Annotated in this window: 52 protein-coding genes (1 of these 52 only partly in view); 36 read left to right on the forward strand and 16 right to left on the reverse strand. The window is 60.3% G+C overall.

Annotated elements, in window-relative coordinates:
• Together VES88_00735 and VES88_00740 are read right to left on the reverse strand one after the other, a co-directional pair.
• On the reverse strand, positions 1-235 hold the 5' end (the start) of the coding sequence (locus tag VES88_00735; GenBank protein ID HYN79998.1) for a hypothetical protein. The gene continues 332 nt to the left of window position 1, outside the view; the window shows 235 of its 567 coding nt (coding positions 1-235); the start codon lies at positions 233-235; its stop codon lies off the left edge, out of view.
• A gap of 149 nt (positions 236-384) precedes the next feature.
• Complete coding sequence (locus VES88_00740; GenBank protein HYN79999.1) at positions 385-1719, reverse strand: lysophospholipid acyltransferase family protein; 1335 nt, start codon at positions 1717-1719, stop codon at positions 385-387.
• A gap of 226 nt (positions 1720-1945) precedes the next feature.
• Here VES88_00740 and VES88_00745 point away from each other — a divergent pair, with 226 nt between their 5' ends.
• Positions 1946-2593 (forward strand): YceI family protein, encoded by a 648-nt coding sequence (locus VES88_00745; protein HYN80000.1) that lies wholly within the window; start codon positions 1946-1948, stop codon positions 2591-2593.
• Positions 2594-2654: 61 nt separating this feature from the next.
• On the forward strand, positions 2655-4076 hold the full coding sequence (locus VES88_00750) for a porin (GenBank protein HYN80001.1): 1422 nt from the start codon (positions 2655-2657) through the stop codon (positions 4074-4076).
• Here the strand turns inward: VES88_00750 and VES88_00755 are convergent.
• Entirely contained in the window at positions 4018-5661 is a 1644-nt protein-coding gene (locus VES88_00755) for an ATP-binding protein (protein ID HYN80002.1), read from the reverse strand. The genes VES88_00750 and VES88_00755 overlap by 59 nt on opposite strands.
• Before the next feature lie 149 nt (positions 5662-5810).
• Here VES88_00755 and VES88_00760 point away from each other — a divergent pair, with 149 nt between their 5' ends.
• Genes VES88_00760 through VES88_00770 form a run of 3 tightly spaced genes read left to right on the forward strand, consistent with a single transcriptional unit; the run spans position 5811 to position 8613 of the window.
• Positions 5811-6878 carry a copper oxidase gene (locus VES88_00760; protein ID HYN80003.1) on the forward strand — a complete coding sequence of 356 codons (1068 nt, stop codon included), beginning with the start codon at positions 5811-5813 and terminating at the stop codon, positions 6876-6878.
• Positions 6879-6892: 14 nt separating this feature from the next.
• Positions 6893-7954, forward strand: a complete 1062-nt coding sequence (locus VES88_00765; GenBank protein ID HYN80004.1) for a histidine kinase — start codon at positions 6893-6895, stop codon at positions 7952-7954.
• Entirely contained in the window at positions 7954-8613 is a 660-nt protein-coding gene (locus tag VES88_00770) for a response regulator transcription factor (GenBank protein HYN80005.1), read from the forward strand. Before VES88_00765 ends, VES88_00770 begins: the two co-directional genes overlap by 1 nt.
• A gap of 88 nt (positions 8614-8701) precedes the next feature.
• Here the strand turns inward: VES88_00770 and VES88_00775 are convergent, their stop codons facing one another.
• From VES88_00775 to VES88_00785, 3 genes are read right to left on the reverse strand one after another with little or no spacing between them, the layout of a single operon-like run.
• The gene (locus VES88_00775; GenBank protein HYN80006.1) at positions 8702-10648 is read right to left on the reverse strand and encodes a heavy metal translocating P-type ATPase; all 1947 of its coding nucleotides are present in this window, start codon (positions 10646-10648) and stop codon (positions 8702-8704) included.
• A gap of 12 nt (positions 10649-10660) precedes the next feature.
• Positions 10661-11620, reverse strand: a complete 960-nt coding sequence (locus VES88_00780) for a universal stress protein (GenBank protein HYN80007.1) — start codon at positions 11618-11620, stop codon at positions 10661-10663.
• A gap of 52 nt (positions 11621-11672) precedes the next feature.
• Complete coding sequence (locus tag VES88_00785; protein ID HYN80008.1) at positions 11673-12155, reverse strand: pyridoxamine 5'-phosphate oxidase family protein; 483 nt, start codon at positions 12153-12155, stop codon at positions 11673-11675.
• 249 nt (positions 12156-12404) lie between these two features.
• Between VES88_00785 and VES88_00790 the strand changes: the two genes are divergently transcribed.
• The 3 genes from VES88_00790 (at position 12405) to VES88_00800 (ending at position 15102) form a co-directional block, all read left to right on the forward strand.
• Complete coding sequence (locus VES88_00790) at positions 12405-13331, forward strand: universal stress protein (GenBank protein HYN80009.1); 927 nt, start codon at positions 12405-12407, stop codon at positions 13329-13331.
• Positions 13332-13460: 129 nt separating this feature from the next.
• Positions 13461-14144, forward strand: a complete 684-nt coding sequence (locus VES88_00795; GenBank protein ID HYN80010.1) for a hypothetical protein — start codon at positions 13461-13463, stop codon at positions 14142-14144.
• 22 nt (positions 14145-14166) lie between these two features.
• Entirely contained in the window at positions 14167-15102 is a 936-nt protein-coding gene (locus tag VES88_00800; protein HYN80011.1) for a universal stress protein, read from the forward strand.
• Between the two features lie 70 nt (positions 15103-15172).
• Here the strand turns inward: VES88_00800 and VES88_00805 are convergent, their stop codons facing one another.
• Positions 15173-15769 carry a CBS domain-containing protein gene (locus VES88_00805; protein ID HYN80012.1) on the reverse strand — a complete coding sequence of 199 codons (597 nt, stop codon included), beginning with the start codon at positions 15767-15769 and terminating at the stop codon, positions 15173-15175.
• Between the two features lie 284 nt (positions 15770-16053).
• Between VES88_00805 and VES88_00810 the strand changes: the two genes are divergently transcribed.
• The 8 genes from VES88_00810 (at position 16054) to VES88_00845 (ending at position 22866) form a co-directional block, all read left to right on the forward strand.
• Complete coding sequence (locus tag VES88_00810; GenBank protein ID HYN80013.1) at positions 16054-16218, forward strand: hypothetical protein; 165 nt, start codon at positions 16054-16056, stop codon at positions 16216-16218.
• Between the two features lie 158 nt (positions 16219-16376).
• Entirely contained in the window at positions 16377-18407 is a 2031-nt protein-coding gene (nosZ, locus tag VES88_00815; protein HYN80014.1) for a Sec-dependent nitrous-oxide reductase, read from the forward strand.
• Positions 18385-19134, forward strand: coding sequence for a hypothetical protein (locus VES88_00820; GenBank protein ID HYN80015.1), 750 nt, complete (start codon positions 18385-18387; stop codon positions 19132-19134). The genes nosZ and VES88_00820 overlap by 23 nt, the downstream gene beginning before the upstream one ends.
• Complete coding sequence (locus VES88_00825; GenBank protein ID HYN80016.1) at positions 19134-20372, forward strand: nitrous oxide reductase family maturation protein NosD; 1239 nt, start codon at positions 19134-19136, stop codon at positions 20370-20372. The genes VES88_00820 and VES88_00825 overlap by 1 nt, the downstream gene beginning before the upstream one ends.
• On the forward strand, positions 20366-21079 hold the full coding sequence (locus VES88_00830; protein HYN80017.1) for an ABC transporter ATP-binding protein: 714 nt from the start codon (positions 20366-20368) through the stop codon (positions 21077-21079). Before VES88_00825 ends, VES88_00830 begins: the two co-directional genes overlap by 7 nt.
• Complete coding sequence (locus VES88_00835) at positions 21076-21864, forward strand: ABC transporter permease subunit (GenBank protein ID HYN80018.1); 789 nt, start codon at positions 21076-21078, stop codon at positions 21862-21864. Before VES88_00830 ends, VES88_00835 begins: the two co-directional genes overlap by 4 nt.
• Before the next feature lie 41 nt (positions 21865-21905).
• The gene (locus VES88_00840; protein HYN80019.1) at positions 21906-22355 is read left to right on the forward strand and encodes a plastocyanin/azurin family copper-binding protein; all 450 of its coding nucleotides are present in this window, start codon (positions 21906-21908) and stop codon (positions 22353-22355) included.
• A gap of 19 nt (positions 22356-22374) precedes the next feature.
• Positions 22375-22866 carry a hypothetical protein gene (locus VES88_00845; protein HYN80020.1) on the forward strand — a complete coding sequence of 164 codons (492 nt, stop codon included), beginning with the start codon at positions 22375-22377 and terminating at the stop codon, positions 22864-22866.
• A gap of 7 nt (positions 22867-22873) precedes the next feature.
• On the opposite strand, the gene VES88_00850 is transcribed toward VES88_00845, so the two are convergent.
• Positions 22874-23542 carry a dienelactone hydrolase family protein gene (locus tag VES88_00850; GenBank protein ID HYN80021.1) on the reverse strand — a complete coding sequence of 223 codons (669 nt, stop codon included), beginning with the start codon at positions 23540-23542 and terminating at the stop codon, positions 22874-22876.
• A 212-nt stretch (positions 23543-23754) separates the two neighbouring features.
• Here VES88_00850 and VES88_00855 point away from each other — a divergent pair, with 212 nt between their 5' ends.
• From VES88_00855 to VES88_00885, 7 genes are all read left to right on the forward strand, one after another.
• The gene (locus VES88_00855; protein ID HYN80022.1) at positions 23755-24696 is read left to right on the forward strand and encodes a universal stress protein; all 942 of its coding nucleotides are present in this window, start codon (positions 23755-23757) and stop codon (positions 24694-24696) included.
• 165 nt (positions 24697-24861) lie between these two features.
• Positions 24862-25233 (forward strand): hypothetical protein, encoded by a 372-nt coding sequence (locus tag VES88_00860; protein ID HYN80023.1) that lies wholly within the window; start codon positions 24862-24864, stop codon positions 25231-25233.
• 62 nt (positions 25234-25295) lie between these two features.
• Positions 25296-26666 carry a TolC family protein gene (locus VES88_00865; GenBank protein ID HYN80024.1) on the forward strand — a complete coding sequence of 457 codons (1371 nt, stop codon included), beginning with the start codon at positions 25296-25298 and terminating at the stop codon, positions 26664-26666.
• The gene (locus VES88_00870) at positions 26663-27904 is read left to right on the forward strand and encodes an efflux RND transporter periplasmic adaptor subunit (protein ID HYN80025.1); all 1242 of its coding nucleotides are present in this window, start codon (positions 26663-26665) and stop codon (positions 27902-27904) included. Before VES88_00865 ends, VES88_00870 begins: the two co-directional genes overlap by 4 nt.
• Positions 27905-27910: 6 nt before the next feature.
• Positions 27911-31189 (forward strand): CusA/CzcA family heavy metal efflux RND transporter, encoded by a 3279-nt coding sequence (locus VES88_00875; protein HYN80026.1) that lies wholly within the window; start codon positions 27911-27913, stop codon positions 31187-31189.
• A gap of 33 nt (positions 31190-31222) precedes the next feature.
• Positions 31223-31546 (forward strand): DUF5676 family membrane protein, encoded by a 324-nt coding sequence (locus VES88_00880; GenBank protein ID HYN80027.1) that lies wholly within the window; start codon positions 31223-31225, stop codon positions 31544-31546.
• Between the two features lie 254 nt (positions 31547-31800).
• Positions 31801-32265 carry a hypothetical protein gene (locus tag VES88_00885; GenBank protein ID HYN80028.1) on the forward strand — a complete coding sequence of 155 codons (465 nt, stop codon included), beginning with the start codon at positions 31801-31803 and terminating at the stop codon, positions 32263-32265.
• Between the two features lie 141 nt (positions 32266-32406).
• Here the strand turns inward: VES88_00885 and VES88_00890 are convergent, their stop codons facing one another.
• Complete coding sequence (locus VES88_00890; GenBank protein HYN80029.1) at positions 32407-32745, reverse strand: hypothetical protein; 339 nt, start codon at positions 32743-32745, stop codon at positions 32407-32409.
• 178 nt (positions 32746-32923) lie between these two features.
• Here VES88_00890 and VES88_00895 point away from each other — a divergent pair, with 178 nt between their 5' ends.
• Both VES88_00895 and VES88_00900 read left to right on the forward strand, forming a co-directional pair.
• Positions 32924-33712 (forward strand): class I SAM-dependent methyltransferase, encoded by a 789-nt coding sequence (locus tag VES88_00895; GenBank protein ID HYN80030.1) that lies wholly within the window; start codon positions 32924-32926, stop codon positions 33710-33712.
• Positions 33712-35526, forward strand: coding sequence for an ABC transporter ATP-binding protein (locus tag VES88_00900; GenBank protein ID HYN80031.1), 1815 nt, complete (start codon positions 33712-33714; stop codon positions 35524-35526). Before VES88_00895 ends, VES88_00900 begins: the two co-directional genes overlap by 1 nt.
• Here VES88_00900 and VES88_00905 read toward each other — a convergent pair.
• Entirely contained in the window at positions 35500-36777 is a 1278-nt protein-coding gene (locus VES88_00905) for an MFS transporter (GenBank protein ID HYN80032.1), read from the reverse strand. The genes VES88_00900 and VES88_00905 overlap by 27 nt on opposite strands.
• Before the next feature lie 52 nt (positions 36778-36829).
• Here VES88_00905 and VES88_00910 point away from each other — a divergent pair, with 52 nt between their 5' ends.
• Positions 36830-37084: a peroxidase gene (locus VES88_00910; protein HYN80033.1), complete on the forward strand. Its 255-nt coding sequence runs from the start codon at positions 36830-36832 to the stop codon at positions 37082-37084.
• Positions 37085-37429, forward strand: a complete 345-nt coding sequence (locus VES88_00915) for a hypothetical protein (GenBank protein ID HYN80034.1) — start codon at positions 37085-37087, stop codon at positions 37427-37429.
• Positions 37430-37624: 195 nt separating this feature from the next.
• Here VES88_00915 and VES88_00920 read toward each other — a convergent pair whose 3' ends face one another.
• The 3 genes from VES88_00920 to VES88_00930 form a co-directional block, all read right to left on the reverse strand.
• A complete protein-coding gene (locus tag VES88_00920; protein HYN80035.1) occupies positions 37625-38500 on the reverse strand; it encodes a DUF2806 domain-containing protein in 876 nt (291 codons plus the stop codon).
• Between the two features lie 102 nt (positions 38501-38602).
• On the reverse strand, positions 38603-39193 hold the full coding sequence (locus VES88_00925; GenBank protein HYN80036.1) for an SLATT domain-containing protein: 591 nt from the start codon (positions 39191-39193) through the stop codon (positions 38603-38605).
• The gene (locus tag VES88_00930) at positions 39171-40052 is read right to left on the reverse strand and encodes a hypothetical protein (GenBank protein ID HYN80037.1); all 882 of its coding nucleotides are present in this window, start codon (positions 40050-40052) and stop codon (positions 39171-39173) included. Before VES88_00930 ends, VES88_00925 begins: the two co-directional genes overlap by 23 nt.
• Positions 40053-40681: 629 nt before the next feature.
• Between VES88_00930 and VES88_00935 the strand changes: the two genes are divergently transcribed.
• Both VES88_00935 and VES88_00940 read left to right on the forward strand, forming a co-directional pair.
• Positions 40682-41641 carry a site-specific DNA-methyltransferase gene (locus VES88_00935; GenBank protein HYN80038.1) on the forward strand — a complete coding sequence of 320 codons (960 nt, stop codon included), beginning with the start codon at positions 40682-40684 and terminating at the stop codon, positions 41639-41641.
• A gap of 32 nt (positions 41642-41673) precedes the next feature.
• Entirely contained in the window at positions 41674-42375 is a 702-nt protein-coding gene (locus VES88_00940) for a BglII/BstYI family type II restriction endonuclease (protein ID HYN80039.1), read from the forward strand.
• A gap of 112 nt (positions 42376-42487) precedes the next feature.
• Here the strand turns inward: VES88_00940 and VES88_00945 are convergent, their stop codons facing one another.
• Positions 42488-43420 carry a hypothetical protein gene (locus tag VES88_00945; protein ID HYN80040.1) on the reverse strand — a complete coding sequence of 311 codons (933 nt, stop codon included), beginning with the start codon at positions 43418-43420 and terminating at the stop codon, positions 42488-42490.
• A gap of 39 nt (positions 43421-43459) precedes the next feature.
• Entirely contained in the window at positions 43460-43867 is a 408-nt protein-coding gene (locus tag VES88_00950; GenBank protein HYN80041.1) for a hypothetical protein, read from the reverse strand.
• A 718-nt stretch (positions 43868-44585) separates the two neighbouring features.
• Between VES88_00950 and VES88_00955 the strand changes: the two genes are divergently transcribed.
• Together VES88_00955 and VES88_00960 are read left to right on the forward strand one after the other, a co-directional pair.
• The gene (locus tag VES88_00955; protein ID HYN80042.1) at positions 44586-45209 is read left to right on the forward strand and encodes a hypothetical protein; all 624 of its coding nucleotides are present in this window, start codon (positions 44586-44588) and stop codon (positions 45207-45209) included.
• Positions 45210-45444: 235 nt separating this feature from the next.
• Positions 45445-46422, forward strand: a complete 978-nt coding sequence (locus VES88_00960; protein HYN80043.1) for a DUF4349 domain-containing protein — start codon at positions 45445-45447, stop codon at positions 46420-46422.
• A gap of 1 nt (position 46423) precedes the next feature.
• Here the strand turns inward: VES88_00960 and VES88_00965 are convergent, their stop codons facing one another.
• Complete coding sequence (locus tag VES88_00965) at positions 46424-47305, reverse strand: serine/threonine-protein kinase (GenBank protein HYN80044.1); 882 nt, start codon at positions 47303-47305, stop codon at positions 46424-46426.
• 82 nt (positions 47306-47387) lie between these two features.
• On the opposite strand from VES88_00965, the gene VES88_00970 reads away from it, so the two are divergent.
• The 5 genes from VES88_00970 (at position 47388) to VES88_00990 (ending at position 50574) form a co-directional block, all read left to right on the forward strand.
• On the forward strand, positions 47388-47975 hold the full coding sequence (locus VES88_00970; GenBank protein ID HYN80045.1) for a sigma-70 family RNA polymerase sigma factor: 588 nt from the start codon (positions 47388-47390) through the stop codon (positions 47973-47975).
• Positions 47972-48613, forward strand: coding sequence for a hypothetical protein (locus VES88_00975; GenBank protein HYN80046.1), 642 nt, complete (start codon positions 47972-47974; stop codon positions 48611-48613). Before VES88_00970 ends, VES88_00975 begins: the two co-directional genes overlap by 4 nt.
• Positions 48610-49512, forward strand: coding sequence for a hypothetical protein (locus VES88_00980; GenBank protein HYN80047.1), 903 nt, complete (start codon positions 48610-48612; stop codon positions 49510-49512). The genes VES88_00975 and VES88_00980 overlap by 4 nt, the downstream gene beginning before the upstream one ends.
• A 123-nt stretch (positions 49513-49635) precedes the next feature.
• Positions 49636-50148 carry a hypothetical protein gene (locus VES88_00985; GenBank protein ID HYN80048.1) on the forward strand — a complete coding sequence of 171 codons (513 nt, stop codon included), beginning with the start codon at positions 49636-49638 and terminating at the stop codon, positions 50146-50148.
• A 72-nt stretch (positions 50149-50220) separates the two neighbouring features.
• A complete protein-coding gene (locus VES88_00990; GenBank protein HYN80049.1) occupies positions 50221-50574 on the forward strand; it encodes a hypothetical protein in 354 nt (117 codons plus the stop codon).
• The last annotated feature ends 170 nt before the right edge of the window (positions 50575-50744 follow it).

Below are 50744 nucleotides of genomic sequence, written 5' to 3' on the forward strand. Positions count from 1 at the left end.
TTCGCTTGAGCGACTCGAGCTCACCGGCATCGGCTGCCACCGAGCCTGTGAAGCGCCGCATTGCGCCCTTGGTCGTCCAGCGAACGTTCCACTGGTCTCCATCTTTCCAGATGTAATATCCGAGATCGACTCCTTCCGAGAACGCGGGCCGGCCGTCGTACATGGCCGTCTGCGCGTCTGCGCGAGGTGAGTACAGCACGAGTAACGTCGCGGCTAAGAGCAAGGTTGTTCGCATGACAGGAGTCTCCGACTCGAAGGAGGACGCAACGCCGGGCAGCCGCACACATCTGTAATTGGGCGTGCGGGTTTGACGAAACCCCGATTGTGACGCAATAGTGTGATGCTCGGGACCGTGTTGCAAGCGGGCTGTTTGTCCCCCCGGTCTCAAGCCTCGAAGTCGGCCGCCAGCTGCATGATCTCCTGGCGGATTGCCGTGCGTTCGGCGACCAGGCGGAGGTAACCCCAGCGCTGGAATTGCGACACGGCCACAGCTCTCGCGCTGCCGCGCAGCTCGTCGAGTCTCTCGAAGACCAGTAAAGCCACATACCCGCTGATTGGAGCCAGAACGAGCGCTCCGACACCTGCCAAAGCACCAAAGCTGAAACCGACGGCGAGGGCGACTATGATCCAGGCGAGAGGGAACAGCAATGCGCCGGCGATGAGCTTGATCGTCGCGACGATGCCTTCGTCGCCCCGTGACAGTCCGGTCGCGATGAATGCGACCATGCGGTACGCCGGGTAGTTGACGATCGCGCCGATCAGCGCGATTGGAAGGCCGAGTATCAGGACGCCCACTGTCTTGACTGCTTCGCCCATCTGGTGCGCGCCGCGGGCTGCAGCCGGCCTCAGCGTGTGCGGGTCGAGCCCCGTCTCACGCAGCTCTGTCTCATAACGAGTTATGCGTGCCGTGATTGCTGCGAGACGCTCGGGTGCATTTGTGCGAAGCGTCGCATAGCCGGCCATGAATCGCCGGCGCAGCTCGAACTTGTCGACGAGGCGCTCAGCTGCCGCGGGATCCTCGGACGAAAAGACTTCTTCCGCGCGTGCGACGAGCGCCAGTGCTTCGTGCTCGTCGGCCTGAAGCGTGACGTCACTGAGTGCCTGCTCGATGCGCTCCGTCACTGCATGTACAGCGTCGGACGGCGGCTCGCCGTTTGGTTTCAGCGGCGCGGGCGTCACGGAAACCGGCTCACCGAAATAGAGGAGCGCAGAGCTTCGAAAGAGTCTCTTGGCTGTGTAGTAGATCCCGAGCGGTACAATGGTCAGCGGCTCCCCGTCGCTATTCATTGAAGTAGCGCCGAGTGCGATGCGCGCCGCGCCGGTCTTGAGCGGCCGCATTTTCGGATCGTCGTGAGACGCGCCTTCGGGGAAAATGGCGATCACGCCACCGCTGGCGAGAATGGCGCGAGCGCGCTCGAACGTCTGGCGATTCTTTGCCGGATCGAAGCCACCGTCCTGGCGGCGGTAAACGGGAATCGACCCGAGTGCCGTCACGAACCAGCTGATTACCGGCATCTCGAACAGAGGCGCCTTCGCGAGAAACGACACCGGGCGGGGCGACAGGCACAGCAGGAACAGTGGATCGATGAGGCCGTTAGGGTGATTCACGGCAAGCATTACCGGGCCATCTCGCGGAACGCGATCGATGCCGGATATCTCGATCCGTGGAAAGAACACGCGCAGGATCACGCGCAGGACGGAGCTGATAACTCTTCTCATTGCTGAACGTTACGATCCGGTGTGGACGCTCGCATACGTAGGGCTACGTAGCACATGGTGGCCACAGCCAGTGTAGGGAATTCCCCTTCGGCACCGTCGCGTTCCCTCACAGGAAAATCCGCACTCCTCCCACAAAGATTAGTTGAAGCCCGACATTGCGGCGGATTTCTGAATCATACCTTGATCGCAGCTTCGAACACCTGCCTGCGACAACAGGAGAATTCAGATGATCGTCAAATTTTTTCTAGTTCCGTTACTCACCATCGCCGCGACTGCCACATTCGTTCGAGCCCAAGGCACAGATGGCCTCAGCCTCGAGCTGCGCCCGGGTAGCGAGCTCTCGTTCGAGGGAACGTCCACTCTCCACGGGTTCACCTGCAAGACGACAAAGCTCCAGGCTACGGTGCAGGTGGACGGCGGCTACAGCGAAACTCGGCTCTCACAGCTGCACCGACCGCTCAAGACCGTCGAAATCGTGATTCCGGTCAAGAGCCTGACGTGCGGCAACAAGGGCCTCGAAGAGAACATGCGCAAGACCCTCAAGGCCGATCGCTATCCGGACATCCGTTACGAGCTGTCCACCTACGAGATCCCGGCGACCTCGGTCACCGACAACGGTCTCACACTCAAGGCGGTTGGAAAGGTGACGGTCGCAGGGAAGGAGAACACGATCGAAATGCTGATCAAGGCGGAGCGTCTCGCGGACGGGAGTGCAAGAGCAACTGCAACCCAGTCTCTCCAGATGACCGACTTCGGCATCAAGCCTCCGGTATTCATGCTCGGCACGCTCAGGACCGGCAACAAGATCGTGGTTTCGTTCAAGCTCGTGGCAAGCCCGCGGACGCTGGCATCGCTCGGCTTCCCGAATCAGTGACAGCCTTAACCAAAGCACAGTCTCGACGCAATCAATCTCAATAATCCAACAGGAGTGCACGATGAAACGCTCGAATACTTATCTCGTCTCGGTCGCGCTGGTTCTTGCAGCCGCAATTCCGGCAGCTGCCCAGGAGCTGGCCCGGGTCGCCGTTGTCACAGACTCGCCGGAGGTCATGGCGCCGGCACCCGACACCGCGAAAACAGTGAAGGCGCCGCGCTTCGCGCCGCCGCCAATCGAGATCCAGTATTTTCGCCCGCAGGATCGTCGCGGTCTCAACGTGTTCGAAGCGCCGAAGGAAGAAGGCGCTCCCTACACCGGCTTCAAGCTCAGCTGGGGCGCTGCATTTACTCAGCAGTACCAGTCGCTGAAGCACAGCAACGCCGCCAGCCCGAAGCTGGTGACCACTGCCGGCGTAAGCACTGACGCGAACAAGCTGATCGAGATTGGATCGGGCTTCAACAACGCAGTAGCCAATCTCTACTTGAATGCGCAGCTGGCCCGCGGCATTCGCGTTTCACTCAACACCAATCTTTCGTCGCGGCACCACAGCGAGACCTGGGTAAACGACGGGTTCCTGCTGATCGACGCCTCTCCGTTCGATGTCAACGCGCTCAACACGCTCATGAAGTACCTCACGCTGCGCGTCGGGCACTTCGACATCAATTATGGTGATGCGCACTTCCGTCGCAGCGCGAACGGCAACGCGATGTACAACCCGTTCGTCGGCAACTACATCATGGATGCCTACACCACCGAGATCGGCGCCGAGGCATATCTGCGCTCCAACGGCTGGCTGGCGATGGCGGGAATGACGGGTGGAGAGATCCGCGGCCAGGTCACGAAGCCCAAGGACCGCTCGATGACGTACCTCACCAAGCTCGGCTGGGACAAGCAGCTCAGCTCGGACCTGCGTGTGCGTGTGACTGGTTCGTCCTATGCCAAGTCAAAATCGGTGAGCAACACCTTGTTCAGTGGTGATCGCGCGGGCTCGCGATATTATAGCGTGCTCGAGAACACCACGTCGACGGAGTCGGCACAGGCCTGGTCGGGCGCCATAAACCCCGGCTTCAAGAGCTCCGTGCACGCGATCGTCTTCAACCCATTCGTGAAATTCCGCGGCCTCGAGCTGTTCGGCAACGTCGAGCGGGCCAAGGGAAGAGCAGCCACTGAGCTGACGGATCGCACGTGGCGCCAGAACGTTGGCGAAGCGGTCTATCGGTTCCTCGATCAGCAGCTATATGTGGGCGGCCGTTACAACACGGCGAAGGGTGACCTCGTCGGCATGCCGAATGACGTGAAGGTGCAGCGGTATCAGCTTGGCGGCGGATGGTTCATCACGCCCAACGTGCTGATGAAGGGCGAGTATGTAAACCAGAAGTACCTCGACTTCCCGAGCACCGATATTCGCAGCGGTGGGAAGTTCAAGGGACTGATGGTTGAAGGAGTAGTTGCCTTCTTTCCTGCGTGGTTGGCAGCGTAAAATGGAACGTGCTTCCTTCGCCCACTTTGCTTACCGCCCAGATTCGCCCGCCGTGGGCCTCGATAATTCCACGGGTGATTGTCAGCCCGAGCCCCGCTCCTTCGCGATCGGTTCTTCGGGATTGCCAGAAGCGATCGAAAGCGTGGGAGAGCTGCTCCTCGTTCATACCCGGACCTCGATCAATTACAGACACCTCGACGTGATCGTCCCGTCGCTCAGCCCTCACATCGATCGAGCTCTCTGGAGGCGAAAACTTCACGGAGTTGCCGATCAGATTCGATAGAGCCTGACGTATGCGCTCCCGATCCACGGAGACCATTGGCAAGCCACGCTCGGTGGAGAATTGAAGGCTTATCGACTTTGCGCTTGCGATGGGATTCAGCGTTCCGAACGCATCGGAAAGCAGATCGCTGACATCGGTCGGAGCGGTCTCGATCTTCAAGCGGCCGGCCTCGATCCTCGTGACGTCGAGCAAATCGCGAATCAGCGAGTCCATCTGCTCAGACGCCTGACGGATGATTGTCGAATACTCGATGACGTCGAGCGGAAGAGGGAAGCTTCGTTCGGTTCCGAGAATCGCACCGGTTAGCATCTTCACCGCGTTGACGGGGTTCCGGAGGTCGTGCGACACTATGCCGATCATATCGTCGCGCGCGCGGAGACCGAGAGTCACCTGCTCATGAAGCCGGGCGTTGTCGATGGCCAGTGCGGCGCGGCGACTCGTGTCTTCGGCGAGCACTACGTCGTCAGGGTCGAGCTTTCGCCGTCGCGTATAGAGCTCCATTACTCCCAGCAGCTGGTCTCGCGCCACGAGCGGCAGAACGAGCGCTGAAGCGGCGGCACCGTCGGAGAAGATAGGGCCGGACTCGCCCAGCATGGCTGCCAGCCGCGGCTCCGCGGTTTCCGAATTCGGAATCGAGAAAACCTTTCCTGTGCGAATCACTTCAGCGACGGGGTGTGACCCTCTCAGGTCGACGGGTGATTCGACACGCAGCATCTGCAGTTGCTCGGCACGCGGCGCATCGACATGCGCGGCCGCAACTCCGTGAAACGTGCCGCCGTGGAAGACACTGACAATAGCCGCATCTGCCAGTGTGGGCACCGCAATGCGCGCAGCGCTGCTGACGGTTTCGGCAGTGCCGAGTGACAAGGCCAGGACCTCGCCCGCTTCGGCCAGAAACCGCTGGTTCTGCTCGGCCCGCCGTCTGAAGGTGATGTCACGCAGGACGACAGAATAAACGCGGTTAGGCCCGCTCCCCAGGTGAGAGATAGCCGCTTCAGCTGGAAATTCCTCGCCGCTCTTTCGCAGACCGGAGATCTCATTGCGCTCTCCCATCCGGCGGGCCTGGACGGTTGACTGGCCGAAGCGTCTCACATGATCGCGATGAGTCGAGCGATAGCGGGCGGGAATCAGCAATTCGATCGGCTGGCCCAGCGCTTCCTCGCGGTCATAGCCGAAGATCCGCTCCGCACCTTCGTTGAAGAACGTAATCCGCTGAGCCTCATCGATGCAGATGATCGCATCTGCCGAGATTACCGCAATTCCGGCGAGAACTGCGTCGGCGACGGGGTCAGAGACGCCCATTAGCGGGATTTGTAGGGATTTCCACCACGGCTCGATAAAGGTATTGAGCGAAAGGTTCCGCAGTCCACCCGACAGTTGCTCCAGACTGTGAATCGTAGGTTGAGTGAACCCGAAGGCGACTACGATTGAGCACAACCATCGAGCGAGAAATGACCGAAAAATCCACGTCCATCGATAACATCGTCAGGGAGATCTCTACCAGGCGCGGCTTTCTGAAGCGTGCTGCGGTCACTGCGATTGCGGGCGGCGCAGTAGCTGCTTGCAAGGAAGGCAGCGCGCAGAAAGTGGCCCGGACGGAGGGCGGCTCTTCTCTGACGCCGAAGCCAGCAGCCGGCCCGGCGCTCAGCGCCGCGGAAATGATGGATAACATGCACGAAGCCGGAGTGAAGGCCTTTCCTGCGAAGACCGCGGGCAAGGGTAATCAGCCACTCGCGCCCCGGATCGAAAAAGGCGTCAAGATCTTCGAGCTCACGGCCGAGAAAATTCAGTGGGAGACAGCGCCCGGCCAGAAGGTCGAAGCCTGGGCGTACAATGGACAGGTTCCGGGACCGCAGATCCGCGTACGCGAGGGAGACCGCGTGCGATTTATCCTGCACAACAAGCTCGAGCAGTCGACCGCCGTACACTTTCATGGACTCGAGCTTCCAAACGACGTGGACGGCGTTCCGTTCATCACTCAGCCACCTGTGAAGCCGGGCCAGAGCTACACCTATGAATTTACCGTTCCTATCGGGAATCATGGCTCGCACATGTACCACTCGCATCACAACGCCGCTCAGCAGGTAGGGCTCGGACTGCTCGGCGCCTTTCTCGTCGACCCGAAGAATCCGTCGAAGATCGAGCGAGCGGATGTGGACTACACACTCATTCTCAACGACGGTGCGCACGGCTACACCTGCAACGGGAAGGGTTTTCCGGCGACAGAGCCGCTGAAGGTAAAGACGGGCCAGAAGCTCCGTATCCGCTTCATGAATGAAGGGATGATGATCCATCCAATGCATCTTCACGGCATGCACATGACCGTGATCGCCAAAGACGGGTGGGCGGTGCCCGCTCCGTGGAAGTGTGACACGCTGAATGTCGCTCCCGGCGAGCGCTGGGACGTGATTGTGAACTGCAAGGCGCCGGGCGTCTGGGCGTTCCACTGCCACATCCTCCCGCATGCGGAGTCCGAGCACGGCATGTTCGGGATGGTAACCGCAGTCATCGTCGGCTGAGACGAGATTTTCATATGACATCCACAACTATTCCCGGGATCCGCCACACTTTCTGGAAACCCGCCAATATGGGCTTCACCGGAATCCTCAAGAGCGTGCTGCGCATTCCGCTCGTCCTCAAAGTACTGGGCGCAAACGCGCTGATCATAGCTGTCGTGCTGGCGCTCGTCGGTGGTGGCCTGTGGGGCGAGAGCCAGGGGCAGCTGGTCGTTGTACTTGCTGCGCTGACCGTAGTGTGCATCGTAAACCTTCTCCTTGTTCGGCTTGCTCTCAGTCCGATCAATCACCTCGAGGAGGTTGCCGACCGCGTGTCGGCCGGGGACTTCGCCGCGCGCGCGCGTCCGTCACTCGTGGCGGATCCGCAGCTCGCCCGTCTGTCCGACACGGTAAACGAGCTGCTCGATTCGCTGGCGGCGGAGCGGCGTCGCATTCAGAAGCTAGGCGTCGAGGTCGTCACGGCCCAGGACACCGAGCGCTCGCGAATAGCGGGTGAGCTTCACGAGTCGATCGCGCAGACCTTGGCCGCGGTACGATTTCAGCTCAGCGCGGCCGACGCAGGGACTTCCGACCCCGCGATGAAGAACAGTCTCGCCACCGCCCGCGGGATGATCGGAAAAGTCATGGAGGAAGTGCGCAACATCTCGCAATCGCTGCATCCGCGAATGGCAGACGATCTCGGGCTCGTCATCGCTCTGGAGGAGCTTGCGCATCAGACCGGTGAGCGAAGCGGTCTCAAGGTGAAGGTTACGGCGAACATCGGGCAGAAGCAGGTGCCCGCAGCCGTCGGGGCAACCTTGTTCCGTGTTGCCCAGGAATCACTGAAAAGTGCCGAAGCGCGCGCCGCGGACGGTACAGCGGAGATCCTGCTGTATTCCAGCAACGGCGCTATCTGTCTCGAGGTCAGCGACAACAATCAGGGATTGGACAGCGGCGACTCGATGGTCGATAATTCTGGCAATGGGTTGGCGACGATAAGGGACCGCGTCGCGTTGACCGGAGGTGTGATGCGAATTGCCAGCGAGCAGAATGGCGGCACGAAGGTAACGGCCGAGCTCCGTCCTACAGACGAGAATTGATGACGACTGACCTGATTAGAGTCGTCCTCGCTGACGACCACGCCGTCGTCCGCGCCGGCGTCAAGGCGGTTCTCAGCAGCGCGAAGGACATCCAGGTAATTGGTGAAGCGTCGAATGGTCGCGATGCGGTCGCGATGGTCGAGCGACTGAATCCCGATGTCGTCGTCATGGACTTGTCGATGGGCGAGATGGACGGCATCACCGCGACGAAGGAGCTGGTTGGGAACGAAACGCGCGCCAGGATCCTGATCCTCACGATGCACTCAGAGGATGCGTACCTGGTGAAGGTCCTCGAGGCGGGCGCCCAGGGATACCTCCTCAAAAGTGCGGCCGATCGCGAACTGGTCGACGCGGTGCGAGCCGTCGCGCATGGGGACGTTTACATGCAGCCGTCGGCAACACGCGCTCTTGCGAAGGGAATACAGCGCAAGTCGGAGCACGCCGACGAGCGCGAGAAGTACGAGAAGCTCACCGAGCGTGAGCGCGATGTGCTGCGATACGTTGCGGGCGGTTTCAGTGCCCCGGAAATCGGCGAGAAGCTCTTCATCAGCCCGAAGACCGTCGATACGTACAAGCAGCGAATCAACGAGAAGCTCGGGCTCGCGCATCGGTCAGACTACGTGGACTTCGCTCTCAAGCTCGGCTTGCTGAACAAGTAAACCGCCCGTGGAGTGCCGCTTCGCTCCACATCGTTACAGCTGAAGCGTCAATGAACAGGAAGACCGATGCGACCGGGAGTTTTCTTCGTTAAGCGGCGGGAGACAACCGAGATTCTCCAACCGGCCTCATAGGTCTCACCGGTCTGGTAGAGATAGCCTCTGCACTTTCGAGTGGCTTGCTTGCGCGCAAGGCATTCAGTATCACTGCCACGTCGATCACCTCTTGAAGCAGCGCTCCCTGAACCGGAGTAATTCCTCCGAGCGCCGCAATCGCCGCGGCGCCCGCGCTCAGGCCCAGGCCGAACCAGATCGACTGCCGGGCGATGCGCATCGTTCTCTGACTTATGCGCACACTTTCCGCCACGCGTGAGATGTCGTCCACAAGGATCACGACGTCGGCCGCTTCCGCAGTGATTCCACCGCCCTGGCTGGCCAGAGCGATCCCGACAGTGGCGGTGCTCAGTGCCGGAGCGTCGTTGGTTCCGTCGCCGATCATCGCTACACGCTCTCCGGCTTTCACGAGATCCCGCACCACGTTGACTTTCTGCTCCGGCAGCAAATCCCCTGCGGCTTCGCGAATCCCAATCTCGTCGGCAACAGAGCGAACGTTCGAGTACTGATCGCCGGAAAGGAGGAGCGCCCGTTTCACGCCCAGCCGGCGTAGCGCAGAAAGGAGATCTGGAATCCCTGGCCGAACTCGATCCGCGTACTCGATGATTCCAGAGAGCCGTCCGTCAACGACCACATATGCCCTCAGCCCCTCTCCCTGGTCGTTGAGCGAATCGAGCGCGGCGCGCACCACGGGATAGCGATCCAATGCGTATGAAGCAGCGCCAACGGTGACGGCGTGACCCTCGACAAGCCCGTTTACGCCGCGACCAGCATCTTCGTGCACATCGGTCGCGAGGGGCAGTGGACCATAGGCCTGCTCGGCGGCTTCGACGAGCGTTCGAGCCAGAAGATGACTGGAGCCTCGCTCGACCGCCCCAGAAAGACGAAGGATCGTTGAATCTGGCAGCGAACCGATGCGAATCACGCGTCGCACCTGCGGCCGTCCGACCGTCACAGTCCCCGTCTTGTCGAACACGGCTGTCGTCAGCTGTCCGAGATTCTCGAGGGCCGTGCCATTTCTGATGATGATCTGGCGCCTGGCCGCAGAGTTGATTCCACCGATCATTGCAACAGGTACAGCGAGAAGCAGCGGGCAAGGCGTCGCGACGACGAGGATCGCGAGAATGCGAACTGGATCCCCCGAGATCGCGTACGCAACGAGGCAAACAACCAGCGTGAGCGGTGTGAACCAGACGCCGTATCGATCGGCGAGGCGCTGAAGCGGAGCCTTGCTCGCCTGCGCCGAGCGGACGAGCTCGACGATTCGTGCGTACTGACTCTCACTCGCGGGAGCGAGCGCCTCGATCTCGAGTGGACTTTCCTGATTGAGGCTGCCGCTCATTACCCGTGATCCATGAACCACGGTCACAGGGAGCGGCTCACCGGTGAGCTTCGCAACATCGATATGTGAGCGTCCAGTGATGACGATGCCATCGCATGGAATCAGCTCTCCGGGGCGGATCAGCAGCAGATCGCCAACTCGTACGTCGCCTGCTTCGATATCGTCCACCGACCTGCCGGATATGCGATGAGCCAGGCGCGGAGCGGCGTCCTCGAGAGCTCGCACTGCATCGGTCGCCTTGCGCTCAGCATACCGCTCCAGCGCCTCGCCTCCGGATTGCATCAGCACGATCACAAGACCGGCGAGGGGCTGCCACAGAATCAGCGCGAGCAGTATGGCAAGCGTTGCGACGAGATCGACTGCGAAGCGGCCAGACGCAACTTCTCGCGCTGTCTGCAACACCAGCGGCGTCCCGACAATCAGGAGGCCGAGCCACCAGACAACCTCGGCTGCGGCAGGACTCGCGTCCCCAATCACGACCAGCGTGCCCAGTGCAACAAATGCGATGGTGACGAACGGCAGCCACCCCGCCCTCAGCCAGCTCTGCCAGGCTCGACGGGGTGGCAGCTTATCGGTGTGCACCTTCCGTCCGGGTCAGGCGAAAGCTGCTGAAAGCGCGTGAGGCGATTGGAGAACACGCTCGCGAACCGGCAGCTCCGACGGATGAACGACGAGCATCGACAGCAGTCCCTCACTCATCACGCGGTCGGCAACGCTGCCGATGATCGCTCGCGCAATGCCCCCACGGCCATGTGTCGCGATTGCAATCAGGTCTTCGTCGCTTGCCTGAGCAAAACCGGCAATTGCTCGCGGGACATCGTCGGCAACGACTACGGCTGAGTGGATGTGGAGACCGGGCTCAACCAGCGCGATTCGCATTTTTGCGAGGTAGCGCTCTGCCTCATCGATGCCTGCTGCCCTGCGCGGGGCAATCCAGGCTCCTGGTTGTGCGGGAGCCGTCTTCTCGGGCGTGACGATTCGCAGAAGAGTCAGTTGCGCGTGCTCGATTTTCGCCAGGGCGACAGCGAACTGGAGACTTCGTTCGGCAAGCGATGAACCGTCGAGAGGAACAATGATGCGCTTGTAGCAGGGACCGTCGATGAGCTCCGTGGCGAGCGAAGGCGGACGCACTACGAGCACGGGGATTCCCGACTCGCGGATGAGCTGATCAGCAACGCTGCCGAGGAATGCCCGCGATATTCCGCGCCGCGCGTGCGTCGCCATGACGATAAGGTCAACTCCGTGGCGGAGCGCATGGCCGCGAAGGGCGTCCGCAACGGGTCCTTCCTCGACCGTCGCGGATATCTCGACGTTCGAGTTCGATTTGCACTCGGCGGCCAGGCGATAGAGCTGAGTGCGCAAATCGTCGCGCTCGATTGTCCAGGCTGCACTTTCGAGGGCCATCGTGTCGGGCCCGCCGGACATAATCGGACCGGGTGCAACGCGAACCAGCCGCAGCCGAGCTCCCGATTTCCGGGCAAGTCGCAGTCCCTGAAACACAGCCTCACGGGAGAAGGCAGATCCATCCACGGGCACCATGATAACGCGGTACATACGGTCTCCTCTGTTGATTGCGGTCAGGAGGACGAGATTGCTGCGGTCGGGATCATCGGGTGCTCGCCGCCCGGCCGCTCAGACTGTCAATTGCAATTGCGAAGAGCTCGGTACGGAATGGAACGGGATCCGTTTCACGGAACGTTTCAGGCGCAAAATCGCGAACGAGCTCGAGCGCTTCCTGCTTCAGCTCCAGGTGCTGGGGCGTTCCTTCCTTCCCGACTTGATAGAAGCTGCCGTGCGCGACAACGCTCTCCCAGTCGAAAGGCCCGCGAACCTCGTCAACCTCGAACGCGACCCACTGGTTGTGGCGTAAGGTCATGAGCTTGTCGCTCGGGGAAGTTCGGCCGTAGAGCCAGTTGTCGCGGTAGACGTAGTGGATTGGCCGGATGTCCACGCGATCGTGAAACGAGAACGCAAGCCTGCCGACGTGATTTCGCGCGAGCAGCGCGCGTATCTCGTCATCGCCGAGCTCGCGGAATACTACCTTGTCTTTCGGCTGTTTCGTGCCTCGAGTCGAGCGTGTTGAGTTCACGCGTTTCACCTGTAAGCAGATCGATGGAATGAAGGTGCTGGGCAGGCGTCGCGATCGCAGTCAGAGATTTTCAGGAACGACTGTCAGGGAAACCCGTGATGATTCCGGGACACTGCGCGGTGTTACCTCACAGGAATTCGGGTTTCCGCCGACTGTAGGTGGCTCCCCGGGCGACGATCTTCGAGGTGGTTCCGCGCACACTCACCGGTGTGCTCATCGCGAACGAGAATCGCCATCGTCGAGGATCCCATGATAACCCGGACCACGCCTCTCCAGGGCACCGAGCAGCAATGGCAATACGAAACGCCGATGACCGGTGGTGTCGTCGTCGGGTTCGATGGCTCATCCGCTTCTAATGCCGCGCTGGAGACAGCCGGCGTCATAGCCGCCGCGAAGAGGTGCGCAGTGCACGTGGTGAGCGTTCTGCAGCCGATGTCGTCATACAAGCTCGAGCTCGGAGGCGATCACTCTCCTTCCCAGGTTGAAAACCTCCGACGACAATTGCGCGACGCGGCGATCCAGGATGCGATTGGCACAGCTGCCGAGAGAGCCGGCTGGACGCGACAAGTCGTGATAGGTAATGCTGCAGCACAGATCGCAAAGGTGGCGGAAAGACGCGGGGCGGACCTGATTCTTCTGGGGAAGACGCAACGCGGAGTGATAGATCGTCTAGTGACCGGTGAGACAACGCTGCAAGTGATGCGCTGCTCATCCGTACCAGTGTTGGTCGTGGATACCGGGATGGAGAGGCCGGCGACGGCTGTCGTGGCTATTGACTTCGGACCGGCGAGCAAACGAGCGGCGCGGCTGGCGCTGGAGATGCTCGGCAAGGAAAGAGGGACCCTATATCTCGTGTACGTCGAGGAGCCCATCGATCTATTCCCCGGTGCCACGATTGCTCCGGTCGCGCAGCACTACCCGGGCGAGGTCCTGGTTCTTTTCAGGCGCGTACTCGATGATCTTCGGGTTCCGGCCGGAGTCGTTGTCGAGACTGTCATGCTGAATGGAATGCCAGTCCCGGCACTTGAGGAATTCTGCGAGCGCGTCGGAGCCGACCTTCTCGCTGCCGGCACGCACGGCTTGTCGCGTGTCGCCTGCTTCTTCCTCGGCAGCGTATCTACGGGTCTGGTTCGACGATCACGGATACCGGTGCTTATCGCTCCCGCATCGGACTGAGGATCCATCCTTGAAGTCATTCGCAGGTGGACACTCCGTGGCGCTCCCGCAGCCTGGAGGAATTTCCCTTACAAGAGTCGCAAACATCGCCTGACTCCTGACGAACGCCCTGAGTTGTACTCTGATCGTATGAGATTCATCAAGCTATTGCTCGTCTTCGTCGGCGCACTGGCGCTGATTGCCGGAGACGCTTCTGCCCAGGAAAAGTCCGGGACTCTGCGGCTTCCGGTACGCGCCGACAGCAAGGTCTGGCTCGAGGGAAGCTCGAACGTGCGGGACTGGACTTGCAAGGCGACCGCACTCGAAGCTCTCATCGCCGTGGATGCGTCGAGTGTCGACAGCAACGACAATGCCGCAATTGCACGCTCGCTTCGCGGAGTCGACGTGATTGTTCCGGTGAGGGGACTCAAGTGCGGCGACCGCCACATGGAAGCGAACATGTACGACGCGCTCAAAGCGCCAAAGCCGCCGGCAATCGGCTACATAGTCGCCGACTTCGAGATCACTCCATCAGTGGTGGGTGATAACCTGATGGTCGAGGCAATCGGCAGGATGATCGTTGCCGGCGCCGAGCGTCCCGTGCGGATGACGGTCAAGACGGAGAATCTCCCGGACGGCACGCGACGAGCCCGCGGAACGGTGCCGATTCTCATGACCGACTTCGGAATCGTCCCGCCGCGACCGTGGTTCGGAGTTCTACGGACAGCGAACAAGGTTCACATTCACTTCGAGATCTTCGTCAGCCCGCAGGCGCTGGCCTCGGCACAGCGACTGGCCGCAGCCCAAAAATCGGCTGAGGTCCCGACGCAGTAGCACACATAGGGGGAGGGGAGTCATGAACGCCATTGCCAACGGTCCCATCGCGCGCGAGATGCCGGCGAAGCGTCACTCGCCCGTGCGTCGCGCCGTAATACTCGTTGCAACCGACGGATCCGAGAGATCGCACGCAGCCTACACAGCCGCAGAGCTGATTGCGGCGCAAACCCACGCACGAGTCCACGTGCTCTCCGTTGTGGAGCCATTCCCTCCTGTCGCCGAAATTCCGGGAACGACGATTCCAACCCCGGGTGTCGAAGAATCGACAAAGGATGCGCTGCGCGCCGACATGGTGGAGCAGCTCCTGACGCGAGGGCGCCTTGGACGGTGGTCGACCGAGATATTGGTGGGAAAGCCGGCAAGGGTAATTGCCGAGGTCGCGAAGGAGCGCGAGGTGGACCTCATCATTATCGGCGCGGGGCAGCACGGGATGATCGACCGTCTGCTCGGAGAGGAAACCTCGAGTAACCTCGCCAGGGTTGTCCAACGGCCGGTGCTCGTGGCTTCGCCGTCCCTTGTACGCCTTCCAAGGCGCGTTATCCTCGCGCTCGACCTGGATCAGTCAGATCGCGGCGAGCTTGTCAGCGCGCTCGAGCTTCTTGGCTCGCCGGAAGAGGTGTCCGTCGTGCACGTGACTCCCCGTTCCGAATCTTTCGGAATTGATTGGGCGGAATTCGACGATGAGTATCGCGGCGATGTGGCCAGAGCGTACGGCGAGCTGGTGGCAGCACTTGCTTCGCTTCCTGGAGTCCGGCCGACTCTTGCCATCGAGCACGGCGAAGCAGCACGCGAGATCAATCGGTTCGCGGAGCGCAACGCTGCAGACCTGATCGTGCTCGGTGTGAAGCGCCGGAGCCCATTCTCAGTTGCCCCCGGCGCAGGTATCGCGTTGAAAGTCGCTCGCTCGGCCGGCTGCTCGGTGCTCCTCGTTCCAAAGCACCGTTCAGCGTTTTGACGAATGGATTTCTCCCGACGTCGCCACCGGGCTTATTGAGCGGTTGAGGCGGCGAGCGGGTCGGCTGCCGTCAGCTGGTCTTGTCGAACACGAAGCTGCGATTCGGGAGCTGCCTCTCGGCCACCGCCCGGGCAATGTCCATTGCCGAAACCAAACCCACGAGGTGGCCGCGATTCAAGACCAGAACGCGATGGATGCCGTACTCGCGCATCATGTCGGCCGCGCTTCTCACGTCAGCGTCGGGGGACAGCCACCGAATGGTCTTGGTCATCACGTCCTCTACCAGGTGGTTCGATAGCACGTCCGACGAGGACTTGCCCTGACTGTCGATTACCTCGTCCGTCTCTTCAGTGTGCTCGTCCCACATATCGGTAAAGAAGGAATGTGAGTCATCGTCATCGCCGAGATTGGGGATCTCGTTCCATTCGGGGACTTCACTCCACTCGCCGGCGGGAACCCGTTCCGGCCGGGCTTGGTCGTCACGCGGCGGGGTCGCGGCAAAGGACAGGAGATCGCCGGCCGAAATCACCCCGACGACGCGCTGTCCTGAAACGACGGGTGCGCCGCTCACATGTCGCGCGGTGAGAATCTCCATCGCTTCCCGGAGGGTCATCTGCGGCTCGAGAGTCATCACCCGTCGAGTCATTATGTCGCGTAATCTGAGCATGTCCGCATTCCTCGAAGTGTCGCTGGTTGCACCGATCCCGGTGGTTGGTCGTTCCTTACTTCGTGACGATACGGGTTGAGTGCAGCCAGGCAGATCAGGGGAAGCTTGAAATCACCGTGGGGAAACCTCCGACACAGCTGAGGCGATTCTCCGCGAGTTCTCACAATCGGGGTTTCCTGCACGCGTTTGCGTGTGTTTGCCCGATAACAATACCCGCGGTGTGTAGCCAGTCTCAGGAAGCAAGGATCAGTCGATTTCATGGTCATTTTTCTCCGCAGGCCTTAATGACGAACCTGAAGCTTGGCGCGAACGTAACCGTGTTCTTGCTCTTTTTCGGGATGTCGTTCATCGACGCGATCGTGTCAGGCCACTGGGTGGGCGTATTTCTCTGGGCGGCCTTCGGTGCGCTTTTCCTCCGCGCTGACAACCGGAAAACAGTAACGCACTAGAGCAGTCCTCAACCGGCCACGTAAGCCTTTCCCTTACGAGGCCATGGACATTCCCGAAGCGGATCTTCGGAATTCGCCTGATGCTCGGCCGTGGAAGCGCGCGTGATCTTGCTGCGACGCGAGTGAGATCCACCGGACGCAAACCAAGAGAGAGGGCGATGAGACGATTTCCTTTCCTTCCGAAGCCGGCGCTGCTCTTTGCCGCCGGTGCTGCAGCGATAGCCGTGTTCTATGCATGCTCGAGAACCGCAACGAATACCAGCGATGTGCTCGCCGGTAACGCGGCCTCGAAGGTCTATGTGGCTCCAGGAACGTACGACGAGTACTACGCGTTCCTGTCCGGGGGGTACAACGGGCAGGTCATGGCTTATGGTCTTCCCTCGGGCCGCCTGCTCAAGCTCATCGGTGTATTCTCCCAGAATCCGGAAACCGGATGGGGATACAGTGAAGAGACCAGGCCGATGCTGCAGACGACCTATGGACTCGTTCCGTGGGACGACACGCATCACACCGAGCTCTCGCAGACCGCTGGAGTGCCGGATGGGCGATGGCTGTTCGTAAACGGGAACAACACGCCCCGTGTCGCGCGAATCGATCTGAAGACATTCGAGACGACTGAGATTCTTCAGATCCCGAACGCGGGCGGCGGCCATGCATCTCCATTCACCACGCCTGACACGAAGTACATCATTTCGGCCACGCGCTTCAGCGTTCCGGTACCGAACGCCGACGTACCGATTCCAAGCTACAAGCAGAACTTCAAGGGCACGCTGTCGTTCATCACCGCGGATCAGCCGGGCAGGATGGACATTGCCTTCCAGGTGATGATGCCCGGGTTCAACTACGACCTTGGTCATGCAGGCAAGGACGTATCGGATGGCTGGTTCTTCTTCACGATGTACAACACAGAGCAGGCGTACGAGAAGCTCGAGCTGAACGCGTCGCAGAAAGACAAGGACTTCATTGCCGCGGTGAATTACCGGCAGGCCGAGCAGTGTGTTGCGCAGGGCAAGGCGAAAGCCACGTCGTCGGACTACTTCCACAACGTGCTTGACGAAAAGACGCGCATGGCCCGCTCCGAGCGCAGGACTTCAGTGAAGATGCTCGACCCTCGCGACTGTCCGGGGCTGGTCTACTTCCTTCCCACGCCAAAGTCCCCGCATGGCGTCGACATCGATCCGTCGGGTGAGTACATCGTTGCCGGCGGGAAACTCGCGACTGTGATTCCGGTCCATTCCTTCAGCAGGATGCAGAAGGCAATTGCTGACAAGCAGTTCGAATCCGACGTGGATGGGATCCCGGTGCTCAAGTATGCGTCGACAATCGGGGGCGAAGTTCAGAAACCCGGTCTGGGGCCGCTGCACACGGAGTTCGACGGAAAGGGCAACGCGTACACCTCGATGTTCATTTCATCCGAGGTCGTGAAGTGGAAGCTCGGCACGTGGGAGGTGCTCGACCGGATGCCTGTGTATTACTCCGTCGGCCACATCATGATTCCGGGCGGCGACAGCAAGAAGCCGTGGGGCAAGTATCTGCTGGCCATGAACAAGATCACCAAGGACCGCTATCTGCCGACAGGGCCGGAGCTCGCGCAGTCGGCACAACTCATCGACATCAGCGGCGACAAGATGAAGATGCTGCTCGATTTCCCGACACTGGGAGAGCCGCACTACGCTCAGGCGATTCCTGCGGATTTGGTCACAAGAACCAGCATGAAGTTCCATAAGCTTTCCGAAAACAGGAATCCGGACATCACCGCCTCGGAAGCAGCGGGTGGGATACGCCGCGAAGGGAAGAAAGTTCACGTCAACATGGTCGCGATCCGAAGCCATTTCGCTCCCGACAATCTCGAGGGCGTGCAGCTCGGCGATACGGTTCTGTTTCACGTCACCAACATCGAGCAGGACTGGGACATCGTCCACGGCTTCGGGGTGATGGGCGCGACCAACTCGGGGATCGTGATCCCGCCGGGTGAGACAAGGACGATCAAGTGGATCCCGTCGATGGTTGGCGTCTTTCCCTTCTACTGCACGGATTTCTGCTCGGCGCTCCACCAGGAGATGCAAGGCTACATCAGGGTGTCGCCGGCAGGCTCGAATGTCGCGCTGTCCGCGAACGTGAGTGCAAAGGCCGCGACGCAGGTAGAACGGATGAAGCAGGTTCCACGTGCGTCAAGCGCTCCTCGCTGATCGCGCGGGGTGGGCGGGCGGACGCTCCGGCGTCCTGCCCGCGCTACTCGGGCAAGCCCCGATGATCGCGACGAAACCCATGCCAAACCGGAGAGGAATGCCTTCGCTTTCGAGAGCTCTCGTCGCGATTTCATCGTTGCTGCTCGCAGGGTTGTTCTTTTTCCCACTGTGGCAGGTGCGGCTCAAAGCGCCCCAATATCCTGAAGGACTGGGGATGAACATCCGCATCAATACCATCGAGGGAGCAACCGAAAACGACCTGAAGAACATCAACGGCCTGAACCATTACATCGGAATGAAGCCGATCGATCCGGAAACAATTCCGGAGCTCAGGTTCATGCCGTGGATCGTCGGGGCGCTGATCGTTTCCGGACTGGCCGTGGCTGCCGTGGGGAGGCGGACAATTCTCTATTCCTGGCTCGCCGGATTTTTTGCCCTCGGGGTCGCCGGACTGATCGATTTCTGGCGATGGGAGTACGACTACGGGCACAACCTCGACCCGACCGCGATCATCAAGATCCCGGGGATGTCGTATCAGCCGCCTCTGATCGGGACGAAGCAGCTGCTCAACTTCGAGGCGGTCTCGCTGCCCGGCATCGGTGGCATTCTTGCCGGCGTCGCGTTTGCGCTTGGATTGTTCGCGGTCATTCACAGCCTGCGGCAGGGCAGGGCCTCGCAAGACAGCCACGCCGTGTCCGCGGCGGGCGAAACTTTCCGGTCCGCCTGATGCGTCCGCCAGCAATTCTGTTCGCACTCTGCCTTGTTTGCGGAAGTGCATCTGCGCAGCAGACGATCACCGTCTCCCCGTCGGGCAAGCTCCGCTCGATTACGGCAGCGATAGCCGCGGCTCGTCCGCACGACCGAATAGTCATCAAGACGGGCGTGTACCGCGAGCCAACGATCGTTGTCGCGAAGCCGGTCGAGATAACCGGCGAGGGATTTCCGGTTCTGGATGGCCAGTCGGCACGGCCGATCATGGTTATCACCGCCGACAGCGTAACGGTCCACGGCATTCACTTCCGGCGCGTTGGCACGAGCTTCGTCGAAGACTGGGCGGCGCTGCGAGTAGAAAACGCAAAGGGATGCTCGCTGGAGAACAATCTCATCGACGACGCTTTTTTCGGCATTTACCTCGCGCGCGTCAGCCAGTGCTCAATAAAGGGGAATGTCGTTCGCGGCCGCAATTCGCGTGAAATGGCTTCAGGAAACGGGATCCACATCTGGCAGTCCAGCCAGATCGACATCGCCCGGAACCGTATTTCGGGTCACCGTGACGGGATCTACTTCGAGTTTGTGCGGAACAGCACGATTGCCGGTAACGTGAGTGAAAAGAATCTCCGTTACGGCCTGCATTTCATGTTCTCGGATGACTGCCGCTACACGGCGAACGTTTTTCGGAGCAATGGCGCGGGTGTCGCCGTCATGTTCACCCGCCGGGTTGAGATGATCGGCAACCGGTTCGAGAACAACTGGGGAAGCGCGGCGTACGGTCTGCTCCTGAAGGAGATCAGTGACAGCCGCCTCGAGCGGAATGTCTTCTCGCGTAACACGGTTGGCCTCGTCGCTGACGGCGCCAATCGACTGCGGGCGCTCGAGAACCAGTTCAGCGACAACGGGTGGGCGGTAAAGCTCGAAGCAAGCACGGATGAAGCTCTTTTCACGCGCAATAACTTCACGGACAACACGTTCGACGTCTCCACGAACAGCACCCAGCCGTCCGCGAAATTCGCGGGCAACTACTGGCAGGACTATGCGGGCTACGATCTCGATCGAAACGGAATCGGCGATGTGCCCTTTCGCCCAGTCCGTCTCTTCTCCGTGATCGTCGCGCACAACTCTCCGACGATAATTCTCCTCCGAAGCCCGTTTGTACGACTGCTCGATACGGCTGAGCGGATAATCCCCGCGCTGACGCCCGAGCTGCTCGCTGACGCTTCACCGGCAATGCGGCGGTTCAGATGGTAGAGATCGAGGGGCTCCGAAAACGGTTCGGCCGGCTCTGCGTTCTCGATGGAGTCGACCTGAGCATTGCGCGCAATCGCGTGACTGCAATCGTCGGTCCGAACGCGGCCGGGAAGACAACACTGATCAAGACGATTCTCGGACTCACTCGCCCTGATGGCGGCACCATCCGGGTGAATGGCAAACCTGTGGACGGGCGCGAGGATTACCGAGCTCACATCGGCTACATGCCCCAGATCGCGCGCTTCCCCGACAATCTGAGCGCCACCGATCTCTTCGAGATGCTGAAGGACCTGAGGGGCGCTGGTGTTGCGGTGGACCAGCGATTGGCCGAAGCGTTCAGGCTCGACTGCGAGGTTTCGAGGCCGCTGAGGACACTTTCCGGCGGAACACGTCAGAAGATCAATGCGGTGATGGCTTTTCTGTTCGCCCCGGATCTTCTGATTCTCGACGAGCCGACGGCCGGCCTCGACCCGGTCGCCAGCGGCGTGTTAAAGGCGCGAATCGCGGAGGAGCGAGCGTCGGGAACGACTTTCATTCTCACGTCGCACATCATGAGCGAGCTCGAGGAGCTGGCGGACGATGTGGTGTTTCTTCACGACGGCAGAGTAGAGTTCGCCGGTCCTGTCGCGGAGATCAAGAGTCTCACCCGGCAGAACAATCTCGAGCGCGCAATCGCAGAGATGATGATTCGAGGCGCTGCCGCATGAGCCCGACTGCAAAGATTGCCGCTTTTGAGGTGAGGGACGTTCTCAGAAGCCGGTGGCTGATCGGTTACGCTCTTTTCTTCCTCGTCGTAACAGACGCGCTGCTACGCTTCGGCAGCAGTGAGAAGGCTCTCTTGAGCCTCGTAAACGTGGTGCTGTTCGTCACGCCGCTTGTAACGCTCGTGTTCGCGACCGTGTACCAGTACAACTCGCGAGAATTCATCGAGCTGCTGCTCGCGCAACCGGTAAAGCGGCGTCAGCTCTTCGGCGGACTGTATCTGGGCGTCGCTCTTCCGCTGTCGGTCGTGTTCATCGCGAGCGTGGGCGTTCCGATGATCGTCCATCGCAGCGACAACCCCGTCGCCCTCGGCACCCTCGGCGCCCTGCTGGGAATCGGCGTCGCGCTCACAGGAGTCTTCACCGCAATCGCCTTTCTGGTTGTGGCGCGAAGCGACGACAGGATGAAGGGCCTCGGAATCGCCATCGTGCTCTGGCTCACGTTAGCCCTGCTGTACGACGGCGTGGTGCTGCTGCTCGTGATGATCTTTGCCGATCATGCATTGGAGCAGCCGCTGCTGGCGCTCATGACACTCAATCCGATCGATCTCGCTCGAGTCGCTCTGTTGCTGCGATTCGATGTGTCGGCGCTTCTCGGATACACAGGCGCCGTGATGCGGCAGTTCTTCGGCGCCAGCGCCGGTCTCGCCATCACTTCGAGTGTCCTGGCGCTCTGGGTCGCGGTGCCACTGGTATTCGCGTTCCGCGGCTTCAATCGGAAGGACTTTTGATACTCGCTTCACCCACTAACTAACAGTACGAGGCACACGAGATGACAGGACGAATTCTTGTCGCGATTTCATTTGTTCTTGTAGCTGCGGTCTCATGCAGCAAGGGAGAGAACGCAGCAACGAGTGACGCTCCCGCAGCTGCGCCCGCCGCTCCATCGGTTGCCGGTGCGCCTGCGACTCCCGCGCCCGGCGGGAAGGTGATCGTCGTGGAGATGGTGACGGACGAAAAGGGAAACTACTTCACCCCCGCCGAGATCGAGGCGCATCAGGGTGACGTTATACGGTTCACGCTCAGGGTGGGGGTTCACAACGTGAACTTCCTTGCCGACTCCAACAGCATCAAGACGGGCCTGCCTCCCGCCAGCGACATGCTTCAGCTGCCGGGACAGACATACGATCTGCTGGTCAACCTGCCCGAGGGGGATTACTACTTTCAGTGTGACCCGCACGCCGCGCTCGGAATGAAAGGCAAGCTCGAGGTCGAAGACTGAGCGAGCACGTGAGAAGCTGATGGACTGGTTCGTCAAGGCATTCATCAAGGCGAGTGTCACCTGGCTCGCGCTGGGTGTCACCCTCGGTCTTGCAATAGCGATCCACCCTGTCTGGGTCATCTACCGTCCGGCGCACCTCCACATGCTGCTTCTCGGATTCGTGGCGATGATGATCTATGGCGTCGCCTATCACGTCATTCCGCGATTCGTTGGTTTTCCTCTCCACAGCAGGCGTGCTGCGGGCTGGCACTGGTGGATCTCGAACGTGGGGCTTCTGTTGATGGTCGCCGGGTTTGCGGTGAAGGCTCGGTCGGGCGCCGTAGTCACAATCTTGCTGTCTGCAGGCGGCATCCTCGCCGCGCTCGGCGCATACACGTTTGCGTACGTTCTCTGGCGCACTCTGGAAGGTCCCGCCAGGAAACTCGCCACGCCTCCGGTGACCCAAAGCACCCGACAGAACCTGCCGCTTGCGGAGCCAGCCTCGGCGTCCAGATCGGGTATTGCCACCTAAGTGAGTGCTAGCTCAGATGCCCGTCAAACCACTCTGAGGTGAGGGTCGTGACGGAATCGAATGCCCCGCGTTCTTCGAAAAGGTGGCTTGCGCCTGGCACGACGGCGAGGCGACGCTCGCAATTCAGGCGCCAATATGCCCATCGGTTGAGCTCCAGGATTGCGGTGTCGTTGCTACCGACGATCAGCAGCGTGGCCGCCTCTACTTTGCGCAGAGCGACGTCTGCGAGATCAGGTCGGCCGCCACGCGAGACGACAGCTTGAACGAGAGATGGCATGTCGGCAGCAGATAGCAAAGCGGCGCCGGCACCGGTACCCGTCCCGAAGTATCCAACAGGCAGACCGGAAGCTTCGCTCTCGTCTTTCAGCCAGCGCGCCGCGAGTGCCACGCGCTCCGCAAGAAATCTCACGTCGAAGCGCAGCGCAGCTGTAAGTGCATCCTCACGTTCTTCATCAGGAGTGAGGAGGTCGAGCAGCAGAGTCGCGAATTTCTGGTCGTAAAGTCTTCGTGCGACCATCCGATTTCGACGACTGAACCGGCTGCTGCCACTTCCCTGGGCGAATATGACGACGCCCGTCGGATCGAGTGGCATCGTCCAGTCGGCTTCTATGAACGCGCCGTCAAGGGTGATTCGCACTGTTCGATCGATTGGCCTGTCATAGGCGATCGTTGTCATCGAAGTTCTCCCTGGAGTCGTGATTGTGATTCAATCTCTCGGCTGACCGAGCATCCGCAGTCAGGCAAAACCGGAGAGTCGATCAGCGAAACCAGCACGCGAGATCGTAACGCTGCCCGATGGAGCCGCGCCGGGAATACCTTTATCATCTGGGTGACTTTCGAGCACCTCCCGGTGCTGGGCCCCGAACGGCAACCAATCAGGAGATTGCCATGTCTGATCCCGCCGCACATCGGCACGACCCCGCCGCGGAAAGCGCTTATCCGCCAGTGAGGCAAGCGTCCTCCGGCCCAATTCTGGTCGCAACCGATGGCTCGGCCGCGGGTGAAGCAGCATTCCGCGCCGCAGTGCTCGTTGCCGCGAAGTTGTCCGTGAGTGTGCGCGTCATCGTTGTCGTAGAGCCGTTGCCCGTGCTGGTGCCCGAGCCCTCACTCATAATGCAGCCGCTGGTTGCGTCTCCGGAGATGCTGAACGTCGTTCGTGACCGTGTGATATCGCAGCTCGATGGCCTCGCAACTGAGGGATTGAATTGGCGCGTGGAAATCGAGTACGGAAGGCCAAGCGAAAAAATCGCGAACAAAGCTCGCGCCTGCGATGCGCAGCTGATTGTCATCGGGCTCGTGCACCACGGTGTGGTGGACAGGATTCTTGACGGTGACACCGCGCTCGAGGTGGTGCGTCAGTCTCGGGCGCCGGTGCTTCTCGCATCGGCGGATTGGAAAGCGCAACCGAAGCGCGCTGTACTCGCTGTCGATTTCAGCCCGCAAAGCATCGAAGCAGCTCGCGCCGGGCTGCGTCTTCTCGGAGACGGATCGACGGTGTTTCTCGCACATGTGCGGCCGATGGTGACTGTGTTCGACGGAATGGGCATGTGCAAGGAGGAGTACGAGACTGCCGCGGCGAAAGAGCTCCAGAAGTTCGCCCTTGCGTTGCCTGCTCCGGCTGGAGTGCGTGTCGAGCAGGTGATCCTTTCGGGCAACCCGGCTGCCGCCATGCTTGGCCTCGCCGAGGAGGAGAATGCGGAACTGATCGTCTGCGGCACGCGCGGGGCCGGGCTGGTGCAGCGGCTGCTACTCGGCAGCGTGGCGACGCGGCTCATGCGTCATTCGACACGATCGCTTCTCATCGTTCCCGATTCGGCGGACTCAGCGTAAAGGCGATTTCCTGCGAGCGGCAGCGTCGGAGGCGCAAGTCGGGTATTCGCCGACACCGATGCAGTGGGTTTACCTGACTATCGTGTGCCTTTAGTCCATTTATCATGCCTCTGTAAATAGGCGGCTCTGAAGAGAGCTCGTCGCAGCCGACATTTTGCCGATCGCATGGTCACCCAACGTCGTTTCGTTGTTGCTCTTCTCGCCATCGCGCTGTCATCGCAGCTCGTGCAGGCACAGCTGTTTCGTTGCGACCTGATGGACATGGGCGCGACGGCGTCAATGCAATCGATGCCCAACTCCGCGAGCGATGAGCCCGATGCGATGATCGAGGCCTCTAGCGGCGATCAGGACTCTCAGCACGGTATACCCGCACCCTCGAGCTGCACGGTGAGTGTGATCTGCGTGATTGGTCCGGCCATCCCGGCTATGTCGCAAGCCGCCGTCGATGCGGTCGATGTCTCGCGAGTAATCGCATTCGCGATGATCGCACCCCCCACACGCGCGCTTCGACCAGACTTTCCCCCTCCGCGCGTTTAGTCCCCCCGTATCACGCGCCGCGCATCAACGCCGGCGTAACACGAAGCATGGTGGGACTTGAAATGGTACGTACACATTGCGGGCGCAAAGCCCGAACGCATGTAATTCCTGCGACGTTGCTGATGATCGTCGCGGCATCGCCATTCGCTATCACGGCGGACGCACAGACTGGCGAAATATTGTCCGCCACGAGCGAGAGCCGCGGACGCACTGACCTCGTGCTGGCAGACGTATATCGCCTGGCAGCCGCCAATCCGCGTGTGGCCGCGGCCACAGCACTTGCCCAGGCAACGCAAGCACGCGTGGCGTCTGCGCGACGTCCTTCAGATCCGGAAATTCAGCTCGGATTCATGAACCGATCGCTTCCCTCGCTCGCACCAATGGATCCGCTCGGAATGACTCAGCTGCAGCTCATGCAGATGATCCCAGTCCCGGGGAAGCTTCGACTGGCCGGACGTGTTGCGTCCGCAAACGCTGCCGCTGCGCAGGCGCGTGTCGATGATGTTCGATGGGATGTGCGCGCACGCGCGGCGATGACTTTCTACGACCTTTACGCCTCCGACGCTCAGCTCGACATCGCGCGGCAAACCAAGAGGCTCGTGCAGGAGATCGCGAAGGTTTCCCAGGTCATGTACTCCGTAGGCAACGGCAAGCAGGCAGACGTGCTTCGGGCGCAGGTAGAAGTCGCACGCATGACAGAGGACATCACGCGAATGGAGAGCATGCGAGCGTCGATGGCCGGCCGGCTGAGCGCAATTCTCGGTCTTCAGGAAGGTGCGGTGCTCGCAACGCCGGCTCTACCCGACTTCCCGGAGGCGCTGCCGCCGCTGAATGAGCTCACTGCGGAAGCGTTGCGTAGCCGGCCGATGATCGCAGCTGGTGAGCGCGATCTCTCGGCTGCTGAAGCAGGACAACGGCTTGCCCGGAAAGAGATCTGGACCGACCTGCAGGTCGGCGTTCAGTACGGATGGCGCGAGGGACCGATGGGCACCGAGCGCATGGGAAGTCTCATGCTCGGAGCGACGGTTCCTCTGTATGCTCGCAGCCGGCAGCTGCGGATGCGAGACGAAGCAGACGCGATGCGTGCAATGTCTGCCGCAGACCTCGCAGCAATGCGAGCCGAAACTCGCGGGCGAATGGCGGAGCTGTACGCCGAGTTTGCGAGAGCGAAGAATCTCCGCACGCTCTACAGGACGACAATCCTGCCGCAGGCAGAGGGGACTGTAACCGCCTCCTTTGCCGCGTACCGCGTTGGGGACGTGAACCTGATGACGCTGCTCGACAATCAGATGACGGTCAACCGCTATCGCCAGCAGGTGATCGAGCTCGAGGCAGAGCAGGGCAAGGCTATCGCCGAGATCGAAATGCTGCTCGGGCGCGAGCTCTTCGACGCGGCTCGGGCCACCGCTCACAATACGAGGACAGAAAGATGACCAACATCTCACCCGCGATCGCCGCGCAGAACCCATTCGAGCCGCGGGCCGGATCAAGGCGGCGCACAATAATCCTGACACTTGGAATCATCGCGGCGGCGATTCTGATCGTCATCCTCGCGTTGACTCTTCGCGAAAAGCCCGTGACTGCCGCGAAGGCGCATCCCGCAGCGCCGGGTGCCGCTGTGCCGGCGCAACCGTTGATGATCTCCGCCGAAGCGGCGCAGCGCATCGGAGTGACGTTCGCTCCCGTGGTTCTCGCACCACTCAGCAGGGAAATACGAACAGTTGCGCAAGTCACGTACGACGAGACACGCGTGAAGAGCATCTCGCCCAAGATAGACGGCTGGGTGGAGCAGCTTTACGTGAACTACACGGGACAGGCGGTAGCGACAGGCCAGCCTCTGCTCTCCGTTTACTCGCCGATGCTGGTATCCGCCCAGGAGGAGCTGCTCCTTGCGTCGAAATTGTCGCAGTCTCTGTCGGGTGCATCGAGCGAATCGCGAAGCGGTGCGAGCGACCTCGAGGCGGCAGCGCGCCGACGGCTCGCATACTGGGACATCTCCAACGCTGAGATCGACCGGCTCAAGCGCACTGGCCAGGTCCGGAAGACTCTGACGTTGCACTCGCCCGTGAACGGGGTGGTGATCGAGAAGAACGTACTCGGCGGTCAGCGAATCATGGCCGGCGAGGCGCTCTACAAGATCGCGGATTTGAGTATTGTCTGGGTCGAGGGAGAAGTCTTCGAGCGCGATCTGCCCGCTGTCCGCGTTGGCGCGACCGTCAGCGCCGAGCTCGACGCGCTTCCGGGAGAGCAGAGACGCGGGCGGATAACCTATCTGTCCCCAACTCTCAACGCCGAAACGCGCACTGCGCGGATTCGCGTCGCTTTGCCGAATCCGGGCCTCCGTCTCAAGCCAGGCATGTACGCCACCATTCGAATCGAAGGCGCGACAATCAGCGCAGTCAGCGTGCCGCGAAGTGCCGTGCTTTCCACCGGAGAACGGAATCTTGTCTTCGTGCGGCGGACCGACGGGATGCTCGAGCCCCGAATGGTGAAGATTGGCGAATCGACCGAAGACCGTACGCGAATCCTCGGCGGCGTGAACGTCGGTGAGACCGTGGTTGCGTCAGCCACGTTCCTCGTGGACGCGGAATCGAACCTTGGATCCTCTCTCGGCGGCATGGGCGACATGCCGGGGATGGACATGACGAAGCCTGCTCCAGGCAAGGAGTAGACGACAATGCTCCGGCGAATCATTGAATGGTCGGCGAAGAACAGGCTCATCGTCGGTCTCTTCACGGGGGCTGCAATCTTTGGCGGCCTGTGGGCCCTCTCCAGAACTCCGCTCGAAGCACTGCCAGATCTGAGCGACGTACAGGTGATCGTGCAGGCCGATTACAACGAGCAGGCCCCGCGCATCGTCGAGGATCAGGTCACGTATCCCATCGCCGCGGAGATGCTCAAGGTCCCCGGCGCGGCGACGGTGCGCGGGTACTCATTCTTCGGCGTTTCGTTCGTCTATGTGATCTTCCAGGACGGCACCGATCTCTACTGGGCGCGGTCGCGAGTCCTGGAGTATCTGAACGGAATCAAGGGCAAGCTCCCCCAGAGCGTGACGCCGACGCTCGGTCCCGACGCGACAGGCCTCGGCTGGGTCTATCAATACGCGATCGAGGACACCACCGGACGGAAGACACTCTCAGAGCTGCGGTCGATCCAGGACTGGTACCTCCGCTACGCGCTCACCGCCGTTCCCGGTGTGTCCGAGGTCGCGACCATCGGTGGCTTCGAAAAGCAGTACCAGGTGGACATCGATCCCGCAAAGCTTCTGGCGTACCGAATACCCGTGACGCGAGTCATGCAGGCGATCCAGAACGCCAACAACGACGTCGGCGCAATGGTAATCGAGCTCTCCGAGCGGGAGCACATGGTGCGGGGCCTCGGCTACCTCGAGAGCATATCGGACATCGAAAACGTGGTCGTCGGCGCGACGGCGTCGGGAACGCCGATCCGCGTAGCCGAGCTCGGCAGAGTTACAGTCGGGCCTGCGGTGCGACGGGGGGTTGCTGAGCTCGACGGGCGCGGGGATGCAGTGGGCGGGATCGTAGTGATGCGATTCGGGGAGAACGCCCTCACAACGATCAAACGCGTCAAGGAAAAGCTCGCTGAAGCGGAGACGAGCCTTCCCGTGGGCGTCATCATCACCCCGGTCTACGACAGAAGCAAGCTGATTTTGGAAGCGATCGCTACGCTCAAAGAAAAGCTGCTCGAGGAGAGCATCGTCGTCGCTATGGTATGCCTTCTGTTTCTCATGCATGCCCGCTCCGCTCTCGTGGCGGTGCTCACGCTTCCCGTCGGCATACTCATCGCGTTCATCTCGATGCGGCTGGTTGGCGTCGGCGCGGACATCATGTCCCTCGGCGGCATCGCGATCGCGATCGGTGCCATGATCGATGCTGCGATTGTGATGATCGAGAACATGCACAAGCACCTCGAGCGCGCAGTGGCGGAGAAGGAGCGTTCGGCGGGCAAACCGCCCGACGCGCGCTCGTTCCACAGCGGAGAGCTCAGCACGGCCGAGCGATGGAAGGTCGTCGTCGAGTCGTCGAAGGAAGTCGGGCCTGCTCTGTTTTTCTCGCTCCTCATCATCACTGTCTCCTTCCTTCCGGTGTTCACGCTCGAAGGGCAGGAAGGGCGGATGTTCAAGCCGCTCGCCTTCACCAAGACATTCGCGATGGCAGCGGCAAGCCTGCTCTCCATAACGCTCGTGCCTGTAGCAATGGGGGTCTTCGTACGAGGACGGATCTATCGTGAGTCGGCGAATCCGGTAAATCGCGCGCTCATGAAGGCGTATCGGCCCATGATCACAAGAGTGCTGGCCAATCGGTGGCCGGTGATCGGAGCGGCTGCTGCGGTCGTCATCCTCACCTGGATACCGTGGAGCAGAATCGGCTCGGAGTTCATGCCTCCGCTCGATGAGGGAACCATCCTCTTCATGCCAACGACTCTTCCGGGAGTGAGCGTCGCGAGGGCGCGCGAGATTCTTCGCGTGCAGGATCAGATACTCAAGTCGTTTCCTGAGGTGGAGCATGTATGGGGGAAAGCCGGCCGCGCGAGCACGGCGACCGATCCTGCCGGACTCGACATGTTCGAGACGACCATCACTCTCAAGCCGCGAAGTGCGTGGCGTCCGGGCATCACACAGGAAGTGCTGATATCGCAGATGGATTCCGCGGTTAAGATGCCGGGAGTCGCCAACGCGTGGACAATGCCGATCAAGGGCCGGATTGACATGCTCGCAACGGGAATCCGCACGCCTGTCGGCATCAAGATCTTCGGGCCGGACCTTGGAGAGCTCGAGCGGCTGGGAAGACAGGTCGAATCAGCCGTGCGGTCAGTGCCCGGCACGCGAAGCGCATTCGCCGAGCGCGCGGAGTCGGGATACTACCTCGACATCGACATCGATCGTGCAGCGGCAGCCCGTCATGGACTCAACATCGGCGACGTGCAAACAGTAATCGCCACCGCGATCGGAGGCATGACAATCACACAGACCGTTGAAGGGCGAGAGCGGTATGGCGTGCGTGTTCGCTACCCGCAGGAGCTGCGTGACACTCCCGAAAAGCTGGCTGACGTGCTTGTGCCGGTCGCTCACGAATCCGCCGGCGGCGCACCCGGCCGCTCGATGAATATGTCGTCGCCTGTTACGGCCGAGGGAGCGGCGCAGGTTCCTCTTGGCCAGATCGCAACGATAAGGCGAGTCGCCGGCCCCATGGTCGTGCGAACCGAAGGCGCAGTTCCAACAGCGTGGGTCTATGTGGACGTGGCTGGACGTGACATTGGCAGCTACGTTCGCGACGCCCAGGGAATGGTGGAGCGGATGGTGAAGATGCCGCAGGGTTATTCCATCGTGTGGAGCGGGCAGTACGAGTACATGGAGCGGGCCAGGGCGCGAATGAATTTCGTCGTGCCGGCGACTCTCGCTCTGATCTTTCTTCTGCTCTACTTCAACTTCCGGAGCGTGGGCGAGACTCTCATCGTGATGCTGTCGCTTCCATTTGCGACCGTGGGAGGGATCTGGTTCATCTGGCTCCTCGGCTACAACTGGTCGGTTGCGGTGGCGATCGGATTCATCGCGCTCGCTGGTGTCGCCGCGGAAACCGGAGTAGTGATGCTGCTATATCTGGATCACGCATGGAAGGCTCGCGTGCAATCCGGTCGGCCGACGGTGAGTGATCTCTACGACGCGATCATGGAAGGAGCCGTCGACCGGGTGCGTCCGAAGATGATGACGGTGGCTGCAATCATGGGTGGCCTCCTGCCGATTCTCTGGGGGAGTGGCGCCGGTGGAACTGTGATGCGTCGCATCGCAGCGCCCATGATCGGAGGAATGATCTCGAGCACTGCTCTCACGCTCCTCGTCATACCGGCGATCTACGGATTGTGGAGGGAGAGAGAGCTTGCGCGGGCAGATGCGTATGTCGGCGAAGCGCGAGCAGTTTCCCTTACAACGGCTTGAGACTGTCCCTGACTGACAAGTGGTGAAGAACTGGTGATACTCACGTTGATCGCGCGAACAATCAATCCCGGAGGAAATATGGGAGTCAATACCCGCGCTCTCGGCTTCGCGTCGGGAATCATCGCAGCCGCAACCTTCATTGTCTGCGGCCTGCTGGTGGCAATTGCTCCCGGAGCCACATCGAGCTTCTTCGGATGGGTCTTGCACATCGATCTGAGCAGTCTCGCCCGCCCCATATCACTTTCGAATTTCCTCGGCGGACTCGCCCTGTTCAGCGTCTTCGTCGGGTTCTGCGTCGCTGCCGTCGGCTGGATGTACAACAAGCTGACGCCGCCCTCGCAATTCGAAGGTGCATAGCGGTGATCCAAGGCAGCGCGGCCCCCGTCTGAGATTGAGATCGATGCCGCAATGACGTTGCCTTTTTCCCGAGCCGAATTCTTCCCCGGGTCCTCGCCGGCTACAACGAGAGCGTGTGGCCGACGCAATCCGTTCTGTACGCGCTCGCGATCAATGCTGGGTCACTTCCCGTCGAGCGGCCGCTGGACAGTGAAGCGCATCGCCTAGTAGAGATTGCCGGTTTAGCACGATCCACGAGTTCTTCCGGAGGCACAATGGTACATCTTCACCTGATGGCAAGTCACCTTCCCGTAATAGGGGTTCTGCTTCTCGTGCCACTGCTGTTCGTCGCTCTCGTGCGAAGAAGCGATGAACTGTCCAAGCTCGGACTCTGGGCCGCGGCGGGAATAGCGATCAGTGGCGTAGTCGTCTACCTGACTGGCGAATCGACCGAAGAAGGCGTCGAACGTCTCGCGGGAATCTCGGAGAAAATGATGGAACGTCACGAGGAGATCGCGCTTCTTTCGACTATCGCGCTCGGCTTTTTCGGCGTCCTCGCGCTCGTGACGCTGTTTCGGAATTGGGGGCGACCGTTGTCACGCGGAATCGTCATCACGGCATTGCTATGCATGATTGCGCTGAGCGGCGCGTTCGCCTGGACGGCGAATCTCGGTGGGAAAATCCGTCATTCGGAGATCACCAGCGCCGTGGCAAGCAGCGCATCGGTGGATGACGACTGAGAGCTCGCGTCTGGAGGAGTTTTTGTCGACGTGAATGCGCGGCTGTCACGAATGACCGGTTGGAAGGCGGTCCCCGTCTCGGATCTGCGGATAGGAAGAAACAAACCTGAACGGGATTACGTGATCGCTCGAGAAAGCGCGTCAGCTCTTTCGCTTAGCGCTCGCTGCGCGACTCCGAACCGCCAACTCGTCGTTTGGCGTATGGTTGTGCCGATCTGCGTCGCGCGCCACTCGTGTTTTCTCGCTGTTCTTCTCGGCCTCGTCGTGCTCCTGCCGATCCTCGAATAGCCGGTCCTTGCCCTTTGTATTGTGCGCACGGATCTCCGCCGGATCATGTCGAGGTCCCTCCGCCTCTTCCGACAGTTTCCGGCCCGAATGCGCTATTTCCGCCTGGCGGGCGCGGGTTTTGTCGCCATGCTGATCGGGTTGACGGCGAACTGCGCCCTGCTGGACTCCATCATTCTTCTTGTTCTTTCCCACCACGTACTCCTCGTCGGGTTCAGGAAGGATGAGGCAACTGGCATGCCTGGCCCTGAGAACGCGGAGAGGGTGTGGCGGGAGGCGGGTTGAGTCGTTCACATTGGTTGGCATGGATGTTCGCCCTGCTGGCAGTCGCATTGATCGCGGAAGTAGCGTCCCGCCGGCTTCGGGGAGCTCGGTGACGAGCGACGCCTACGACGATATCGAGGAGATCGGCCTCCTCTACGACAATGTCACACTGTACCGGTCGCGCCCCGATGTGGATTTCTACGTCGAGGAGGCGCGAGCGACGGGGGGAAAGGTCCTCGAGCTTGGCTGCGGGACAGGGAGAATACTGATTCCAGTCGCGCGCCTGGGCAGCGAAATCACGGGATTGGACAGAGCGCCTCGGATGCTTGACCAGTGCCGGACGCGCTTGGAAGAGGAATCACCGGAAGTCCGCAATAACGTGAAGCTGGTTCAGGGTGACATGAGAGATTTCAAACTCGGCTCTCGATTTAGTCTCGTTATGATACCATTTCGTCCTCTGCAGCATTTGATGTCGGTATCGGAGCAAATCGCCACGCTGCGAGCGGCCCATCAGCACCTCGAGCCGGGCGGACTACTCGTCTTCGATGTCTTCAATCCAAGAATCCAGTACCTGCTCGAGGATCGCAGTGCAGAGCGGGAGGACACCGCTGAGGTCGCTCTCCCCGACGGCCGCACCTTCCGCAGAACCGGACGAGTTGCAGCGGTTCACATCGTGGACCAGTACAGTGAGGTCGAGATGATTTATTATGTTCGAGGAGCGGACGGAACAACCAGGCGACTCGTGCAGGACTTCCTGATGCGATGGTACTGGCGCTACGAGCTCGAGCATCTTCTCTCACGCTGTAACTTTCGCGTGAAGGCAGTATTTGGCGACTTCAACCGCTCTCCTCTCACCGACGTTTCACCCGAGATGATTTTCATCGCCGAGCGAATCTGATGGACATTCTCAAGGGCTACCTGCTGCAGTACTGGAAGCTGATCCTGCTCGCCCTGGTTCTCGCGGCGACGAATCAGGTATTCTCGCTGCTTGATCCGCTCATCTTCCGGCACATCATCGACCAGTACGCGACCCGGTTCAAGGAGTACACCACAGCCGAGTTCGTGCGCGGCGTCTCGTTCCTTCTTTTCCTTGCTGTGGGCGTTGCTTTCGTTTCCCGCGTCGCCAAGAACTTCCAGGACTACTTCGTAAACGTCATCACGCAGCGGCTCGGCGCGCAGATGTACTCTGACGGGATCCGCCACTCGCTCGAGCTGCCGTACGCGGTGTTCGAGGACCAGCGGAGCGGCGAGACGCTCGGCAAGCTTCAAAAGGTCCGTAGCGACGTCGAGAAATTCATCTCGCTGGCAATCAACATGCTGTTCACGACGCTGGTGGGCGTCGTGTTCGTGATGATCTATGCGCTCTCGGTGCACTGGGTGATCGCGCCGGCATTTCTGCTGACCGTACCGCTCATCGGAATTCTGAGCTCGGTGTTGAGCCGGCGCATCAAGGTCATCCAGAAGGAGATCGTCGCGGAAACGACCGCGCTCGCAGGCTCGACAACCGAGTCGCTTCGCAACATCGAGCTGGTAAAGAGCCTTGGGCTGGCGGACCAGGAAGTGCGCCGGCTCAACGCCACGACGGACAAGATCCTCAAGCTCGAGCTGAAGAAGGTGCGCTACCTGAGGAGTCTGAGCTTCATTCAGGGGACGTTCGTGAATCTCCTCCGGACGAGCATTCTCTTCCTGATGCTCTACCTGATCTTCACACAGAAGATCACGGTCGGTCAGTTCTTCTCTCTGCTCATCTACTCGTTCTTCATTTTCGGCCCGCTGCAGGAGCTGGGGAACATCATCAACACGTATCGCGAGACCGAAGTTTCGCTGAACAACTTCCGCGCGATAATGAACATTCCGAAAGATCCGAAGCCTGCCAACCCGGTTCCGATCGACGATCTGAATACTCTCGAGTTCCGGGACGTCGGCTTCACACATCAGACGGCGTCAGTTCCAGCGCTGAGTGAAATTTCGTTCAAGGCCGAGCGTGGGGATACAATTGCGTTTGTGGGGCCGTCCGGGGCGGGGAAGACGACGCTGGTCAAGCTGCTCGTCGGCCTTTATCCGCCTAAGCAGGGTGAGATTCTCTACAACGGATACTCCAGCACGGTGATCGATCTCGACCGGCTGCGCGAGCGTATCGGCTTCGTGACTCAGGACACGCAGCTGTTCTCGGGGACGATCCGCGAGAATCTTCTGTTCGTCCGTCCGGATGCGACGGACATCGAGTGCCTCGAGGTGATGCACAAGGCTGCTGCTGATTCATTGCTCGCCCGTGCGGATCGCGGCCTCGATACGGTTATCGGCGAGGGTGGAGTGAAGGTCTCCGGCGGCGAGAAGCAGCGGCTCTCGATCGCGCGGGCGCTGCTTCGACGGCCTCACCTCATTGTATTCGACGAAGCGACCTCGTCGCTCGATTCACTCACCGAGGAAGAGATCAGCCGTACGATGCGCGACGTTGCCTCGGATCGCGGAGCGACGACGATTCTCATCGCTCACCGTCTCTCGACCGTGATGCATGCCGACTGCATCTACGTTCTGGAAAGGGGCCGGATCGTCGAATCCGGCGGCCACGACGAGCTGCTCGATCGCAAGGGACTGTACTACGCCATGTGGCGACAGCAGGTTGGCGAGCGCAGGCAGCCGGCGGCGATCACCGCGCCTTCTCCTCTGCCTACGGTACCATCCTCACGGCAGCCGGCCATCGTCGGCTAGCAGTGCGGCCTCGCCGGTCCCGCGCGGGATCCGCAGGACCGCGACGAACGCCATTGCGGTGTACACCGCCATGATCAGGAAGAGCGGCCGGTAGCCCCCGAACAGATCGAACACCGCGCCGTTCATCGGATCGCCGATGGCGCCGCCCAGGGCTATGCACAGCAGGAAAAGCGCTGAGAGAACGCCACGGCGCTCGCGCGGGATCGGCTCGACGAACAACGGATAGGCGTTCACGGTCGGGAACGTCCACGCCGCCGACGCCAGCACCAGAAGCGGCGTTGCCTGGGACACGCTGGTCACGCGATCGAGCGCGACGAGGCACGCGGCCATGACCAGGAAGCCGAGCAGCATCGCGTTGCGCCGGCCGAACCGCACGCCGACGTATCCCGCGGGCAGCGCACCGATCACGCCGCCGATCGCCCACGCGATGAAGCCGATCGTCACGTCCTCGGGCCGAACGCCGAAGCGCTCGGTTCCATGAAGCGCGAACCACGTAGTGAATGTCTGGAATGTCAGCTGGAGGAGCAGCGCGGCGACGAAGATGGCGCGCATGCCGGGCACGGCACCTCGCACCGCGTCGCGCAGGGCGTCGAGCAGCGAGTGGAACGTCGCCTCGGCCGCCAGAGTTCCGTGTGGCGGTGGCTCGGCGAGACCGAACCGAAGTCCCGCGGCGATCGCGAGCACGGTAGCAGCGGCGATCAGGAACGCCGGGCCCATGCCCAGCATCCGGCCGAGCATCAGGAAAACGATCGCGCCAACACACATCTGGAACGTGACCGAACCCGTGGCGAGCGAGCGGAAGCGCGACGGCACCGCGTCGGCTACCAGCGCCTGGAACGGCGACCGCTGGACGTTGATCCCGGTGTAGAGCACGACGATCGCGGCGATGATGCCGGCAATCCCGAACTGCGCGGACCATGGGAAGAGCGCCATCCCGATGGCCGCCAGCACGAGCCCGCCGACCACCATCGGCAGCCGCCCGCGACCGGTTGCGCTCGCGCGGTCCGACGCGGCACCGGTCCACGGTACGAGGAAGAGAAGCAGCACGTTGTCGATCGCCATCACCGCGCCGATGACGGTCCGCTGGTCGCCGAGCGCGTCACGCACGAGGGGCGGCACGAAGGTGCTGAGCAGCGGGCCGGTGACCCCGGCGAAGAGTCCTCCCAGTCCGACGCAGAGGCAGACCCCGTATGGCGCGCGCGCGGAACGCTCCGCGGGCGCGCCGGCAGCCTCTTTGTTATCGCCAGGCACGCCGCAATATTGCGGCGTTACGACTATACGCGTAATCCCGCTTGAGGCACGCATGGACCCAATGTTCCTGCCGGGCGTCGAATCGAGCCCGAACCCGGATTCTCCCTACACGCGGCTCATCGAGGAGGCGCGGGCCGCGGGGCGCGAGTACCCCAAGATCTGGCACCTCTTCGCGTTCAAGCCGCACGCCACGCAGCACCTCGCGCAGTTCACGCAGGAGATTCTCCGCGGCGAGGCGCCACTAAGCCCGGGCTTTCGCGAGCTCATCGCCGCGCGAACCAGCGGCCGCAACGACTGTCCGTTCTGAGTGAAGTCCCACGCCGCGGTCGCGGCGGTTCTGCTGGACAGCGAGGAACTGGTGCAACAGGTACTCGCCGACGTCGACAGCTCTGCGCTCACCGATGCGGAGAAGCTGCTGCTGCACTTTCTCGACAAGGTGAACCACGACTCGCCGCGCATCTCGCCGGAGGACATCGCGCCGCTGCACGTCGCCGGGTGGACCGACGAGCAGATCTGGTACGCGATCACCGTGTGCGCGCTGTTCAACTTCTACAACCGCTGGATCGACGCCGCAGGCGTGTGCGCGCTTTCGGACGAAGCGCACCGCGAGGGTGGGAAGCGAAGCGCCGCCGGCAGCTACGTGCGTAAGTAGCGTTCAACCATAATGAGCGTGCAATCGCGGTCCGTTTACCTCGTCGGCTACCCGACTCCGAGAGAGACGGCAACGGAAAGAGACGGCAACGGAAAGAGCCGGGTTGAGTGAATCCACCACGCGGGCGTCCTTGAGGTGGGCCACGAGCGGCCGTAGCACGGCAAGCCGCTCGATACGAGTCTTGGACGGCGGGACCTACGTCGAAGCCCGTTGGAGCCGAAGGGGCGACGAACACACAATGCCAGCCGCCGCCCAACGAGCCAGCACGTAGTCGAGATACGCGAGTACCGGTGTCGTGTTGCAGATCGGAGCCAACTGCCGACCGACGTTGCTCAGGTACACCTGGCCGATCTCTACGTGGTTGTCTTCGTCTTTCGGGAATTCGAGGGTGATAAGGCTATCGAAATACGTCAGAACAATTCGACGAGGCTGACGGCGGAGCTGGAATCCCGCTACGGACTGGAAGCGGAGCAAACCGATGTCATCGAGATGGCTGAGGTTGGCGAATGTGATTCCAGCGTCGAGGTAGATGGGATCGTTGGTGTCGTAGATGAGCGGTAGGGATCTGTCCGACTGCCAAGCAAAGCGGCAAAGCGTGGTGAAAAGTTCGGCGTCGGACTTATCTAGCGACGCCAGGAAGTCCACCGTCCTCTTGGAGTAGGCGCCAGGCGCGTTCGCCTCTCCGGCGAGCACTAGCGCCCAGAGATTCTGCATCTCGTCGTCGGAAATCAGACGGCATTTGTCGAAGAAATTGGCTATCCAATCATCTTCAACCTTCGCCGGATCGGCTCCTTCAGTAACATTCGGCAGGGCCTTCGCCGTTATCGCTTCCATGTTGTCCTGACGACGTGCCTCCTCCACGAGAAAGCGTTGTAGCGCGCGGCGTTGTAGTTCGGACACCTCGATCTGTGCCGAGGCTTCGATCTTGGCGGCGTCGGCTTCGGCCTTGGCTATGCGACGAATCTGGTATGGCTGGAAGTAGCCCCCGATGGCATCTGAGATGCGCTCAATGAGTACAGTGGCGGGCTTCGAAATGTCGCCCAGGTTTATCAGAGAGTGGCCACCCGTCATGAGTCGCTCGGGGATATAGGAGTACGGTGGTTGACCAACGAGTCGAGTGTCGGGCTAAACTAGGTGTTATGCCGTCATCAGCCATTTGTTTGCAGCGCGCCTCTAAGCCGAACGAGACCGCTTAAGCTCCTTTGGCAAGAAGGCGTCGATTTCTGCGTCAGAGAATGTCATGTCCTCCAGCTGTTGAAGTCCCTTTTGCGCCTTCTGATATGCCTCGAAATTCGTACTCGGAGCACCACTGTATATGGCATGCAAATCCTTAAGGAGCCGGTCCCGCTGCTCTTGTAGATTTTCGAGTGGCCTCTCTTTCATGGCAATATCTACGAGCAAGGCGAGATACTGCTCTCGAATCAGCCAAAGATTAGCGGCGGCTTGACGGTGCTTTTGAGCTAACGCGCCAAGGTCATAATCTTTCATGTACGCGTTCAATGCGAGCAAAGCCGCGGAGAGTATCATACCGATAACCGCGGCAATTTTCGCAGAACCGAACAGCACGCCAACGAAACCTGCGGTGCTCAAAGCCGCCAATACGATTTGGGCCAGCTTTAGGTGGTCGAGGCGAGCTAGAAGTATATCTGCGCACTTCTCTTGTGTTTTATGGGAATAGACTATCCGTCCGTAGCATTCGCGAATCTGTCCTTCGAGGACGTCTCGGGATTTGGCCGTATCGTCAGTTTGGGAATGACGTTCCAAAAATCTCTCTCCATTTCTGTTTGGCCGACCACTCTTGCTTGGGTGTGGCCTGCTCATGCTTTATGGCCTCTCTCGCAATGTTTTCGCAGCGGCGAGCCTTGTATTGAAACAACCCCTTGCCGTAAACGTACTGACCGCTGCCTGGTGCCTTCCAATATTCTTGGTCAGAGCTCAGGTCCGCCGTCCATTCGAAGAAATCTCGACACATGAAGTCGTAATAAAAATACGATTTATCTCGATAAGCATAGTTTTCGATAAACTGGTACGCTAAGGTGTCGACCAGCAGGCCGCCGATCGCAACGCCCCATTCTCGTTTCCATGCGCGCATCATGCGACATAGCGGCACCAAATTGCCGTTGCACGCCTCGTTGCGAGTCCTGATTGCCGCACTCTCGGGGCGCGGATTTGTTGTCTTCCAGCTACCTCCACCGTTAGCATCGGGGTAAGTGTAGCTGCCAGCGTTATTCACGAATGCCGGCACAACCTCGAATGTGATGCCATCGGTGAATGGGACCAGGATGACCTGTCCGTCTGCGCGAATGGAGGTCGTGGAATAGGTTTTCGAAATCGCCGTTCTCACCGCCTGAAGTAATGCGGATTGCCCGTTGCCGACATACTCGTCATACCGTTTGTACAATGAAGCGGGTAGTTCACAAATCATGTCAAGGTCACTGAAGCCTTCGATTGCGGTGCCTCGGCCGTACGATCCGGCATACAAACTGTGAGAAGTGTCTGACGTCGTGTTCCAAAACTCAGTATTGAGGCGCTGCGTGATTTGCCTGTAACGCGAGGAGATCGTGTCGCCTTGGGTCACTTGAATATTCGTATTGAATTGGCTGAACCAGTCTGCTAATCCCATAGGCAGAACTCCTAAGTTGTAATATCGGGGATCGATGAGGTAAGTAAAGCGGCGACATAACGTCGCAGCTTCAGCGTTCTGTTAACCCACAGCCAACAGCACCTAATCACCGACAAATCGGACGTACGTATGGACAGCGTCGACGGCGCGTCCGCTCGATTGCTACCGTCTCGGCTCATACCGCATCGCGCAACACCGGCACGTCTATCCGATCACGGCCGGCTAAGAACTAAGCTCAATCGACAACTCAGAAATCCGAGGGCAACACCAAATCAGCCCTAGAGTGCGTGCGCATCCGAGAGATTATGCGGTAGCCTCTATTGGTCGGCGTACTCCATATTCTGTGGTGACAGGCGTCGCTCGAAAGCGCCTTCCTGCCTTAGTGGAGGAGCGGCGAGCGTCATCGTACCCCAGGGTCCGTGGTTGGACCGCTGCCCGAAGATTCGATCCGTCGGCGGCTTGAGGCGGCTTGTCGCCTCTAAGAACGGCATCGGGACATGTAGGAACGACACCGTTAAGGACATAAGATTGACAACGGCGAGGAATTGGTACGCGCTGGTGGCGAGCCGCAACCACGTTTCAGAATAGTTTTACAGCCATCACGAGTTCGACAGTCTCGGAGTGAGAGCATGAAGAGTAAGCGAGTCAACCGCGTCCGCGAGCTAGGGCCGGAACTGAATGGCAAGCGCAGAGTTTCGCATCTTGCATCCGATTTCTCTCCAGATGCCGACGCAGTTCTGCATCATGGTGACTGCTTGGATTTTTTGGGGAGGCTACCGGATCGAACGGCGCGCTTGGTTGTGACCTCCCCCCCATACAATATCGGCAAGCGTTATGAAAAACGGGTAAAGCTCGAGGATTATCTGGATGGACAGGAACGAGTAATTAAAGAGTGTGTCCGCGTCCTCACTGATGATGGCTCGATCTGCTGGCAGGTCGGCAACTATGTAGAGAACAATGAGATCACTCCGCTCGATGTGGCGTTATGGCCAGTCTTCCGCCGACTTGGCCTCAAAATGCGAAATCGTATTGTTTGGCACTTCGAGCACGGGTTGCATTGCTCGCGGCGGTTTTCTGGCCGCTATGAGACCGTCATGTGGCTGACAAAGTCGGATGACTACGTTTTCAATCTTGATCCGGTGCGTGTTCCACAGAAGTATCCTGGGAAAAAGCATTTCAAGGGTCCAAAAACTGGGCAGTATTCAGGCAATCCATTGGGGAAGAATCCCGGTGACGTATGGATCATTCCGAATGTCAAACACAATCATGTCGAGAAAACGATTCACCCCTGTCAGTTTCCCGTCGAGCTCGTAGAGCGACTTGTGCTCGCGATGACTCGTCCTGGTGATTGGGTGCTCGATCCCTATATGGGAGTCGGCACCGCGCTCGCCGCTGCTGTGCGACATGGTCGCAAGGGGATGGGCGCGGAGATCGTTGCAGAATACGTTGACGTAGCAAGGGAAAGAGTTTCCGCCGCTACAGCTGGATTGCTTCGAACGCGCCCCATGGGGCGAGCCGTCCACAAGCCAAGCGGTAACGAGAAGATCCTACAAAATCCGTTCGATCATCCGCAGCGCACGCTGCTGTGAGCCCATCGCACAAGCGTAAAGCCACTCCGCCGATGAGGATTGTAGACACTTTCAATCATCGGAACGGCAAGGACATTCTGGAGAGTCCCCAATTCCGCGATTCCTTCCACGAGTTTATGGATGTCCTTCCTTGGTTACCACCGTATCGATCAGCCAAGACCAAAAAAACCTCAATTCAGCACGTCGTCGCTCCGTCGGCAATGAATCGGTGGCTCGACAACGAACTGTGCATCACACGGGATTGGGATTGGCATCCGTTGATAATCAATGCAGATCCAGACGATCAAAGTGGCAAGAGCGGCCTTCGCTCCGATTATCGGAAGGACAGAATCGAGGTGGAAGTCCAATTCGGAAATGTGGCGCGGTATACCTACGATATCTACAAAATGGCGATCTCCCTTGCGCGCGAGCAGGCAGATGTCGGCATCATGGTTGTATCTACCAAGCGATTCGCGGGCATCATCGGTGGCAACATCGCCTATTTCGAACGAGCAGTCAGGGAACTAGCACATTCCCGTTTGACATTGATTGTACCTCTCGTCGTGATTGGCGTTGAGCCGGAAACCTGGATGATCGATGGCTATCCAGCCGAATCCGAGGCACCCAACGTTACCGCAGAGCTGATTAACGCCGTCCGATTAAGTCGTGGTAAGCCTCCCGTTCCCGCTGAGCCCGACGATGCGTCGAGCCCTTCTCTGGATGAACTTCGGCTGCTCGCAGAACGCGTGGCGTAGTGGCGACCGAAGCGGGCCAGATGGCGTGTAACGTCGAGGCGATATGACCTCGCGTGCAAGTCGGTAGTCGTCTATGCACCGGGCATGCTAGGGTGTTGCCCGTGGCAGCGTCCTACCGGTCAGGCGGCGACTCAGTTTTTGGGGTTTGGAGTGGATAGTACTGTGTGTAGCGGCAGAGTCTGCAGGTCGTCATCTGACTAGTTCCTGGGTCCGGCGGCGCAAGCAGTTCGCTGCAAATCAAGCAAGCAGTTAAGCCCGAGGCATTTTCTGTGGACCTTTGCCGTTCGCTGAGTTGTTGCCACAAAACTCGGGGCTCGGTCATCCAAGGCGAGTCAAATTTCTCGTCTAGCTTTCCCCTCACCCCCGATACTTCGGCCTGAATGAGCGTCAGATAAGCAAGTGCGGATGGATGTAGGTAACCGAGTCCAAAAATCGCGCACGCTTCGACCCTCTCATTTTGTACGTTGATTTCCGTATAGTAAGCTTGGAGAACGATAGGTCCGAAGCCTGCCAGGACAGTGAGCGCATCCGTCAGCTCCTCGTTCTTCTGTTTGTCCTCAATTCGCAAACTCTTTTTAGCCAGCGCAAAGTGAGCCATCTCATGCGCAATGATGGCATGTAATGCGACGTCATTATCCTTGTATAGCTCGAGGACATCTAGAAAGAAACGGTCACCCACTTGTCGGAGGCTTCCTGCTTCTCGTCCAACGGATTTCCGGGCGAATCGAATTCCAAGGTTCTGGATTTGGACGCCGTAGCGTCTTGCGGCAATGCGAACGATGCCCTTCGCGTACGAAATTCTGTCATCGCTGGTCAACGCGGGGTATACAATCGGCGCGCATCGGAGAAAATCCGATCCGAAATTGGTAATCAGTTCCTTTGTATAACCCTGAAGGTCTGGAACGAAATGCTTTAGGTCGTATTCGGATTTTTTACGGGCAACACCTATGCTGTCGGCAGACATGGTGCTAGATGGCGGGCCCCCTTTGCGCCGACCCGCAAAAAAGCCAATAGCGGCGCCGATTCCTAAGATGAGTAATTCCATTGTTGTGGGCGCCAGGTCGTATGTCGCCGGACTTTCACCTCAGCAATTCTTAGCTAGTTCCGGATCCAGAACTAGAGTCTTCCCCGGCTCGCCACCGAATTCCAGCTGCATAACGGGGAACAGCCGAACCTCGATGCGGTCATCACGCCGAAAGCACATGTGGGCGTTCAGAGAGATCCCGCTTCGGAGTTCCACCACTCGCGCTTGATGTGCCCAGTCCACCTCAACCGCCTCATCCTCGACGGGGTTAATTCTCTTGACAATGGATTGGTCGATGGCAAACCGCGCGTTTTGCGCATCGAGCCCCGTGACCATTCCATCAAGAACCTGTACATTCCGCGCCCAGAAGGACTGTCCCGACCTCACCGTCAAGTGGGCCTGAGGTAAATAGCCTTCGACGACAGGGCGATCGTCTTCCCGCTCATCAATCCCAAGCAAAGTGGCCAACGCCACGAGGTGGCCCCAGGCCCAACCGCTAGTGCCGTCCGACAGTCGGATCTCAAACCAATCGCCCCGTCTCTGCAAAAGCTCCGCAGTCGTTCCGCGTCGTAGGTTCGCAACGACTCGCGCAGACGCTGATGGCCCGCTGCGCAATGGCATCCGTAAGCCGTTCGAGTACGCAACTACGCGCCCAATTGGCTCCCAGCTGGAACCATCAATCGCGGGTTGCCATATCTTGCCATTCCGAAAACGACCAACAATTGTCCTTGCAGTTGTCGAACCCGGTAGCACGAGGTCCCCGCTAGCTTCGAGCGTTAGCAGGTGTCGTCCGGCGACGTGAAACCTGCCCGCATTGTCAATCAGCACCGTCGGCCTTATCCGACCTCCAGCGGTCAACTCTGCGAGAGCGGCCCGAAGACTTCCTCTAGAGGCGAGCCCGCCGCCGATGCGAATGCCGGTTCCCAGCGCCGCGCGTGCCGTTACGCTTCCCGCGGCGGCACGCCCAAGTCCCCCGAGTGCGCCACGAACCGCAATAGCCCCAACGCAGGCCGTCAGGGCCAGAGCGAGGATCGCGATCGCCAAGCCGAGCTTGAGTCGAGCCGCGTCGAATCCGAACTTACTGGACCGTGAAAAACTGGTCATGAGGCCCGCTATCGTGATACCATGGCTTGTCGTCGTCGCCCTCGCGGCGTGGGTCGTTCACGCCCGAGTACGAATCTCTGGATTGTCGGAAACCCTCGCCCGCACGGAAGCCGAGCTTAGCACTACCAGAAACAGCCTGTCCACAGCCAACCAGGAACTTGGCCAAAAAAATCGAATCCTCGATGAGTTCAGTCGTCAGTCGGTTCTTGTGCACTCCATTTCGGCAAGGACGCGCGTCGAATGCGATCGCCCTATCAGACTCCGAGATTATTCCGCACCAGAAATTGATCCCTCAAATCCGCGTATCGGAACGCTGATAAAACTCCAGACTAACACCGGAACGGTTTTCGAACTGGCCAACGTTGACTTGGCCGTTCAGTACCACGAGACTGGAAATAATCGACACGAGTTTGCCTTCCAATACCAGCCACTCGAGCCATCTGCCCTTCGGGTCGAGAGTTTGGCGTCGCTCGCCAATATCAAATTCCTTATCGTGAACTACGGTGCTGTCCTGCGAGGGCTAGGCTTTTGCGGTGATCACGCTGTCCTCGCCGAGTTCACATTCCAGGTTAATGGATTCGACGTGATTTCGCTAACAAGCTTTGGCGGGTTCAACGGAGGGCCGACTCAATACGATGTCGGGTTCGTTTTTCTCGACATACAGAAACGCTATATCAATGCATTGGCAGAGCCACGGCAGCCGTAAATAGGCCGACCGTGCAGGTGTAACCTCGTCGAAGACTTGCGCTAAAAAGATTGTCCGGACTTCTCCCTCCCAATGGCTGCGCATACTGAGCACGTGCGGATAACGACATTCTTCATGCATCGAGTGGCCAAATCCTAGAGTAATCCGCGTTTCCGGCATCCATGAGAGGCTGAGCACTGTGCAAGTCTGACTCGCTCTTGCGTCTCATATTCAGCACTAACCAGAGTGGAGCTAAATGAGAGCACTAATATCAGCCGCGGCAGTGATGCTGCTGGCTGCCTGTAGTGGTGGAAAATCAGAGGACGGATCCGCCGTGGGCACGGCAGCCGTAGCTGACTCCAGATCATTGCAGGTTCAAGGAAAAATCGCCGGCGCACCGGAAGCCGGCAACGGAATCGCCGGCCCGCCATCGCGGCGTGCGGAGCGTGACATGGCAGCTCAGGCTGCACCGCAGGAGGCAACGGCTTCGGACGCCGCAAATCAGGCCGTCAAACAATCTGGCTCCAGCGTCAATCTCGGCACATCCGCGTCGGGCGACATCGCTCCGACGATGGTCATCCGAAACGGCCACGCAACCGTCGAAGTCGAAAAGCTCGATCCGGCAATCGTGAAGCTCCGGCAGCTTGCAACCCAGCTCGGCGGGTACGTCGCCAACTCGTCGATGATCGGCGGGCGCGACCAGGTGCCCACAGCGACGCTCGAGCTCAAGATTCCCGCGCAGCGATTCGACCAGGCGCTCAACGGGCTCGGCACTGTCGGCAAGGTCGAGTCAGTGAACGCGACCGCTGAGGATGTTGGCGAGGAATTCGTGGACATCACCGCGCGTGTTAGCAATGCCCGGCGGTTGGAGGAGCGGTTGATCGAGCTGCTCGCCAACAGGACCGGAAGACTTCAGGATGTTCTCTCGGTGGAGCGCGAGCTGGCACGAGTTCGCGAGGAGATCGAGCGTTACGAAGGCCGGCTGCGCTTCCTCAAGTCACGCGTTGCTGTGAGCACACTCTCCGTCACGCTGCACGAGCCGATGCCGATTCTCGGGCAGTCACCGGGCCAGAACCCGATTGCGGAGGCGATTCGCCGTGCGTGGCGCAACTTCGTCGGATTCATTGCGTCGGGAATCGCAGCGCTGGGAATACTCATCCCACTCGGCGTGCTCGCGTTTGCCGGATGGATTGTCTACAAGAGGGTGCGCGAGCGCACAAACAAGCCGCAGTGAGTTACCGTTCAGGCTTCGGATCTATGGCCGGCTTGCTCCCTGCAGCCGGGCTGGAGAGCGCGTTGAGCCCGTCCAACATTTCTTCCGCTGATTGCGGCCTGGCGGCGGGGTTCTTTTCGATGGCGCGCATGATCAAAGCCGCCAGGCCATCCGGGGCTGAGAGTTGTTTCACCTCCAGCGGCTTTGGTCGCTCGATCGCATGCGCGACCATAGTTGCCTGTGGACTGCGTCCAGGAAACAACGACGATCCTGATATCATCTCGTAAGCGATCGCACCGACCGCGTAGATATCCGCGCGATGATCGAGCGAAGGATCAGCGGCCACCTGCTCCGGTGCCATGTACGCCGGACTCCCGAGCGCAACTCCGAGCGATGTGACGAAGCTTCCCGGCGCGGCTGCTGCCGTCAGCGCCTTGGCGATGCCAAAGTCAGTGACCTGCGAAGCGTACTTCGCCAGAAGCACGTTGTCGGGCTTGATATCGCGGTGAACTATCCCATGGTCGTGAGCGTACGCGAGAGCGGAGAGCACATCTCGAAGAATCCGGATGACATCGTGTACGGGCAGCGCGCCGTCCCTCGCCAGTCGGGCCTGCAGCGATTCACCCTCGACGAGCGGCATCATGTAATACGGCAGCCCTTCCGTGGCACCGGAGCTGAGAACCGGAACGATGTTGGGATGCTGGAGCTTTGCGGCAACCTGGATCTCCCGCTTGAATCGATCCAGACTCACCGCAGCGGCGAGCTCGGGTGGAAGAACCTTGATGACGACCTTACGATCGAGAGTCGTGTCGTTCGCCTCAAAGACGCGCGACATGCCGCCGCCCCCGAGCTCATGCTCGAGGATGTAAGCACTGCCAAGCGTCCCCTGAAGCTGATCGCGCAAATCGGGCAGGCTGCCGCTCCGTCGAGTTAGCCGGGCTAATTTAAACCCAGGAACCCTGGCCGGCATCATACGTTGAAGGCGAATGACCCGACACTCAGCGCTGAGGGAATCGACGATTCCGTTGCAGGCCAACTGGAGCGGTGACGAATCGAGTCGGGCCCTCATCGGCCGGGCGCAGAACGGCGACGTCGATGCCTTCGAGCTCATCTACAATGAGCACTCAGGCAGAGTCTACGCGCTCTGCCTGCGGCTCATGGGCGGCGAGCAAACCGCCGCCGCCGAGCTGATGCAGGACGTGTTCGTCCGGGCGTGGAAGAATCTCGGGAAGTTCCGGGGCGAATCCGCGTTCTCGTCGTGGCTGCACCGGCTTGCGGTGAACGCAATGCTAGAGAACGCGCGGAGCGACAAGCGCCGGGTCGCGCGGGTGCTGCCGATGGAGGACACGAGCCAGATCGGCGCTTTCGCACCGGGCGATTCGCCGGAGCTCAGGATCGATCTGGAGCGGGCGATCGCCAGGCTCCCGGCAGGAGCGCGAACGGCGTTCGTGTTGCACGACATCGAAGGGTACCAGCACCAGGAGATCGCGGAGCAGCTCGGCGTCGCGGTCGGAACGGTGAAAGCGCAGCTCCATCGCGCGCACAAGCTTCTCATACAGGCATTGGACAGATGACAGACGATACGATAGACGAAGCCAGGCTTCGCAAGTTGATGGACGAGGTATCGGCGCTGCCGAGGAGCATCGAGCCGCCACCGGACGCGTGGATGAACATTCGAGCGGCGATCGAAGCGGGCGAAAGCGCAATCGGGAGGGGGGGTGCAGGCGCGAACGCAGGCGTTGAGTCAGGATCGCGGCACAGAGGACGAATGGCCTTCTGGCAGCGTCCCGTCTTCCTCGCGGCCGCTGCAGTCGTGCTGGTTGCCAGCTCGTCGGCGGTGACGGCGATTGCGATCGGCCGGCGTGCGAGTGACGGATCCGGTGTGGATACTGCAAACCGATCGCGCATGGCAGCGATCGCGACCGACAGCAATGGCCCGGCGTCGTTGGCGCAATTCACTGTCGTCGAGAGCGATTATCTGAGAGCAGTCAACGATCTCTCGGCGACGCTCGAGTCAGAGCAGGGGTCGCTCTCCCCGGAGACGATCGCCAAGCTGCGCGAGAGTATCAAGGTGATAGACACGGCGATCCTCGAGGCGAGGAACGCGCTCGCGGCGGATCCCGCCAACAGGACGCTCATTCAGATGCTAGCCAACTCGTACGAGCAGAAGGTGGATCTGTTGAAGCGAACCACCGAGATGGCCCGGGGTTGAGGATGCTTCGCCAGGCGCTACTCTGCGTCGCTGCGCTTTCAATCTTTGCTACTGTCGCGGAATCGCAGGTAAAAGTCGAGCGCGGGCTGCGGCTCGATGCTGATGGCTCGGTCCGGATCTCCAATCTCGTCGGGAGCGTGCGCGTAACCGGCTGGAATCGCGACTCGGTGGCACTCCGCGGATCGGTTCCCAAGGGCGACAAGGTTTTCATGGGCGGTAGCGCGCAGGGGATGAAGATGTTCGTCGAGCCGATGAACGACCGCAATCCGCAGCCGAGCCGCCTGGACGTGATGGTCCCAGCGGGGGCCAAGGTGTGGGTGAAGACAGCGACTGCGGAGATCGAAGTGTCGGGCGTAACCGGCGAGCTCGATCTGTACGTCGTGGGGGGAAGGATTCGTGTATCGGGAAAGCCGGCGGAGTTGAATGCAGAAGCAATAGACGGCGACATCGAGGTCAACGGGAAGCCTGGCTGGCTGCGTGCGAAGAGTGCGAGCGGAACTGTGACATTGAATGGGTCGAGCTCCGATCTATCCATCTCGACGGTCAGTGGCGGAATAACCGTCAACTCCGTGCCCGCGGAAGGAAGCGGGAAGTTCGAACGCGCCAAGATCGAAACTGTTACGGGACCAATCCGCTTCAACGCCGATATCGAGAAGGGAGCGGCCATAGACTTCAACACGCACAGCGGCACTCTCGACATCGCCATCCCGAGGCGCACGGGCGCGGACTTCGACATCGCGTCCATCGCGGGGGCGATCTCGAACGAGCTCAATTTCGGCCGGCCGGCGAAGGGTCGTTACGGTCGCGGGTCGGAGCTGGTGATGATGAACGCCTCCGGGGGGGCCCGGATAACGGTTCGGTCGTTCAAAGGGCCGGTGACGCTGAGGATAGCCAAGTAACGAAACTGCAAACTGCAGTTCGTCTCAACCTCAGCCCGCCGACTGGCATCCTATCAGGTGCAAGACGCCAGACAATCCGTCTGACGCCGCAGAAGAAAAAGCCTCTCTGATCGGAGTCCCATCATGCGCTCACCAATTCGAAAGCTGGCTCTCCTCGCCGGACTGACAGTCGCCGTTTCTACGGCGGCGGTCGCCGGTCCGCCGTGGATTGCCATCGAGTACCCCGTCAATCCCCACGATCCGGCAACGCGGGATGCACTTCTCACCGTCCGCACCTATCACCACGGCGATCTGAGGTCGTACGAGCTCACCGGTACGGCGGAGGGAATCGTCAACGGTCGACGGCAGACCATGCCGCTCGACATCCGCCGTCTCACCCAGACCGGCATCTATGCCGTGCGCTGGCAGAAGCCGGCTCAGGGAACCTGGATGCTGGTGATCACCAGCAAGCAGGCCGGATCGCATGCGGCTACGGCTCTCGTAACGATCGACTCGCGCGGCGGCGTCGCCTCCGTCAGCGTTCCGTCCGGTACGATCGAGAATGGCCGGTGGCGTGTTCCCCGCCGAGTGGCGAGCGCCGAGATCGACGCGATGCTGAAGGCCAACGCCGTGCCGGCCGTAGCGCGCGGACAATAGGAGACAGTCACGCACCTCCCACGATCAGGGCGAGTAAATTGATGCGGCCCTGATCGTAGCGGAGGTGTTCAAATGAGTCGCAAGACCGTTCTCCTTTTTGTCCTCGTCTGCTTCCTCGCCGGAATTGCGACGTTTCTGGGTTCCGTCATCGGAAACGCATTCGGCGGGACGGGCCTCTACGCAGGCGCGATCATCGGCGGAATCATCGGCGTCGCGGCCGCAACGCGAATTGCGCTGAAGCGGGAGATAATCGGACCAAAGCGATTCTGGGGTGCGACCCTCGGCGGGATACTCGGCCTTCTCCTCGCAGCACTGGTCGCCACCAACAATCTGTCGACGCCGGTCATTCCGCTGGCGAGCATTCTGCTGATCGGGCTCGGCGCGATCGTCGGCGCCGCCTCGGGGCACGGCAAGTCGATCGACTGACTCCTTTTGTTGCTTATGGATTAATCCAGTACGAAATCTTGAGCAGCAGCGTGTTGTCCGGGTGCTGACGGAAGATGTCCTGGAAGTCGCGGCGGAAGCTGAAGTCGTTCACGAACGCCGGAATCCTGCCGCCCCTGCGCCCATACCAGGAACAGCGTCGAGCCCGGCTT

The organism is Gemmatimonadaceae bacterium, assembly GCA_035633115.1.
GTDB lineage: Bacteria > Gemmatimonadota > Gemmatimonadetes > Gemmatimonadales > Gemmatimonadaceae > UBA4720.

Coding starts and splice junctions, on each gene's coding strand:
- VES88_00800 (HYN80011.1), top strand. CDS start 14,167: ATGAACGCCATTGCCAACGGTCCCATCGCGCGCGAGATGCCGGCGAAG.
- VES88_00935 (HYN80038.1), top strand. CDS start 40,682: ATGAAGAGTAAGCGAGTCAACCGCGTCCGCGAGCTAGGGCCGGAACTG.
- VES88_00920 (HYN80035.1), bottom strand. CDS start 38,500: ATGACGGGTGGCCACTCTCTGATAAACCTGGGCGACATTTCGAAGCCC.
- VES88_00740 (HYN79999.1), bottom strand. CDS start 1,719: ATGAGAAGAGTTATCAGCTCCGTCCTGCGCGTGATCCTGCGCGTGTTC.
- VES88_00755 (HYN80002.1), bottom strand. CDS start 5,661: ATGGGCGTCTCTGACCCCGTCGCCGACGCAGTTCTCGCCGGAATTGCG.
- VES88_00770 (HYN80005.1), top strand. CDS start 7,954: ATGACGACTGACCTGATTAGAGTCGTCCTCGCTGACGACCACGCCGTC.
- VES88_00750 (HYN80001.1), top strand. CDS start 2,655: ATGAAACGCTCGAATACTTATCTCGTCTCGGTCGCGCTGGTTCTTGCA.
- VES88_00870 (HYN80025.1), top strand. CDS start 26,663: ATGACCAACATCTCACCCGCGATCGCCGCGCAGAACCCATTCGAGCCG.
- VES88_00940 (HYN80039.1), top strand. CDS start 41,674: ATGAGGATTGTAGACACTTTCAATCATCGGAACGGCAAGGACATTCTG.
- VES88_00780 (HYN80007.1), bottom strand. CDS start 11,620: ATGTACCGCGTTATCATGGTGCCCGTGGATGGATCTGCCTTCTCCCGT.
- VES88_00990 (HYN80049.1), top strand. CDS start 50,221: ATGAGTCGCAAGACCGTTCTCCTTTTTGTCCTCGTCTGCTTCCTCGCC.
- VES88_00790 (HYN80009.1), top strand. CDS start 12,405: ATGATAACCCGGACCACGCCTCTCCAGGGCACCGAGCAGCAATGGCAA.
- VES88_00760 (HYN80003.1), top strand. CDS start 5,811: ATGACCGAAAAATCCACGTCCATCGATAACATCGTCAGGGAGATCTCT.
- VES88_00805 (HYN80012.1), bottom strand. CDS start 15,769: ATGCTCAGATTACGCGACATAATGACTCGACGGGTGATGACTCTCGAG.
- VES88_00945 (HYN80040.1), bottom strand. CDS start 43,420: ATGGAATTACTCATCTTAGGAATCGGCGCCGCTATTGGCTTTTTTGCG.
- VES88_00865 (HYN80024.1), top strand. CDS start 25,296: ATGGTACGTACACATTGCGGGCGCAAAGCCCGAACGCATGTAATTCCT.
- VES88_00850 (HYN80021.1), bottom strand. CDS start 23,542: ATGACAACGATCGCCTATGACAGGCCAATCGATCGAACAGTGCGAATC.
- VES88_00855 (HYN80022.1), top strand. CDS start 23,755: ATGTCTGATCCCGCCGCACATCGGCACGACCCCGCCGCGGAAAGCGCT.
- VES88_00810 (HYN80013.1), top strand. CDS start 16,054: ATGACGAACCTGAAGCTTGGCGCGAACGTAACCGTGTTCTTGCTCTTT.
- VES88_00745 (HYN80000.1), top strand. CDS start 1,946: ATGATCGTCAAATTTTTTCTAGTTCCGTTACTCACCATCGCCGCGACT.
- VES88_00985 (HYN80048.1), top strand. CDS start 49,636: ATGCGCTCACCAATTCGAAAGCTGGCTCTCCTCGCCGGACTGACAGTC.
- VES88_00960 (HYN80043.1), top strand. CDS start 45,445: ATGAGAGCACTAATATCAGCCGCGGCAGTGATGCTGCTGGCTGCCTGT.
- VES88_00885 (HYN80028.1), top strand. CDS start 31,801: ATGGTACATCTTCACCTGATGGCAAGTCACCTTCCCGTAATAGGGGTT.
- VES88_00765 (HYN80004.1), top strand. CDS start 6,893: ATGACATCCACAACTATTCCCGGGATCCGCCACACTTTCTGGAAACCC.
- VES88_00795 (HYN80010.1), top strand. CDS start 13,461: ATGAGATTCATCAAGCTATTGCTCGTCTTCGTCGGCGCACTGGCGCTG.
- VES88_00975 (HYN80046.1), top strand. CDS start 47,972: ATGACAGACGATACGATAGACGAAGCCAGGCTTCGCAAGTTGATGGAC.
- VES88_00840 (HYN80019.1), top strand. CDS start 21,906: ATGACAGGACGAATTCTTGTCGCGATTTCATTTGTTCTTGTAGCTGCG.
- VES88_00930 (HYN80037.1), bottom strand. CDS start 40,052: ATGGGATTAGCAGACTGGTTCAGCCAATTCAATACGAATATTCAAGTG.
- VES88_00830 (HYN80017.1), top strand. CDS start 20,366: ATGGTAGAGATCGAGGGGCTCCGAAAACGGTTCGGCCGGCTCTGCGTT.
- VES88_00910 (HYN80033.1), top strand. CDS start 36,830: ATGGACCCAATGTTCCTGCCGGGCGTCGAATCGAGCCCGAACCCGGAT.
- VES88_00970 (HYN80045.1), top strand. CDS start 47,388: ATGACCCGACACTCAGCGCTGAGGGAATCGACGATTCCGTTGCAGGCC.
- VES88_00875 (HYN80026.1), top strand. CDS start 27,911: ATGCTCCGGCGAATCATTGAATGGTCGGCGAAGAACAGGCTCATCGTC.
- nosZ (HYN80014.1), top strand. CDS start 16,377: ATGAGACGATTTCCTTTCCTTCCGAAGCCGGCGCTGCTCTTTGCCGCC.
- VES88_00860 (HYN80023.1), top strand. CDS start 24,862: ATGGTCACCCAACGTCGTTTCGTTGTTGCTCTTCTCGCCATCGCGCTG.
- VES88_00835 (HYN80018.1), top strand. CDS start 21,076: ATGAGCCCGACTGCAAAGATTGCCGCTTTTGAGGTGAGGGACGTTCTC.
- VES88_00845 (HYN80020.1), top strand. CDS start 22,375: ATGGACTGGTTCGTCAAGGCATTCATCAAGGCGAGTGTCACCTGGCTC.
- VES88_00825 (HYN80016.1), top strand. CDS start 19,134: ATGCGTCCGCCAGCAATTCTGTTCGCACTCTGCCTTGTTTGCGGAAGT.
- VES88_00900 (HYN80031.1), top strand. CDS start 33,712: ATGGACATTCTCAAGGGCTACCTGCTGCAGTACTGGAAGCTGATCCTG.